The sequence below is a fragment of the Buttiauxella sp. A111 genome (genome assembly GCF_014189855.1).
Classification (GTDB): Bacteria; Pseudomonadota; Gammaproteobacteria; order Enterobacterales; family Enterobacteriaceae; genus Buttiauxella; species Buttiauxella selenatireducens.
On sequence record NZ_BJFN01000007.1, the window covers coordinates 1 to 57,671 of the forward strand.

The following is a 57,671-nucleotide window of genomic DNA, read 5'->3' on the forward strand; positions in this document are numbered from 1 at the left end:
GCGCAGATGGTGAAGTTACCGATAAGAAGAGAAAGAGCCTTCCCGAGGGTGGTGAAGGAAAGGCCACATAAATATGGTAAAGCCAGGAACAAAAATGCCAGTCAGTTGCTTAACTGACTGGCATTACCCAAATTTGGGGCGTTTTTTTACATCTGCGGTTCTGTTGGCGGCGTAACTTCAGGTGCCTGGGCGTTACGATTTTCCAGCTCGGTTAAACGCTGTTCCAGTAAAGCCAGTTTTTCACGGGTGCGTAACAGCACTTGAGTCTGCACATCAAACTCTTCACGGCTAACCAAATCCAGACGGGTTAACTGAGCCTGTAAAACCTGACGTACTTTTTTCTCGACATCATCCCCGAACTCACGAATCCCTTTCGGCATTGACTCGTGGACCTGGCGAGCAATCTGTTCAATTTTTTTCGGGTCAATCATAGTGGCTTCCATAATCTTACGGGATTGTCTTACGCGATTAACACTAATTGTAATGCCTGTGAGACTCCTTAGAAACCCGAAATGTTATTAGGTTTGGCGTTGCCAGAGAAAATCATCGGCGTTATAGTAAGTCTGCTTATTCTCAGGGCGGGGTGTAACTCCCCACCGGCGGTAAATCAGCGAACGCTGAAAGCCCGCGAGCGCTCCAGAGTAATCTGGAGGTCAGCAGATCCGGTGTAATTCCGGAGCCGACGGTTATAGTCCGGATGGGAGAGAGTAACGACTAAGCACAAGCTTTAATAAGCTTGCTCACGTTATTTTTTTAGCTCCTAAGACTGCCCTGATTCTGGTAACCATAATTTTAATGAGGTTTTTTTACCATGAATCAGACGCTCCTTTCTGCATTTGGCACCCCTACACAGCGCGTGGAACATGCTCTTGAAGCACTGCGTGAAGGCCGCGGGGTAATGGTTCTTGACGATGAAGATCGCGAGAACGAAGGTGACATGATTTTCCCTGCGGAAACCATGACCGTTGAGCAAATGGCTCTGACCATTCGCCACGGTAGCGGGATTGTTTGCCTGTGCCTGACTGAAGAACGCCGTAAACAACTTGATTTGCCAATGATGGTTGAGAACAACACCAGTGCTTATGGCACCGGGTTTACTGTCACTATCGAAGCCGCGAGTGGTGTTACCACTGGCGTTTCTGCCGCAGACCGTATTACCACGGTGCGTGCCGCGATTGCTGATGGCGCAAAACCAAGTGACCTGAACCGCCCGGGCCACGTATTCCCGTTGCGCGCTCAACCGGGTGGCGTGCTTACCCGTGGTGGCCACACCGAAGCAACTATCGATTTGGTATCACTTGCGGGCTTCAAACCTGCGGGTGTTTTGTGTGAATTGACCAATGATGATGGCACCATGGCGCGCGCGCCGGAGTGCATCACTTTTGCTCGCGAACACAACATGGCTATAGTGACAATTGAAGATCTGGTGGAATATCGCCAGACTCACGAACGCAAAGCCAGCTAAGACTCGTTTTTAATGTTTCCATGCCGCTTGAACTCGAAATAATTCGAGTTGCAGGTAGGCGGCAAAAGAATGAATCCCCAGGAGCTTACTCAAGTAAGTGACTGGGGTGAATGAATGCAGCCAACACCCCTGCAACTTGAAGTATGATGAGTTATTATCCAATTCCGTTTGTTTGTAGCAACGTCAGACTAAACCCCATCACAGCCATACCGCAAAGCACGCCATAGCTCGGGTTATTGTGAGGATCAATCTCTTTGGCGAGCGGCATCAGTTCATCGACAGATAGCGCCACCATAATCCCCGCGACAGCAGCCATAATCGCCGCCATGACGACCGGCGAAACCATTGAGCCGAGAATCAGCCAGGCTAACACACCACCGAGAATTTCTGCGAGCCCCGAAATCCCTGCCCAGAAAATCGCTTTGCGTTTCGAACCCGTTGCGGCATACACCGGGCCTGCAACCGCTAATCCTTCCGGAATGTTGTGCAGTGCTACGGCGAGGGCAATACCCATCCCTAATTCCAGATTACTGCTGGCAGTTACAAAGGTTGCGACCCCTTCCGGGAAGTTATGCAAACTAATACCGAGAGTCAGCAGTAACGCGGTGCGCCGTAAATTCCGAGGCTGCGGTTTGCTGTCCATCAAATCTTGCGGATGTGCATGGGGCAGGGCGCGATCAAGAGCGAAATAGCCCAACAAGCCCAACATGAACATTCCGTAACCTAATACTGGCGACATCCCTTCGGTATGAAGTGCTGCGGGTAGCATCTCCATTAACGAGATAAGCAGCATAATTCCTGCTGCAAAACCGAGAGAAAATGCCAGTACACGGTTCGATGGTTTCTGGCCGATAACGCCAAGAAAAGCACCAATAAAAGTGGCTCCCCCTGCTAACAGGGTCAGAATCAAGGGTACTGACATTCATTGCTCCTTTTGATAATGATTCTCATTTATATTAATGGGCGACGTGATAAAAATCGAGAGCCAGATGGGAAGCTTTACACATCGCTTACATTCAAATTTCCTGAAGATCTTCATCATGCTTATCTGAGTTCTTCATGCTGCAAAAGCGCGTAATGTGGTGTGCATAAACTGAATATCCCGCTAAAGGACACCACCATGACAACTCAACGAATGCCTGCGCTGTTCCTCGGACACGGTAGCCCAATGAACGTGCTGGAAGATAATCACTATACCCAAGCCTGGCGTCATTTGGGAGAGACCTTACCGCGACCAAAAGCCATTGTGGTGGTATCTGCGCACTGGTTCACCAAAGGCACGGGTGTTACGGCGATGGAAACACCAAAAACGATTCATGACTTTGGTGGTTTCCCACAGGCGCTTTACGATACTCATTACCCGGCACCGGGTTCACCTGAACTGGCTCAGCAATTGGTGGATCTGCTGGCACCTGTTCCGGTGATGCAAGATAAAGAAGCCTGGGGATTTGACCATGGCTCCTGGGGCGTATTGATCAAGATGTACCCGAATGCTGATATCCCAATGGTACAGCTCAGTATCGACAGCACCAAACCGGCAGCCTGGCACTTTGAAATGGGACGTAAGCTTGCTGCATTGCGCGATCAGGGCATCATGCTGATTGCCAGCGGTAATGTGGTCCATAACCTGCGTACCGCCCGCTGGCACGGTGAAAACACGCCATATCCATGGGCTGAGTCGTTTAACCAATATGTTAAAGACAACCTCACATGGCTTGGGCCGGTTGCAGATCACCCGCTGGTAAACTATTTACAACACGAAGGTGGTTCGTTATCTAACCCAACACCGGATCACTATCTACCGTTGCTGTATGTTCTGGGGGTGTGGGATGGCAAAGAGCCGATTACATTACCGGTAGACGGTATAGAAATGGGGTCGTTGAGTATGCTTTCGGTGCAAATCGGCTAATTATTGTTTTCCCCCTCTTCCTGAGGAAGAACCTCGATCAGTTCCCTCTCCCTCAGGGAGAGGGCCAGGGTGAGGGTGGATTCGATATCAATTCGCCCTCATCCCAACCTTCTCCCCCAGGAGAAGGAGAAACGATTATTCTACAAACACATGCGGGTAGAAGCGTGAAAGATCCTGAGTAATTAACTCGCGATCTTCACGAATACCAATGCCTGCGGGTTGATCGTTGATAAGCCAGCTTCCGAGCACCACGTAGCTGTCACCAAATTTTGGCAGCTGATAGAACTGTTGGACGATCATGCCTTCTTCGCCGTAAGGGCCATCGACACGCGCAATTTCCTGGCCATTTTCGATGATCTTCACATTCGCACCTTCACGCGAGAAGATTGGCTTCACTACATACTTATCCATCGGCGGATAGCTATCTTCGGCGAAATAAGCAGGCAGCAAGTTTGGATGATCCGGGAACATTTCCCACAGCATTGGCAGCAACGCTTTGTTAGATATGATACTTTTCCAGGCCGGCTCCAGCCAACGTACGCCAGCATCTTCCAGCTTGGTGGAGAACATCTCACGCAGCATAAATTCCCACGGATACAGTTTGAACAGGTTGCTTATCACCTGATCCTGCAGATCGGTAAACTGGCCTTTCTCGCCCAGACCGATATCTTCCATGTATACGAACTCGCTGGCCACTTCTGCTTCTGCGGCACAATCCTGTAGATACTGAACCGTGCCACGATCTTCTTCCGTGTCCTGACAGCAAGCGAAATGCACCAGGTTGAAGCCGTGTTGCTGCTTCAGCTCGGCAAAACGTTCGATGATCTTCTCTTGAAGGCTGTTGAACTGGTCGCTTTCTGCTGGCAGATTTCCAGACTGGATCTGATCTTCGAGCCAAATCCACTGGAAGAACGCTGCTTCATATAAAGAGGTTGGCGTGTCGGCATTGTTTTCCAGCAACTTTGGTTCGCCAATGCCATCCCATGCAATATCCAGGCGTGAGTAAAGCGACGGCTGCTGGGTACGCCATGATTGACGCACAAATTCCCAGGTGTGTTTAGGAATGCGAAATTTAGCTAACAGCTCATCACTGCTCACCACTTTTTCGACAACCTTCAGGCACATCTGATGCAATTCAGCAGTGACTTCTTCCAGCCGCTCAACCTGCGGAAGCGTTAGCTTGTAATAAGCGTCTTCACACCAGTAAGGTTCGCCATACATGGTGTGAAAATTGAAACCGTATTCTGTGGCTTTCTCGCGCCAATCCGGGCGCTCAGTAATCGCAATTCTTTCCATAATTTATTAGCCACCCATGGAACGAGAAGAACCTGTTGCGCTGTTGCTGCGCTGCATAGTCGATTGTTTAGCTACAGAGTCACCGAAACCGCCGCGTGTCACAGTGCTGGTAGTCGCAGGTTTAGGTGCCATAGCTGTTTTTGGTACGGTTGTCGTACGGCCTGGCGTAGCTGCGCCGTAGCTCTTACCACTGGCATCGGCATATTTACCGTAAGCAGGGCTTGATGGATTCTTTGAGGTAAACAGAGGTTGCTGCGCAAAGCCTGCGCCGCCGCCCATCAGTCGGCCCATCATGTAACCGGCCATCAATGGCATCCAGAAGCTGCCGCTTTGTTGAGGTTGAGCCTGAGCTTGTTCACCTGCCATATTGGCCTGAGCAGGAGCTTGCTGACATTGGCCTTCACCAAATTCAGCAATACATTCTTCACGCGATGCATATTTAGGCGCAGTACGTTCTGCTTCTTTCAGCGCGTTGTTGTAGGAAGTCGTACATTCGGCACTTTTGCCTGGGTTGGCTTGAGAACAGTCATCTGCGTTTTGATACATAGAGACTGTTTCGTCATTTTGTTCGCAACCGGCAAGCATAAACACAGCGGTAACCGCCAATGCAACCGGCGTCAAATGGCGGGCGTTCCAGCTTTTGCGGAACGATGCGTGGTTTATGGTTTTTGTCCGTTTCATTTATCTGTCCTGAGCCCAAAGGAATGAAGCTAATATTGTGCTTAGAATAGGGGATGAATGGTTGAAATTAAAGCGATGACGGGCACCAGGAGGGCGATCTTTACGTTGCCTTACGTTCAATGTCGCAAGTTGTGATGGGGGCGTGTCGTCACGCCCCCAAATAATGTCATCAGTTACCGAACGGGTTAGCTGATTTGCTGCTGGTTGCTGAAGCTGGAGTCGCTTTAGCAGGTGTTGCAGTAGCCGTTGTTGCTTCGGTATCCGCTGAATAACCATCTGCGCGAGCATTCTGGTCTGGCGTTTCTGGAGCGACATTGTCTGCAGTCGTTGATACGGGTTTACCCAGTGTTGCATTCAACGCAACAAGATCCTGTTCGTTAAGCGTACCCAGTGCTGACTTAATATTCAGCTGGTTGATCAGGTAGTTATAACGAGCGCTGGAGAGCTGTTGTTTTGCGTTGTACAGAGTCGTGGTCGCATCCAACACATCAACGATGGTACGAGTACCAACGGAATAGCCCGCTTCCATTGCATCTAAAGAGCTTTGTGCAGACACAACCGCTTGTTTATAGGCGTTGATGGTACTGATGGACGCATTCACGTTGTTAAACGAAGAGCGGACGGTTTGCACTACGCTACGATGCGCGCTTTCAAGCTGCTCACTCGCGCCAACAAAGTTGTATTGCGCTTGTTTCACCTGAGAGTTCACCGAACCACCGGTGTACAACGGCAAGGAGAAGTTCAGGCCGATTTTATTCTGGCCATTATCGTTGTCATCGAACTGAGAGCTGTTGGTTTTAGAACCGCTGTAGGTGGTATTGGAAACACCAGTCGATGCAGTCAAGCCTACAGTTGGCATGTGGCCAGTTTCTGCGAAGCGAATTTGCTCGCGAGCCAGGTCCTGAGACAAGCGTGCTTGCAGCAATGCCAGGTTACGTTTTTCTGCTTCTTTCAGCAGATTATTCACGCCATCAGGCTTGTTGGTTTTGAAGCCGTCAACATTCAGCGATGCCAAAGACGGATAGTAATTGCCCGTCACCTGGCGCAGCGTTTCTACCGCGTTATCCAGATTGTTTCGTGCAGTGACTTCGTTTGCCAATACGTTATCGTATTGCGCACGGGCGTTCTGTACGTCGGTAATCGCTACCAGGCCTACGTTAAAACGCTGAGTGGTTTGATCTAATTGACGATAAATAGCCTGTTTCTGTGCTTCTGTGAAGGACAGTGCATCAATGGCGCTCAGCACATTAAAATAGGCTGTTGCAGTATTCAGAATCAGGGTTTGTTGGTCAGTCTGATAAGTGACATCTTGAATACCTGCTGATTTCTCTTGCAGGGTCAATGCACGCCATTTCGACATATCAAAAATGGTTTGCGTCAATTGCAAAGAGGCACTTGCCGCTCTGGAGTCGATACCATTCGAATCGTTAAAACCATTGGTGTATTCATAATCAGCACCAAGGCCGAGTTGTGGCAGTAACGGGCTGCGTGCTTCGTTAATTTTTTCGAATGCGGCATCACGGTCAGCAGCGGATTTGCGCAAGTCCGGGTTGCTTAAACGTGCCTGCTGATAAACCTGCATCAGGTTTTCTGCCTGGCTCATGGCACTGAAACCCGTTAGGCTCAGACCGATAAGAATTGGGAGCAGTTTCTTCATTTGCATTCCTTGTTGTGAAGCAGAAATAATTTGTTAGCGCTGACAAGAGCCGGAAATGATCGCCGATTTTAGCAGAGTCCGCCAGCAGGGGCGCTTGGCGTAATGTGCCATTGACCCTTAATTTTCATCAATCTATCACATAGGAAATGAAACGGCAGACAAACTGGCTTGAAATTGCCCATTTCATAACCATTAAAATCAGGAAATCATTATGACTAAGCAAAACGATCAACTCGTCACATTAGCCAAAAACGATGTTGAAATTATTGCACGGGAAACACTTTATAGTGGTTTTTTTTCGCTGGATCTTTATCGATTCCGCCATCGCTTGTTTAATGGCGAAATGAGTGGTGAAGTTTGTCGCGAAATTTTAGAACGCGGGCACGCTGCAGTACTGCTACCCTATGACCCTGTGCGAGACGAAGTCGTCTTAATCGAACAGATTCGAATTGCCGCGTATGACACCAGCGACAGCCCGTGGTTGCTCGAACTGGTTGCGGGGATGATTGAAGAGGGTGAGAGTGTCGAGGACGTTGCTCGCCGCGAAGCCGTTGAAGAAGCAGGAGTGACTGTCGGTCGCACTAAACCGGTCATCAACTACCTGGCAAGCCCCGGTGGAACCAGCGAGCGTTTATCTATTCTTGTTGGGGAAGTCGACGCAACAACCGCGAAGGGCATACATGGTCTGGCAGATGAAAACGAAGATATTCGTGTTCATGTCGTGAGCCGGGAACGGGCTTATCAGTTAGTAGAAGAAGGGAAAATCGACAACGCGGCTTCAGTCATCGCACTGCTTTGGCTGCAATTGCATCATGAGAAATTAAGAGAAGAGTGGAACAACTAAACATGAAGCGCTATACACCTGACTTCCCTGAAATGATGCGTCTGTGCGAAACCAATTTCGCACAACTACGACGCCTGCTTCCTCGTAACGACGAAGTGGGCGAAAAAGTCACTTATCAGGTCACTAGCGCTCAATATCGACTCTCTATCCTTGAGTCGACTCGTTACACGACACTTGTACAAATCGAACAAACAGTCCCGGCGATCAGCTACTGGAGCCTACCATCGATGTCGGTCAGGCTTTATCATGACGCGATGGTCGCGGAAGTGTGTTCAAGTCAGCAGATCTTTCGTTTCAAAGCACGATATGATTATCCTAATAAAAAGTTGCATCAACGTGACGAAAAGCATCAAATTAATCAGTTTCTAGCCGATTGGCTGCGATATTGTTTGGCGCATGGAGCGATGGCGGTTCCGGTTTGTTAGTGAGGGTGAAACCTAAGGACACCATTTGGAAAGCCTGTTAAATCTTCCTGTGGCCGGTGGGGGCCAGATCAGGATCTTGCAAATTACAGATACCCACCTGTTCTCTGGAAAGAACGAAACGCTGCTTGGTATCAATACCTGGATGAGCTATCAGGCTGTTATTGCCGCCATCCTCGCCGAGCAGCGTCATTATGACCTTATCGTTGCAACTGGGGATTTAGCCCAGGATCACAGTGCGCAGGCCTACCAGCATTTTGTTGAGGGCATTGCGGAGATTCCTGCGCCCTGCGTTTGGCTGCCAGGCAATCACGATTTCCAACCTGCGATGTTTAGCTCGTTGCTTGAAGCGGGGATCTCCCCGGCAAAACAAGTTTTCCTCGGAGACAATTGGCAAATATTACTGCTCGACAGCCAGGTCTTTGGCGTCCCACATGGTGAACTGAGCGACTATCAGCTCGACTGGCTGGAGCGTAAGCTCGCCGGTGCGCCTGAACGGCATACGCTATTACTGCTGCATCATCACCCTGTACCCGCGGGTTGTAGTTGGCTGGACCAACATAGCCTGCGCAATGCCGCAGAACTGGATGACGTTTTGCAAAAATTCCCGAAAGTGAAAACGCTGGTGTGTGGTCATATTCATCAGGAGTTGGATCTGGACTGGAATGGCAGACGAATGCTGGCAACGCCGTCCACATGTGTGCAATTTAAGCCGCATTGCTCCAACTTCACTCTCGACACCATTGAGCCAGGCTGGCGTTGGCTGGAACTCCATCCCAATGGCGAAGTCACTACTGAGGTTTGCCGCCTGAAAGGTGCGGTGTTCAACCCAGATACCGCTTCAGAAGGGTATTGATGTCAACGCTACTTTACTTACACGGTTTCAATAGTTCGCCGCGTTCCGCTAAGGCCACCAGCTTTCAGGCATGGCTTGCGCAGAATCATCCGCATATCAATATGATTATCCCGGAACTTCCACCGTATCCTGCCGATGCGGCAGAGTTGCTGGAGTCGCTGGTACTCAAGCATGGCGGTGAGCCGTTGGGGATAGTCGGCTCCTCTTTGGGGGGCTATTACGCCACTTGGCTGTCGCAATGTTTTACGCTACCGGCGGTCGTTGTAAACCCAGCGGTACGGCCTTTTGAATTGCTCGTCGATTATCTTGGCAAGAACGAGAACCCCTACACCGGGCAGCAATATGTGCTAGAGTCACGCCATATTTACGATCTTAAAGTCATGCAAGTTGACCCGTTAGAATCGCCAGATCTCATCTGGTTGTTACAACAAACGGGTGACGAAGTGCTTGATTACCGCCAGGCAGTGGCGTACTACACCCCCTGTCGGCAGACGGTAGAGTCCGGTGGCAATCACGCCTTTGTAGGCTTCGAAGATTATTTCACACAGATCGTCGACTTCCTTGGCCTGCATTAAAGGCTTGATGTCGAATTCCTGTTTCGCAATCTGAACGAATAAACCATGACGCAATCCAGTTATAACGCCGATGCCATTGAGGTACTCACCGGGCTTGAGCCTGTTCGCCGCCGCCCCGGGATGTACACAGACACCACCCGTCCAAACCATTTGGGCCAGGAAGTCATTGATAACAGCGTGGATGAGGCGCTGGCAGGCCATGCGAAGCGTGTTGATGTTATTCTTCATGCCGATCAGTCATTAGAAGTCATTGATGACGGGCGCGGCATGCCGGTTGATATCCATCCGGAAGAGGGCGTTCCGGCTGTAGAACTCATTCTTTGTCGTCTGCACGCGGGCGGTAAATTCTCCAACAAAAACTACCAGTTCTCTGGTGGCTTGCACGGCGTGGGTATTTCGGTCGTCAACGCCTTGTCAAAACGTGTTGAAGTGACGGTACGCCGTGATTCGCAGGTTTACAGCATCGCGTTTGAAAACGGCGATAAAGTCCAGGAACTGGCGGTTGTCGGGACCTGCGGCAAACGTAATACCGGCACCAGCGTTCACTTCTGGCCTGACGCTTCGTTCTTCGACAGCCCACGTTTTTCCGTTTCCCGTTTAAGCCATTTACTGAAAGCCAAAGCGGTTTTGTGCCCGGGTGTTGAAATCACTTTTACTGACAAAGTGAACAATACCGAGCAGCGCTGGTGTTATCAGGATGGCCTGAAAGATTATTTGAGCGAAGCGGTAAACGGCCTGCCTACACTGCCGGAATCACCCTTTGTCGGAAACTACGCGGGCGATGTTGAGCAAGTTGACTGGGCGCTGTTATGGCTGCCAGAAGGCGGTGAACTGCTGACAGAAAGCTACGTTAACCTGATCCCAACCATGCAAGGCGGTACCCACGTCAATGGTCTGCGTCAGGGGTTGCTTGATGCAATGCGTGAATTTTGCGAGTACCGCAACATTCTGCCGCGTGGCGTGAAGCTCTCTGCGGAAGATATCTGGGAACGTTGCGCTTACGTGCTGTCGGTGAAAATGCAGGATCCGCAGTTTGCTGGGCAAACGAAAGAACGCCTGTCATCACGCCAGTGCGCAGCCTTTGTTTCCGGTGTGGTGAAAGATGCCTTCAGTTTATGGCTGAACCAGAATATTCAAATTGCGGAACAACTCGCAGAACTGGCTATTTCCAGCGCTCAACGCCGTATGCGCGCGGCCAAAAAAGTGGTGCGTAAAAAGCTGACCAGCGGCCCGGCATTACCCGGAAAACTGGCTGACTGCTCCGCGCAAGATTTGAGTCGTACGGAACTGTTCCTGGTCGAAGGGGATTCCGCAGGCGGTTCTGCTAAACAGGCTCGTGACCGTGAATATCAGGCGATCATGCCACTGAAGGGTAAGATCCTTAATACATGGGAAGTCTCCTCCGATGAAGTGCTCGCTTCGCAAGAAGTGCATGATATCTCGGTGGCGATCGGCATCGATCCTGACAGCGAAGATCTGAGCCAGTTGCGCTACGGCAAGGTCTGTATCCTTGCGGATGCGGACTCCGATGGTCTACACATCGCGACATTGCTTTGTGCGTTGTTCGTACGCCATTTCCGCTCGCTGGTTCGCGGTGGTCACGTTTATGTCGCGATGCCACCGTTGTACCGTATCGATCTTGGCAAAGAAGTCTATTACGCGCTGGACGAAGAAGAGAAAGCGGGTGTGCTTGAGCAACTTAAACGTAAGAAAGGGAAACCGAATGTGCAGCGCTTTAAAGGGCTGGGCGAAATGAACCCGCTGCAATTACGTGAAACCACGCTCGATCCTAACACTCGCCGTCTTGTTCAGCTCACGATCGACGATGAAGATAACGACAAAACCATGGCAATTATGGATATGTTGTTAGCGAAGAAACGTTCTGAAGATCGTCGCAATTGGCTGCAAGATAAAGGCGATATGGCGGATATTGAAGTCTAATTACCGCTTTCGGATAAATGTGATCAACGGCTGAATCGCGTTGATCACATTTTCCCGCTTTGCTAAATCCTCTGTTCCTTCTCGCAATTCCTGACTCCCTTCACATTTTTCCAGTTTGTCACTTGAATGGGCCATACTCCGTCCGTTACTCTTTTTTGGAGTTAAACTTCATTGAGGTTTATAAGGCGGAGCAAAATGTCACTATTAGCCAGGTTAGAACAACGTGTGCGTGATTGTGGGGAATTTACAGGCCCCAGCCACTGTTTCAGCGACGCCATTAAGCGCGGAGAAATCAATGAACACACTAGCCATTGATATCGGCGGCACCAAACTGGCCGCAGCGCTCATCAACGATGAACATAAAATTTTCCAACGTACCGAAATTTCCACACCGGCAAATGCCGCGCCGCAAGCCCTTGAACAAGCGCTAGCCCAGTTGGTTGACGTTTATCAGGGGCAAGCTCAGCGGGTGGCGGTGGCATCCACCGGGATTATCGACAAGGGCATTCTTACCGCGCTTAATCCCGATAACCTGGGCGGACTGAATCATTTTCCCTTGCAGGCGACGGTTGAAAAACTCACGGGGCTGCAGTGTGTAGTTCTGAATGATGCGCAGGCTGCTGCCTGGGCTGAGTATTGCTATCTGTCTGCTCAGTTTAAACATGTCACCTTTATCACGGTTTCCACGGGAGTCGGTGGTGGCGTTGTTGTGAATGGTGAGTTATTAACCGGCCCGTATGCTTTTGCAGGTCATATTGGCCATATTCAGGCCGATCCCAATGGCCCACTGTGCGGTTGCGGGCGCGTCGGTTGTGTCGAGGCGATTGCTTCGGGGCGTGCGATTGCCGCGGCAGCCGGACATGAACTCGAGGGTAAAAACACCCGCGAAATCTTCGCTCAGGCTCAATCAGGGAACGCGCAAGCTCAGCAGTTAATGACGCGTTCAGCACAGGCAATTTGCCAGCTAATCGCCAATATCAAAGCTCTGCTGGATACCGAATGCATCGTGCTTGGCGGCAGTGTTGGCCTGGCTCAGGGTTATCGCCAACAGGTGGAGCAGCAGCTCGCACAATCTCCTGCGGCGTTCCAGGTCCCGATTTATGCCGCGCATTATCAACACGATGCGGGGTTAATGGGCGCGGCACTCTGGTCTGAAAACCACTCAGCCTGAAAATTGATAAACCACGTGAATATAAGGTGACACTATGATTTTAGGACGAATTTCAGAGCTCACGACCCAGACCGGTATCGCCCCTCAACTACTGGCCATCATCAAGCAGGCGCTGTCATTGCATCCAGAAACCTTAAGCCCTGGCCGACATGAGATAGACGGTGACGATATCTTTATGAATGTTATGGCGTTTGATACCGCAGAACCGCAGAGCAAACGTTACGAGCAACATCGCGAATATCTTGACGTTCAAGTGTTACTCAATGGGCAGGAGCGCATCGATTTTGGTCCACTTGGGTCAGCAATTGCACCGGATATTTACCATGAGGATGATGACTATTTGCTGTGTGATGCCGTATCCCCTTGCCAGACACTGCATTTACAACCGGGTATGTTTGCGATCTTTCTTCCTGGGGAGCCACATAAACCAGGTTGCATCAGTGAAACTGCACAGACAATTAGCAAGGCAGTGATAAAAGTACACTATAGTTGTCTTTCAATGAGTTAAATTTTCAAATCAAAGCATTGTTGTATCGAAGTGGATGGAGAACCTGTCTAATAACAGCTGGCCTGAAGTAGGGCGTTTTTTTCTCTTTGACACGTGATGCGGGCAGCCCCCTTTGCCTGCATCACGCTTTTTTTCACGCTACAGACTTGTTACGCTCTCAACCATTCGATATTGCAGGCTTTCGCCACGCTACGCATTCAAAGCAGGAAATTTATGGAGCCTCAAGCCCTTCGCCTTAAACCTGGTAAAATCCTCGATACCCTTGGTGCGATGCAAAATAGCCTGACGCGTGTATCTCAGCGTATCGCACACTATATTTTGACCTCACCACAGCAGGTGACTCAGCTTTCTATCGCCGAATTGTCACGTGAAACGCAGGCAGGCGAAGCGACCGTGATTCGTTTTTGTCGCACGCTGGGCTACAAAGGTTTTCAGGACTTTAAAATGGATTTAGCCATTGAGCTTGCCACTGCGGAGTCCGATAACAACGGCCCGCTGTTAGAAGGGGAGATTAGCGAAGCTGATGATGCGCATACCATCGGGTTGAAGCTGCAAAGCACCATTAATAACGTGCTGTCCGAAACCCTAAATTTGCTGGACATGAGCCAGGTCAGTGAAGTGGTAAAGGCGCTACGAACCAGTAACTCGGTGTATATTTTTGGCGTGGGGTCTTCCGGGATTACTGCCGAAGATATGAAACATAAACTGATGCGTATTGGTATGCGGGTCGATGCTGTCACCAATAATCACTTTATGTATATGCAGGCCACCTTATTAAAATCAGGTGATGTCGCCTTTGCTATCAGCCACACCGGGAATTCCCCTGAAACGGTCCACGCACTAGAGCTTGCCAAACAAGCGGGGGCAACCACCGTGGCACTCACCCATAATTTGGGCTCACCGCTGTGTGAAGTTGCCGACTTTAGTCTGATCAACGGCAACCGTCAGGGCATGCTACAAGGGGATTCGATCGGGACCAAAACCGCGCAGCTATTTGTGCTGGATTTGCTCTACACCTTGCTGGTACAAGCCGCACCAGAACAGGCCCGCGAAAGCAAACTGCGCACTATGGATGCTCTAAATATTGCAAAGTAATGCCGCGTTAGCGGCATTAGACTGAGTGCAAACAACAAATCAGAACTTAATTTTCAAACCGACAATCCCGCCGTAATTGATGCTGTCACCTACAAACGACTTTTCAACGCTCAACGAACCGGCAATCGAAACTGACTTATTGATCTGATGGTCAATGCCCGCATTTAATTGCCCCCATGTTCCAGCGCTGTTGGTGACAAACGGTATGTCGCCTTGCTGAGAAGAAAAGGCTGTTTTGCTGTCTCCTCTGAACTCATGCAAGATCCCCGGGCGTAACCAGGCGGTCGTTCTGGTGCGTTCCTCTTTCACTTTGTTCTCATCATCATGATTCCAGGTCTGATGGATACGCAAACTGAGGCGGCCAGTCAGGGAATCTGCATTGCTGAATTTAACTGTGGATGCCTCGTCATGAGTGTTATCCAGTTTCACCGTTGAGTAGATCAACTGCGCCTGAGGTTCGATAAAGCGCTGAACGTCAGTATCCGGCTGCCACGGATAACCCGCCTCCAGCGAAGCACTTAAACCATAGCCTTTGGTTTTCATTGGGCTGAGATCGGTGGGGCTGGATTCCACATACAACTGGTTGTACTGGGCGACGGCATCAAGATAACTTCCCGCTGGCGTAAAGTGCGTCCAGTAACCACCCAGGCCCCATGATTTCACCGTATTGCGGCCTGCATTTTCACCATCGGTATGGGTGACTTTGCTGTTAATTTTACCGATGTTCCCTAGCACGCCGGCAAAACTAGAGCTCCCGTCATCCTGGCTCTCCCGATACAAATCAATGCCGAGCTGAATGGCATTCAGTGAAAAACGCGATTGTGGCCCATCAAAATCAGATTTCCCGTTTTTAACAATTACCCGACCCCAGCTCATATGCGGCGATTGTGTTGCCGCAGTGATTTTTTCCGGGCTGGCAAATTGTTCCCCGGTACGTTCGTGCAGGCTATCAACCAGCATCCGGCTATACAGTAATGCCAGTTGAGGGATGTCCTGATACAGCGACGTTTCTGCCCGATAATCAGGTACAGCGACAGGCTGTTGAGAAGGTATTGGCGTTGCCGGAGGGGCATTATCACCTTCGTTAACGACGGGAGGCTCATCTACAGGAGGAACGCCCGGCTGTGGCTCTGGTGGCGGAGTGAGTTCTTTATCATCAATTTCCGGCGCAACCACTTTGTGAGAACGCAGATACCAGGCTTCTTCATTGCTGTTATCGAGACTTGATCGGTAAAGTGAATATACATATGGCCCCGCTTTTACCTTGTTGAGCAAATTGAAGGCTTCAGTTTCTGTTGTGGCACCGCTTATCGCATCCACCACTTTAATGCCATTGCCCTGGGTTAGTGCGCCCTGACCATCGGTATTCGTGATTTTCAGGCTGGTGGAACCATCTGCATGCCCACCGTCGATAACGAGTTGGTCGGTTGGGGAATTGTCGGCATGTAAGTGAGTATTTAACGCAATCGTTGCGTTATCGCCGTGGTAATTATTCACTTTAAGCGTTTTGTACTGGTTACTTTCAGGCGCACTGAAATTGATAAGGCTTTGATTATTCGTTAATTGGCTAAGAACAGAATTGCCAGTCAAAAACCACAGACTGGTTTTGCTTAACGAAACTTCAGAGTAGGCATTTGCTTCCGTTAGCGCTGCGCCGGAAACGATGCTCGCCGACACATTTACGCTGGCATTACCTTGTGAAGCTCCGGGGCCATTTTGCACCTGCAACCACTGCTTTTCTCCGCTAACCCGGCTATTTTGCAGTTCAACATCGGCGAAGCCCGTGGTTTCAATACCGTGACCATGCTCGCTTGAAAGAATACTGTTATTTAAATTTGCCTGTCCCGTAAACGCAGCCGTGCCCTGAACGGCCAATGCAGCCGCGTTATCGCCGTGCGTTGAGGCAACCACATTATTGGCTTGAACCTGCCCTCCGTTACTGGCGAGTATGCCGTGAGATTGTGCGCCATCGGTCTTTATCGCCGAGTCTTCGACCATAAGCTCAGCCCCCGCTTCTGCCCAAAGCCCTCGGGAATTATCACCATGAGTCGTGAGCGTGACGCTATCCAGCGCCATCTCAGCCGTTTCGGTTTTATATTTGCGCCCAACGAACGCGCCAGTTGCATTATCTCCAAAGGTCTCGACCGAAACATTTGTAGCGCTCAGGCTGACGCTGCCAGGTTTTGCCGCGCCAATTCCTGCATATAAACCAGTTGAATGATCGCCCAGGGTTTTGACCGACAAATTTTTCAGGATGATATTACCTCCATCATCAGCGGCGGCACCGTAAGCTTGATTTCCTTCTGTCAGCAAAGTGGTTCCTTCCACTTTGAGCAGCGAACCTTCGTTACGTGAAGCCAGCGCATGTGGGAAGGTGAGGTTGCTCTGAACCGGCGATCCATTTCCCGTTGTGGTGACGCTTCCTTCCATCACCGTAACGGTGGCACCCACGTCGGCAACGATGCCCATCGCATTATCATCACCAGAGGTTTTGATATGGCTATTCGTTATCGAAGCCGTTGAATTGGCAGCAGCAATTCCTGTGCTGTAATTTCCGGATGTCGTGATATCCGAGGTGTTGACCAGCAGATGACTTCCGTTGGTTGCGCTGATGCCGAGGCTGGATTTTTGCGTGGTGGTGACATTACTGCCCGTAAGTGATAGTGAAGAGTCTGTCCCCTGAAGCAAGATGCCCGGCCCCCAGGGGCCAACGGCGTTATCGGGAGCCGTGGTCTTGATTTGGCTGGAGAGGATCTTGGCGGTTGCGCCGTTAATAATATTGACCCCAGAGCTGCGTGCTCCACGGGTTTCAATCTCGACGTTGTCCAGTTGAGCGTTAGATCCAGGGCCTTCAACTGACACGCCGTGGCTTTGCATGCCGGATGCGGATATTTTTGAATGGTTAATGGTCAGTGAAGCACCAGCAATCGCCCTGGCCGCCGTTGATAAAGCCTCAGCACTTCCCGCCCCGCTGACACTAAGTCTGCTGTTATCAAAAGAAAGTGAACTGTCAGTTCCTTCTGCTCGGACGGCCCCCTGATAATTTCCCGATACGTTAATCATAAGATGGTTGCCCGTAATGGCGGCACCTGAAAGCGCGTGAAGGGCGGCGGTAGAAGCCGTGCTGGCGGCCCCTCCGGTACTGTCTATTTGGCTGTATTGCAGATCAATCTGTGCGCTATTCTCCGCTCTCGCAGCGCTGGCACTTAACGCAGAAGTGGTCAAATGCAGATTCTTCCCGCGAATAGACGTTGCGTTATCGCTGGCCAGTAACCCGTGACTTAAACTCAATGTTTTTTCATTATCCAGCGGTGAGGTTGATGATAATCCAGCACCTGAGGTGCTGATGGTTGTTCCATCTTGCAGCGATACGCTCGCGCCATTGCGGGCCCAGATCCCGACGGCTCCTTTACCCGACGTCAGAATCGAACCGCCGGAAATTTTGCCGTCAGTTGTTTCGCCATCTAACAACAAGGCATGCCCGTAACCGCCGGTCGTCTCAATGGCTGTCTCTTTTAAAACTATCTTGCCGCCGTTTTCTGCTTTGATTCCGTAAGCTGAAGCGCCAGTGGTGCGAATTGTGGCGTTATCTGAATTAAGGGCGCTGTTCTCTCCGCTAAGATATACACCGTGGCTTCCGCCAGTAGTGGCGCTTCTGGCTCCTACCGTCTCGATTTTTGTATTTTTCGAAAGGTCTATTTTGCCGCCTTGTGTCGCGGAAATACCAACCGCTCCCCAGGAGTTTGTCTGCACGCTGGAATTATCCAGAGAGACCTGGGAATGATCGCCTGATACCGCAATCCCACGGTTATTATTTCCCTTTGCATTGCCGCCTACGGTTAGCGTGGAGTTTTTCAGTGACAGTGATCCACCTGACTCTACGAACATCCCCGTCATATCACTGGCTGTTATAGCAACCCCGGTTCCTGTTTTTGGATCGAGAGCAACCTCCACTTCATCCAACTCAACGCGGCTACTGCCAGAGACGTGTACACCGAACTGGTCTTTAGAGCCTGCGCCGGACACGGCATTATTTTTGATACTGCCCCGGCTCAGGGTAATGGTTCCTCCATCGCCGATTTTTATTCCGGCAGTATTTGCCACACTCATTTTTATCGTTTCGTCAGAGTAAGTACCACGGGTACAAATACCCACGTTTCCTGCGATATTGACGAGTCTTTCTGCATTTGCATCCACGCAGCCAAAACTCAGCACGCCTGCAACTATTCCTGCTGACGTTTTAAGTATTATTTTGTGACGGCTGTGTTGATTATTTTGTGGGAATATCTTAGTAATTTTCATACGAATGCCTCTAAAACGTGAATATGTTTATTCATCGCAGGGGCAGTTAATTCTTCAGGGAAATATAAGATCACTATGTGACGTGGTGTAAATATAATTAGTAACGTTTAACTGCCTTGTGCGTTCAAATATTATACGGGCAATTAATAACCAACCTATTACTCAGGACTAAGTGCGGATTTAGTTTTATTGCAGAGGGGTGTTATTTTTCGAGAATCGTCGCCAGAAATTGCCTAAAACTGGTCTTTTGTTCCATTTCTTTCCGGTAGATCAGATACACACTAAGCTGTTGCAACGGGAACAACGGTGTGAGTTTTCGCAGCCCGAAAGCGTGTTCGTAGCGGTTAAAAGCCTCATGTGAAATGAACCCGACGCTGTCAGTTTCTGACAAAACAGTGAGAAGCATCAGCAATGAATTCGTTTCAAACGCAGGGGGCGTTCTTCTCATTGTCGCCTGTAGGGTCTGCTTTTTCTGGTGGATCATCTCGTCGGCAGTTAAATGGCTGACCATATCAAGACCCTTTAACTGCTCAATACTGACTTCGCTTTGCAGTAGCGGGTTATCTTTGCGACAAACTAGCGTTGGGGTTAATTGATGATGCAAAATACAGCTCAGACTTGCATTGGTGATGGGGGTGGCGGAAAAAACAATATCTGCTTTGCGTAAGTTAAGTAATTCGACCGCATCAGGAATATCCAGATTGGTTTCGATATACTTTATTTTATAATTAATGTTTTCGGATTTTATTTTTAATAATGTGACAGACAAATCATGCACCGCTACTGAAAATGGAGAATATATTACCAGTGTTTCACGATGGCGATTTTTATGACTCGTGTCTATTGAATCACTCATTATTTCTAGCGTTTGCTTTAACTGTAGATAAAGGTCATCAGCAAATACCGTTGGCGAGATCGTATTTCCATGGCGGATAAATAAAGGGTCTTCAAAGTGCAGGCGTAGTTTGCGCAGGGAATGGCTAATGGAAGGTGGGGTAACATCCAGAATCTCAGAGACTTCGGTGATGCTGCGAGTGGAATAGATCAAACAGAAAGTGGTTAGCAAATTAAGATTAAAACTGGAAAGTTTTAGTACTTTATCGGAAACCATATTCGTTTTCATATCCCGCCCCAATAACCACTCAGAGTAAAGAGTAGCTTAGCAGCGTTTCATGACTATGAATTTTATACCCAAAATAATTCGAGTTGATTAAAGGCGGCAAGGGAAAGAGTCCCGATGAGCTTACTTTGGTAAGTGATTTGGGCGATTGAGCGCAGCCAACGCATAAGCAGCTTGAAGTATGACGGGTATATCCGTAAGAAAGGGAGCGGGTGTCAACACCGCTCCCTTTTGTTTTCCAGCAAACCGATTACTTGATTGCGTCTTCCAGAATATGGATATGCACATCCAGCACATCGTCTTTTACGGCAGCGCTGTGATCTTTCATATGCTGGGTTTGAAGGTGAGCTTCGAGATGAGCAGCACTCTCCCATTTTTCCAGCATAAATACGGAAGCGGGTGCTGTCGTCTGAAACGCCACTTGTGCGTTATGGTCGACTAATGGCGCGTAACCGAAGCAGCCTTCTTCCTCCAGCACGGTAGGAATAATTTTTGCGAAGGCATCTAAAACCGCCTGGCGATGATGCGCACCTGGACGGGTACGAATTTCAGCTATCACTGTTAGCATGACTTACTCCTTTCGATAATTACTTAACAGTTAAGCAAAAATCTGACCGAGATGCTCGCGGTATTCTGCGATAAAACGTGGAACGTCAGGCACTTTCATCACATCGTTAGCGATAAAGGTCGGCAGACCTTCCATTCCAAGGAACTGGTTCGCTTTGTGGAATGGCAGATAAACGCCATCAACACCCACGCCATGGAAGAACTGTTCTTTGTCTTCAAAGGCTTGCAGTGGAGCGTTCCAGGTCAGGGAAAGCATATAGGTTTTGCCCTGAATCAAACCGCCGGAGCCATACTTTTTCTCAGCGTCTGAGCGGGTACGGCCATCGCTGGCATACAACGAACCATGACCTTCAGTGAACACATCATCGATGTATTTCTTCATGGTCCATGGTGCACCCATCCACCAGCCTGGCATTTGGTAAATCACGGTATCGGCCCACAGGTATTTTTCGACTTCTTCTTTTACGTCGTACTCACTGTCGGTTCGGGTGACCAGAACATCATGCCCGAGGTCGCGCAAAAAGCTTTCCGCGACGTCGGTCAGGGTGTCATTGAGTTGGCCGTTAGAGTGGGCGAATTTTTTCGCACCATTGATAATCAGGATGTTGCTCATAGTTAACTCTCGAATTATTGCGTCTGGCGCGAAGTTTAATGTGAATACCATCACGATTAAATGCTCCGTTTGGCAAAGACTTTTGCTTTAAACGCAATAATTAGAGGGTGTAATGATGTTTACCAACGAATCCTGACCTGGAAACCGCCCTGGTCGCTGTTCAAAAATAGCGCCTGCATCCCATGCAAAGCGGCAATGCGTCGTACGATGGACAACCCCAATCCACTGCCGGTTTTTTCCTGTCCTGGCGGGCGGAAGAATCGCTCACCCAACGATGTTAAAAACTCCGGGCTGACCCCTGGCCCGTTGTCGGTAATCGTTATTTCGCGGCTTTGCAAAACCACATCCACCACGCTGCCACGCGGACTATAACGCACGGCGTTATCCAGCACATTTCTCACCATTAAACTCAGTAACAGCTGCTGCCCCTGGCGTTTCACGCTCGCGTCCTGGATATCAAGACGGATATCGATACCTTCGCGCACGGCCTGATGCCACACGTCCATCACTGCATTTTGCAGCAATGATTGAAGTTCGACTTCCTGTACATCATCCAGACCTGCTAAAGAATCCAGGCGTGATAAAGTCAGTAACTGATCGACCAGACGCGTGGCACGATCGATACCCGCACTGAGATTATTGAGAGCATGATCGCGTACCGGCTCGTCGTTTTGCGCAAGTTGTGCAACTTCGGCCTGTACTTTTAACGCGGCAAGCGGGCTGCGTAGTTCGTGTGCAGCGTCAGAGGTAAAGCGTCGCTCGCGCTGCATTAATTCCCCGGTGCGAGAAAATAGCTGATTGAGCGCGACGACCAATGGGCGAACTTCCTGCGGCAGCGCTTGTGTTGGCAGTTCGCTGCCGTCGTCAGGTTTGCGGCTGCGTAATTGGTGCGCCAGCTTGTGAAGCGGGGCGAGGGCGCGACTCACCAACCACACCAGAAGTAGCAAAATAAGCGGTAGCGCGATAAGCCATGGCGTGAGCTGCGACAACACAATATCCAGCGCCAGGTCTTCCCGGTACTCCCATTCCTGGCCGACGACGATGCGGTACTTACCATCCGGCGTGGTGACCCACACCATGCGCCACATATCGTCGTCACCCGCAAGTTTACCGTCGGTGAAACCGTCGCGTTGGTAGCGATAAGTGAGGTTGCGGCCATTGTCGCCATCATTGAGTAACAGTCTTCCATCGGCGGTGTAAATGGCGAAAGCCAGCGTATCGTCGTCTTGCTTGCCGCGATGATGGGAAATCATGTTTTTAGTACGCGGAAGTTCCGTTTCCCCCTGCATATTATCCAGCTTTAATGCACTCAGACGCTTGGCAAACAGCACCTGCTGAGTATCAAACAGCTTGTTAAGCGTTTTGCTGGTTTGATGCCAGGCCGCGACGCTTGCGCCAACCCATGCCAACAGCGTCAGCAAAACATATCCGGCAATTAATCTGGCGCGTAAACTTTGAGTCAGTGCTTTTATCATTCTTCGCCCAACGTATAACCAATTCCGTGCACTGTGCGAATAAACCCGCTGCCGAGTTTACGGCGCAAATGGTGGATATGGACTTCCAGCGCATTTCTGGATACGTCGTTATCCCAGTTATAGAGTTTTTCTTCGATAAGCGTGCGCGGTAATACACGCCCGGCGTTACGCATAAATAACTCCAGTAGAGCAAACTCTTTGGGTTTTAAGTGCAACGCTTCACCCTCGCGAGTGACGGTTAATTTAATAGGATCAAGCTCGATACCGGCGTGATGAAGTGTCGATTGAATTTGCCCATGATTACGGCGAATTAAAACCTGAAGCCGGGTGGCAACTTCTATTAACGCAAAGGGTTTACACAAATAATCATCTGCACCGAGTTGCAACCCCTCGACACGTTGTTCCAGCGCGTCACGCGCGGTTAGAATCAACACGGGTTCGGTTTGTCCGTTACGACGCCAGGTTTTTAGAATATCCAGCCCGTCGATTCCAGGCAGGCTTAAATCCAGTACGACGGCGTCATAAGGTGCCAGGCTCAGCGCCGCCTGGCCCTGAAGGCCATCGGTAAACCAGTCGACGATAAATCCCATTTTGGTTAACCCGGCTTTTAATCCGTCACCGATGAGCTTATCGTCTTCAATCAGTAATATGCGCATATCGTTGCCTTTCCATTGACCATTACCGGCAAGTAAATAACGTTTGCAACCGCCTTGTACAGAGGAAAAATGCCGGGGTTGATGCTGAATGGCATTTTTATAAAATATACGTTGTTATGGTGAAAAATTAAGATCGCGTTAAGATCTCTCGCGTTAAATAGCACTCAGAAAACGTTCATTCATATAGGGAAAATTAACAATGAAAAAAATAGCCGCTATTCTGACTATTCTCGCTATTACCGCAGCACCTGCACTGGCTGCCCAACAAGGTGGATTCTCGGATCCTAATGCTCCAGCCGCACAAACCACCCCAACTCAGACTGCTGGTGGTTTTGTTGGACCAAGTGGTAGCAACACAACTACGGCACAAGCGAAATCACTTTCTGACGACACTTGGGTGACCCTGCGCGGTAAGATTGAATCGCGTATCGGCGGAGATCACTACATTTTCCGCGATGCAGCCGGCACGATTAATGTCGATATCGATCATAAACGCTGGAATGGGCAGACCATCACACCGAAAGACACCGTTGAAATTCAAGGTGAAGTCGACAAAGACTGGAACTCCGTTGAAATCGATGTGAAGCAAATTACCATCGTAAAATAACCCCCTCAATGAGCCGCAATTCGCGGCTCATTTCATATCGCCTCACTTCCTAAAGATACTCACTCCTCTGTGACTACGCAGGCCAGATAAGGTACTATCGGCGGCAATTACGCCATTACCCACGACTCAAATTATTTGGGTTTATGGCCACTCGTCAGTTTGAGGATGATTAATGAATGAGTGATTTAACTCATGATGGTGCAGAACGCCTTGCGCTGCACGAATTCACAGAAAATGCGTATCTCAACTACTCCATGTACGTCATTATGGACCGCGCGCTGCCGTTCATTGGTGATGGGTTAAAGCCCGTACAACGTCGTATCGTCTATGCGATGTCAGAGTTGGGATTAAGCGCCAGCGCTAAATTCAAAAAATCAGCCCGTACCGTCGGTGACGTTCTGGGTAAATACCATCCACACGGCGACAGCGCCTGTTATGAAGCGATGGTGCTGATGGCACAGCCGTTCTCTTACCGTTATCCGTTGGTTGACGGGCAGGGGAACTGGGGGGCACCGGATGACCCGAAATCCTTCGCCGCGATGCGTTATACCGAATCGCGACTGTCAAAATACGCAGAAGTCTTGCTGGGTGAGTTAGGGCAGGGGACGGTCGACTACGTGCCGAACTTTGACGGCACTATGCAGGAGCCGAAAATGCTGCCTGCACGCCTGCCGAATATTCTGCTCAATGGCACCACCGGTATCGCGGTCGGGATGGCAACAGACATTCCTCCGCACAACTTGCGCGAAGTGGCGCAAGCGGCAATGACCCTGATTGACCACCCGAAAACCACGCTCGATGAAGTGCTGGATATCGTTCAGGGGCCGGATTACCCAACCGAAGCCGAAATCATCACTCCGCGTGCTGAGATTCGTAAAATCTACCAGAATGGCCGTGGCTCTGTGCGCATGCGCGCAGTATGGAAAAAAGAAGATGGCGATGTGGTGATTACCGCATTGCCTCATCAGGTTTCCGGTGCGCGTGTACTTGAGCAAATCGCCAGCCAAATGCGGGCTAAAAAGCTGCCAATGGTTGAAGATTTGCGCGATGAGTCGAACCACGAAAACCCGACCCGTCTGGTGATTGTTCCACGTTCTAACCGTATCGACGTAGAGCAGGTGATGAACCACCTGTTTGCCACCACCGATCTTGAAAAAAGCTATCGTATTAACCTCAATATGATCGGTCTGGATAACCGTCCATCGGTGAAAAACCTGTTGGAAATCCTGACTGAATGGCTGGTTTATCGCCGTGAAACGGTGCGCCGTCGCCTGAGTTATCGTCTGGAGAAAGTGCTCAAACGCCTGCATATCCTCGAAGGTTTGCTGGTGGCGTTCCTCAATATTGACGAAGTGATTCATATTATTCGTACCGAGGATGAGCCGAAGCCGGTGCTGATGTCGCGCTTCGAGTTAAGCGAAACGCAAGCTGAGTCCATCCTCGAGCTGAAATTACGCCACCTCGCAAAACTCGAAGAGATGAAAATTCGCGGCGAGCAGAGCGAACTGGAAAAAGAGCGTGATCAATTGCAGGGTATTCTGGCGTCCGAACGCAAAATGAATACGTTGCTGAAGAAAGAATTGCAGGCTGATTCAGATGCTTATGGCGACGATCGCCGTTCACCATTGCGTGAGCGTGGTGAAGCGAAAGCCATGAGCGAACATGATATGACCCCGTCTGAACCGGTCACCATTGTGCTCTCTCAAATGGGTTGGGTGCGTAGCGCCAAAGGCCATGATATTGACGCACAAGGGCTTAACTACAAAGCGGGCGATAATTATCTGGGTTCTGCCAAAGGTAAGAGCAACCAGCCAGTGGCGTTTATCGACTCCACCGGGCGCAGTTACGCGCTTGACCCGATTACGTTGCCATCGGCACGTGGGCAGGGCGAACCGCTGACGGGCAAACTTACGCCGCCGCCAGGGGCTGTTGTTGAGCACGTCTTAATGGCACCAGACGACCAAAAACTGCTGATGGCTTCTGATGCAGGCTATGGTTTCGTTTGTACCTTCAATGATTTAGTTGCACGTAACCGTGCGGGTAAAACGCTTATTTCATTGCCGGAAAACGCGAAAGTGATGCCGCCGATGGAAATCTCAAGCGCTGACGATTTGCTGTTGGCCATTACCGCGGCAGGGCGCATGTTGATGTTCTCGGTGGCTGATTTGCCGCAACTTTCCAAAGGGAAAGGGAATAAAATCATCTCGATTCCTTCAGCGGAAGCGGCAAAAGGCGAAGACAAACTGGCGCATTTGTTTGTCTTGCCGCCGCAAAGCACCGTGACTCTGCATGTTGGTAAACGCAAAATTAAACTCCGCCCGGAAGAGTTGCAGAAAATCACCGGTGAGCGTGGCCGTCGCGGTACGCTGATGCGTGGCTTACAACGTATTGATCGCGTTGAAGTGGATTCACCACATCGGGCCAGTGCGGGTGACAGCGAAGAGTAATACTCTTCATACTTGAAGTTGCATCGGTGTTGGCTGTGTTCACGCACCCAAATCGTTTACTTGTGTAAGCGCATTGGGATTTGTTCACTTGCCGCCTTAATGCAACTCCAATTATTTTGGGTATCGATATATATCCGTCATACTTGTCAGCGGTTTTGGTTTTTGAGGTTGTTATGCTATCCATCGTACGTTTTATAATCGTTGTAATTTATTGCCTGTTGGTGTGCATTTTTGGCTGCATTTATTGCTTGTTCAGCCCACGTAACCCACGCCATGTTGCGACGTTTGGTCATCTCTTTGGGCGTCTTGCGCCTGTCTTTGGTTTGAAAGTTGAAACCCGTTTACCGGCGGGCGCCGAAAATCATCCAACGGCGATTTATATCTGTAACCACCAGAATAACTACGACATGGTGACTGCCGCGAATATTGTGCAGCCGCCAACGGTGACCGTCGGGAAAAAAAGCCTGCTGTGGATCCCGTTCTTTGGCCAAATTTATTGGTTAACCGGGAATATGCTTATCGATCGTGATAACCGTTCCAAAGCGCTTAGCACCATTTCCCAGGTTGTGACGCAAATTAAGAAACGTAATGTGTCGGTCTGGATGTTCCCGGAAGGGACTCGTAGCCGTGGCCGTGGCCTGCTGCCATTTAAAACGGGTGCATTCCATGCCGCAATTGCTGCGGGCGTCCCAATTATTCCGGTGTGCGTTTCGAATACCAGTAATAAAATTAAACTCAACCGTTTGAATAACGGTTTAGTCATTGTAGAAATGTTGCCGCCGATTGATATCAGCCATTACGGCAAAGACCAGGTGCGCAAACTTGCCACCGATTGCCGTGAAATTATGATGGCAAAAATCGACGAACTAAATAAAGAAGTCGCGGAGCGCGAAGCCTCCGGTCGAGTTGAAAGCAAGCAAGCGAATTAATCGCTTTTATTTTGGCGGTACGTTTTGTGCAGCCTTATGTTAGTCAGTTTCACATGGAGTTAATATGTCACTCAGTCGGCGTCAGTTTATACAGGCATCCGGAGTCGCACTTTGTGCAGGCTCGGTGCCACTGAGGGCAAATGCCGCAGGAATGCAGCAACCTTTACCCGTTCCTCCGTTACTGGAATCTCGCCGTGGCCAACCTTTGTTCCTGACGTTACAACGGGCGCATTGGTCATTTACTGGCGGCGCTAAGGCACCAGTCTGGGGCTTCAACGGGCGTTATCTTGGGCCGACCATTCGCGTATGGAGCGGCGATGATGTGAAGATGATTTACAGTAATCGTCTGCAAGAAAACATCGCTATGACGATTGCCGGGTTGCAAGTACCAGGCCCGCTCATGGGCGGCGCGGCGCGCATGATGTCTCCTAATGTTGACTGGGCGCCCGTTCTGCCGATACGCCAGCAGGCCGCCACGTTGTGGTATCACGCCAATACACCAAACCGTACCGCGAAACAGGTCTACAACGGCCTGGCGGGTATGTGGCTTATCGAAGATGAAGTCAGTAAATCGTTGCCGATCCCAAACCATTATGGTGTCGATGACTTCCCGGTCATCATTCAGGATAAGCGCCTGGATAACTTCGGTGCGCCAGAATATGAAGAACCGGGTAGCGGTGGCTTTGTCGGTGACACGCTGCTGGTGAATGGTGTGCAGGGGCCGTATGTCGAGGTTTCACGCGGCTGGGTGCGTTTGCGTTTGCTTAACGCCTCTAACTCGCGCCGCTATTTGCTGCAAATGAGCGATGGCCGGGCGATGCATGTGATTTCCAGCGACCAGGGTTTCCTTCCGGCACCTGTTTCTGTGAAGCAATTATCCCTGGCACCAGGTGAGCGTCGCGAGATCCTGGTGGATATGACCGACGGCAAAGAAGTGTCGATAACCTGCGGCGAGGCTGCGGGTATCATGGACAGGATCCGTGGCTTCTTTGAACCTTCGAGCATTCTTGTCTCTACGCTGGTACTCACACTGCGGGCCACCGGGCTGCTGCCTTTGGTGACGGATACCTTGCCAATGCGCTTGCTGCCGGAGGAGATTGTCAACGGCAACCCGTCGCGCAGCCGTGATATCGCACTTGGCGATGACCCCGGTATTAACGGCCAACTCTGGGATATGAAGCGTATTGATATTCAGACTCAGCAAGGCACCTGGGAGCGTTGGACAGTGCGAGCGGATATGCCGCAATCTTTCCATATCGAAGGTGTGAGCTTCCTGATTAAAAACGTTAATGGCGCGGCACCGTTTGGTGAGGACCGTGGCTGGAAAGATACCGTTTGGGTTGATGGGCAAGTCGAGCTACTCGTGTACTTTGGCCAGCCTTCCTGGGAACATTTCCCGTTCCTCTATTCCAGCCAAACGCTGGAAATGGCGGACCGTGGCTCTATTGGGCAACTGCTGGTTCAACCCGCGCCATAAACCACCCTCACCCTAACCCTCTCCCTGAGGGAGAGGGGATCGTCAGGTGTTTCCCCGTATCCCTGAGGGAGAGGGGATTGTCAGGTGTTTCCCCGTATCTCTGAGGGAAAGGGGATCATCTGGTGTTTCCCCCTCTCCCTTTGGGAAAGGGCCGGGGTGAGGGCCTGGGTTTTAACATTGCAATAACACTTCATTTTTGACCCAATACCAGCGTATAATCGCCGGCTTTGGTTATTTTTAAATCATTTTTTATACCCATGTGACTTCGGGAAGCCGCCTGGCTGCATCCTGAAGGGCGATGGGTATATTCATTTTTTCGGAAGCATTATGAGCTCTATTAGCCTGATCCAGCCCGATCGCGAACTCTTTTCGTGGCCACAATACTGGGCAGCCTGTTTTGGCCCGGCACCGTTTTTACCCATGTCACGCAAGGAAATGGACGAATTAGGCTGGGACAGCTGTGACATCATTCTGGTTACGGGAGATGCTTACGTTGACCATCCAAGTTTTGGTATGGCGATTTGTGGCCGTATGCTGGAAGCTCAAGGTTTCCGCGTGGGGATCATCGCCCAGCCAGACTGGAACAGCAAAGAAGACTTCATGCGCCTGGGTAAACCGAACCTGTTCTTCGGTGTGACCGCAGGCAATATGGATTCAATGATCAACCGTTATACCGCTGACCGTAAACTACGTCATGACGATGCCTACACGCCTGATAACGTAGCGGGTAAACGCCCGGATCGTGCCTCGCTTGCCTATACCCAACGTTGTAAAGAAGCCTGGCGTGATGTGCCGGTGATCCTTGGCGGTATTGAAGCGAGCTTGCGTCGTACTGCGCACTACGATTACTGGTCTGATACCGTTCGTCGCTCCATTCTGGTCGATGCTAAAGCTGACATGCTGATTTTCGGCAACGGCGAACGTCCGCTGGTGGAAGTGGCTCATCGCCTGGCGATGGGTGAGAAAATCGACGAAATTTGCGATGTGCGTAACACCGCGATGATGCGTAAAGAAGCGATGCCAGGCTGGTCTGGTGTGGATTCTACGCGTCTGGATATGCCTGGCCGTATCGACCCTATTCCACACCCATACGGTGAAGATTTGCCGTGTGCAGAAACCGGCAAGCCAAGTAAGCCTGTGGATGAAGCGAAAGCCATCGTGGTGAAGCCTGCGCCAATGAAGCCGTGGGAAAAAACCTACGTGTTGCTGCCGTCGTATGAAAAAGTTAAAAACGACAAAGTGCTCTACGCGCACGCATCACGTATTTTGCACCACGAAACCAACCCAGGTTGTGCGCGTGCATTAATGCAAAAACATGGCGATCGTTACATCTGGATCAACCCGCCAGCCATCCCGCTTTCCACCGAAGAGATGGACAGTGTGTTTGCTCTGCCTTACAAGCGTGTTCCGCACCCTGCGTATGGCAAGGCGCGTATTCCTGCTTATGAGATGATCCGTTTCTCGGTGAATATCATGCGCGGCTGCTTCGGTGGTTGCTCGTTCTGTTCTATCACCGAACACGAAGGGCGTATTATTCAGAGTCGTTCAGAAGACTCGATCATCAGCGAAATTGAAGCGATGCGCGACACCGTTCCAGGCTTTACCGGCGTGGTTTCGGATCTGGGTGGCCCAACAGCCAACATGTATATGCTGCGCTGCAAATCGCCACGTGCAGAACAAACTTGTCGCCGTCTGTCTTGTGTTTACCCGGACATTTGCCCGCACATGGATACTAACCATGAGCCGACGATCAACTTGTATCGCCGCGCCCGTGAGATCAAAGGCGTTAAGAAGATCCTCATCGCTTCCGGTGTTCGTTACGACATCGCAGTAGAAGATCCACGTTATATCAAAGAACTGGCGACGCACCACGTGGGTGGTTATCTGAAGATTGCCCCGGAACATACCGAAGAAGGGCCACTTTCTAAGATGATGAAGCCGGGGATGGGCAGCTATCAGCGCTTTAAAGAGCTGTTTGATACCTACTCTAAACAGGCTGGTAAAGAGCAGTATCTGATTCCTTATTTCATCTCCGCACACCCAGGTACGCGTGATGAAGACATGGTGAATTTGGCGCTGTGGCTGAAGAAAAATCGCTTCCGTTTGGATCAGGTGCAGAACTTCTATCCATCACCGCTGGCGAACTCCACCACCATGTATTACACGGGCAAAAACCCACTCGGTAAGATTAGCTATAAGAGTGAAGATGTTGTGGTCCCGAAAGGTGACCGTCAGCGTCGCCTGCACAAAGCGCTGCTGCGTTATCACGATCCGGCTAACTGGCCGATGATTCGTGAAGCGCTGGAAGAGATGGGTAAAAAGCACCTGATCGGCGGTCGTCGTGAATGTCTGGTGCCTTCACCAACGCTTGAAGAGATGCGTGAAGCGCGTCGCTACAATCGTGGGGCTCGTCCTGCTTTGACGAAACACACACCGATTGCACATCAGCGTAAACCAGCTCCTGCGGGCGCGAAAAGCGTGGCAAAACCGGCAGTGGTGGCGAATGCCGCGCAGAAAAAGGCTGGCAAGCCCGCGACAAAAAAACGCCCGGTTTGATCAGTGTTGTAAGGTTGTGATGCCCTCACCCTAACCCTCTCCCACAGGAGAGGGGACGGATCGAACGAGATTTTCTCCTATCCCACTGGAGAGGGGACGGATCGAGCGGGCTTTTCCTCTATCCCACAGGAGATGGGACGGATCGAACGAGATTTTCTCCCTCTCCCTGAGGGAGAGGGTCGGGGTGAGGGCTACTTTAGCCATTACGCACCAAAAACATCCGGGTCTGGTCCCAGACGCTTATTGCTATCCAACTTCGCAATCTCGCTTAACTCGTCTTTATCAAGACGGAAATCAAACACGTTAAAGTTCTCAGCAATGCGCGAAGGCGTCACCGATTTCGGGATAACCACCAGGCCGCTGTCCAGGTGCCAGCGAATCACAATTTGCGCCGGTGTTTTGCCGTATTTATCGGCCAGATCGCGGATGATTTTCTTATCGAACACCCCTTCGCCACCCTGAGCCAACGGGCTCCACGACTCGGTTTGGATCTTGTGTGTGGCATTCCAGGAATGAAGCTGGCGTTGTTGCAGTAACGGATGGAGTTCTATCTGGTTGATAACCGGTGAGACACCCGTTTCATCAATCAAACGCTGAAGATGGTTGAGCTGGAAATTACACACACCGATGCTTTTGACCAGGCCCTGTTTTTGCAGTTCAATGATCCCTTTCCATGCTTCGACATAATGATCTTTGCTCGGCACGGGCCAGTGCATCAGATACAGATCAACATAATCCAGTTGGAGTTTTTCGAGGCTGTCTTCAAGCGCCTGGCGTGGACGTTGCTGATCGTCGTTCCACAGTTTAGTGGTGATAAACAGTTCTTCACGCGGGATGCCCGCGCTTTTTAGCGCACTGCCTACGCCGTCTTCATTCTTATACGCGGCGGCGGTATCAATGGATCGATAGCCAACCTCCAGCGCTTTATCGATTGCAATCTGAACCTGTTCGTTGCTGGCTTGCCAGACACCGAGGCCCAATTGCGGCATCACATTCCCATCCTGGAGCTTGATTACAGTTGGAGTTGTCATGTATTCCTCCTTAATGATTAAACCCGAAAATTTCAAATTGCAGGGGCGTTGGCTTCCCTGCAACTTGAATAATTTAGGGTTTAAGTCTGGACCAAATACTCAAAAACGAGAACCAAATGACTAAATTACTTAACGTGCAGCTTCGTAAATACGACGGCTAACATCCAAAGTAATGTCTTTGTGTTCACCCAATTGCGTCATGCCTTTCTCTTCGAGTTTCACCAGTAATGCCGGGATAGAACTGCCATCCAGACCATAGGCGGAGAGGCGAGTTGGTGCACCCATTTGCTCGAAGAAATTACGGGTTGCTGCGATTGCGGCATCAATACGCTCTTCTTCGCCACCGGTGGTGATATTCCACACGCGTTCTGCATATTGCAGCAGTTTGCCGCGTTTCTCGTTACGCTTTTCATTCAGCAAAGATGGCAGAACTACCGCCAGAGTTTGCGCGTGATCCAGACCGTGCATTGCGGTCAGTTCATGGCCTAACATATGCGTTGCCCAATCTTGCGGTACGCCTGCACCGATCAGGCCGTTTAACGCCATGGTCGCCGCCCACATGACGTTGGCACGCACATCGTAGTTTTCTGGTTCTTTCAACGCTGTTGGGCCGTCTTCAACCAGTGTTAACAGAATGCCTTCGGCAAAACGATCCTGGACTTTGGCGTTCACCGGATAAGTAATGTATTGCTCAACGGTATGTACAAACGCGTCCACAACACCATTTGCGACCTGACGTGGTGGCAGGGTGTAGGTGTAAACCGGATCAAGAACAGCGAAGACCGGTTGCACGTGCTCAGACATAAACGCCTGTTTGTCACCGGTTGCGCGGCGAGAAACAACAGCACCTTTGTTGGATTCAGAACCGGTTGCTGGCAGAGTCAGAACAGAGCCCATTGGGATGGCGCTTTTCACGTCATTACCGTGAGTCAGCAGGATATTCCATGGGTCGAGATCGGCTGGGTAGTTGGCTGCTGCTGCGATGAACTTAGTCCCATCCAGCACTGAGCCACCCCCTACCGCTAACAGGAAAGTCACTTTCTGTTGGCGAACCACTTCGACCGCTTTCATCAGCGTTTCGTAAGTTGGGTTCGGTTCGATACCACCAAACTCCAGAACATCCAGACCTTCGAGCGCAGCATAAACCTGATCCAGCACGCCATTTTTCTTCACGCTACCGCCGCCGTAGGTAATCAGCACGCGAGCATCTGCTGGGATTTGAGCACGCAGTTCGGAAATGGCACCTTTGCCAAACAGGATGCGAGTCGGGGTATGTAGGTTGAAATTGTTCATTACAGGATTCCCGTTTTGTGGGTGATGAATAACATTGCTTATCGAATTTGATGGTAGCCATTGTCGGCCCAGGGTGGCTATCGCTCAATGCTTATTCCTGCCTTTATCTTGCCTATTTCTCCAGAGAGCTGGAGAAATGAAAAGATTCATTGCACACTGACATCGTCAGAAAAGCTATATAGAGTGCGGGAAAATGAAGCGGAAAGCGATTTGTCAGCAGTTAACTAACAAGATTAATTATCTGATACAAAAAGAAAATAGTGGCCTCAGTTCACTGCCTAATGTCAGTTTGCTGTATGGCACCAAACCCTATGCGCGTACGCCAGTGATGTATGAGCCGGGGATCATTATTCTCTTTTCCGGGCATAAAACGGGTTATCTGAACGATCGCGTGTTTCGCTACGATGCCAATGAATACCTGTTGCTGACCGTGCCGCTACCTTTTGAATGTGAAACCTTTGCCACACCTGAAGTGCCGCTGGCTGGACTGCGCATTAATATTGATATTTTGCAGCTTCAGGACTTGCTGATGGATATTGGCGAAGATGATGTATCGCACCCGCAAACCTGCTCAACCGGGATTAACTCCGCCGAGCTATCTGAAGAGATCCTCTGTGCTGCCGAGCGTTTACTGGACGTGCTGGAAAACCCGCTCGACGCGCGTATTTTGGGCAAGCAAATTATCCGCGAGATCCTCTATCACATTCTGATGGGGTCGTGCGGTGCCGCGCTCTTAGCACTGGTCAGCCGGCAGACACACTTCAGCCTGATAAGCCGCGTGCTCAGGCGCATCGAAACACAGTACACAGAAAACCTTTCTGTAGACCAACTTGCTGCGGAAGCGAACATGAGTGTTTCGGCGTTTCACCATAACTTTAAGTCGGTGACCAGCACCTCGCCGCTGCAATATCTCAAGAGCTACCGTTTACACAAAGCGCGCATGCTGATTTTGCACGATGGGATTAAAGCCAGTACTGCGGCGATTCGTGTCGGATATGAAAGTGCGTCGCAGTTTAGCCGCGAGTTTAAGCGTTACTTTGGCGTTACGCCGGGGGAAGATGCCGCGCGGATGCGGGTGTAGGCAGCTTTATTTGTCATTTTTCCCCTGGGCAGTGTCAGAAATGCCTACCCAGGGTTGGTCTTTAAGAGGCGGTCTTTACTTATGCAGGATTTAATCTTTTCTTGATGAGGACAAACAACGTTCCGATTAAGCCTGCCACCAGAAGCACCATCGGCAACACCATCAGACAAGTCATGACCTGATCTTCGTGGCGTTTTACAAACGGGATCATGCTCAAGGCATAGCCCAGACTGGACACGCTACCCACCCATAACAGCCCGCTTAGCCAGTTAAACACCTGGAAGCGACGATTGCTGAGACCTGAAATACCCGCCATGGTTGGCAGCAGAGTGCGAACAAATGCTAAAAAACGCCCAGCCAGCAATGCAAATAACCCGTGTCGGTCAAACATATGCGTCGCACGTTGGTGATATTGCGGCGGCAACTGTTGCAGCCAGCTTTTAACTGTTTTGGTATTACCTAGCCAGCGACCTTGCGCATAACTTAACCAGCAGCCAAGACTTGCCGCTGTCGTGAGAATGAGTAATGTCGGGACAAAATTCATGACCCCTTTTGCCACAAGCGCTCCCGCGAGTAACAAAAGACTGTCGCCCGGCAAAAATGAGGCGGGCAGTAATCCATTTTCGAGAAACAGCGTCGCAAACATGACGCAATAAACCACTCCAACAACATGAGGGTCCGCGAGTGCAGCAAAGTCATGTTGCCAAAGCGCCTGAACGATATGATGTATAACAGCCATGGCAAATCCTGTGGAACCGCTTTATTCGGCGCGTCTAAATCTATAGTAGTTAGATTAGGTACACCTTAATTTCTCGGCGTACCTTTTTTTGAAAGCATAGTGTAACGCTAAATGGCCTGCGACACCTTGATCACAGGCTCAACTAATCATCATGAATTTAGAAAAACTGTCCTTTCAGGTATCCACTTCTGGAAAATTCAGGCAATACGCTGGAAACCTGCATCGAGATCGGCAATCAAATCGTCAACATTCTCCAGGCCGATATGAAGGCGAACTAACGTACCGGAGAAATCAACTCCCCCTGCCGGGCGAATCTCTGCCACTTCTTCCGGCTGGTTGGCGAGGATCAGTGATTCAAACCCTCCCTATGAATAGGCCATACTAAAATAGTTAAAATTGTCCAGGTAGTGCTGATACTGATCATGACTTAAGCGTTTTTTGAGCACGAATGAGAATAAACCGCTGCTGCCTGTAAAGTCTCGTTTCCAGAACTCATGGCCTTTACTGCCGGGCAATGCAGGGTGATTGACGCGTTCAACTTGCGGGTGTTGCGCCAGCCATTCGGCAACTTTCAGACTGCTTTCATGATGTTGGCGCAGACGTACCCCTAAAGTGCGTAAACCTCGGCTGGTCATATAAGCGGTATCCGCATCCAGCATTTGCCCCATCAGATAAGAATTCTCACGTAATTGATCCCAGCAACGGGCATTCGATACCGCCGTCCCGACCATCGCGTCAGAATGGCCAATCAAATACTTGGTGCCTGCCTGAATTGAAATATCAATTCCGAAATCCAGCGCTTTAAACAAAACTCCCGCAGCCCAGGTGTTATCAATCATGATGATGGCTTCTGGAGCAACGCTGCGTACCGCCTGAACAATGGCGGGTACGTCATGTACTTCCATTGTGAGTGAGCCAGGGGATTCCAGAAATACGACTTTAGTATTGGGTTTAACGAGTTCAGCGATGCCCGCGCCAATCATCGGGTCAAACCAGGTGGTGCTGACGCCGAGTTTTGCGAGGATCTTGGTACAGAAATCCTGGCTCGGCTCATAGGCGGTGCCGGTCATCAGCACATTATCGCCCTGTTCTACAAATGCCAGAATCGCATTGGCCACGGCTGCGGCGCCACAAGGATAAAGTGCGCAACCCGCGCCACCTTCCAGTTCGCACATCGCTTCTTGTAACGAGAAATGGGTGAGGGTGCCACGACGGCCATAAAACAGCTCGCCTTTCGCGCGGTTGGCGGTGGCGTGTTTTTTAGCTTCGACAGTTTCAAAAACCAATGATGAAGCGCGTTGAATGACGCTGTTAACAGAACCCTGAGTGAATTTCTTATCGCGCCCGGCATTCACCAGCGCCGTTTCAATGTGTTTTTTAGTCATCTTCACTTTGCCCTATTTACCCATCTGGATGTCCAAAACTAACTTATCATGCTTTTGCTGCGTAAGCGCAAGGAATCCATGGACAATTTCAGGCACTCTTTAAATACTAATGAGAACTACTATCAATTCGATGTCGTTTTGATATTATTGCGCACAGTTTTTGTATTATTTCGTGGTGGAGAGTAAGAGTGACGAATAATTTGATGCAGACAGACCTCTCTGTCTGGGGCATGTATCAGCATGCTGACATCGTGGTAAAAATTGTGATGATCGGCCTGATTCTGGCCTCTGTCGTCACTTGGGCAATCTTCTTTAGCAAAAGTGTTGAGTTGATGTCGCAAAAACGCCGTCTGAAGCGTGAGCAGCAGCAACTGGCTAATGCCCGCTCTCTGGATGAAGCCAGTGATATGGCTGAAGCGTTTGATGCGAAAAGCCTGAGCACGATGCTGATCAATGAAGCGCAGAATGAGCTTGAGCTTTCCACTGGCAGCGAAGATAACGAAGGCATAAAAGAGCGTACCGGTTTCCGCCTTGAGCGTCGCGTTGCGGCGGTGGGTCGACACATGGGACGCGGTAACGGTTTTCTCGCGACCATCGGTGCAATTTCGCCGTTCGTCGGTCTGTTTGGTACAGTCTGGGGCATCATGAACAGCTTTATTGGTATTGCACAATCGCAAACCACTAACCTTGCTGTTGTTGCACCGGGTATTGCAGAAGCATTGTTGGCAACGGCTATCGGCCTGGTTGCAGCCATTCCTGCGGTGGTTATCTACAACGTGTTTGCCCGTGTGATTGGCGGCTATAAAGCTTCTCTGGGTGACGTTGCGGCACAAGTTTTACTGCTGCAAAGCCGTGACCTGGATTTAGAAGCCAGTTCTCACGCTCGCCCGGTACGTACGGCTCAGAAACTGCGTGTAGGTTGATCTCATGGCTTTGCGTCTTAACGAAAATCTCGACGATAACGGTGAAATGCATGAAATCAACGTGACACCGTTTATCGATGTCATGTTGGTACTGCTGATTATCTTTATGGTGGCCGCGCCGCTGGCAACAGTCGATGTGAAGGTTAACCTTCCTGCCTCTTCAAGCCAGCCACAACCGCGTCCTGAAAAGCCGGTCTATCTTTCTGTCAAAGCCGATCGCACCATGTTTATCGGCAACGATGAAGTGACCAAAGAAAGTATGATCAATGCGTTGATGGCGGCGACTGAAGGCAAGAAAGACACGACGATTTTCTTCCGCGCAGACAAATCGGTTGATTACGAAACGATGATGAATGTGATGGATACGCTGCATCAGGCAGGGTATCTGAAGATTGGTCTGGTTGGGCAAGAAGTCACGAAACCTCAGTAACCTCGTCAAATATCACTATTTTTAAGCGGCCTGTTAGTTGTACTAACCAGGCCGCTTTTCATTACAAATTCGGTGTTTTATAGCTGTTTTCCAGCAGGGCACGAGTCCGCGACAGCGTTTGGGCTTCCTCATTTCTCAGTTGCTGATAAACCGCCTCAAGCCGGGCAAGAATCACGTTTTTCATCCGCGGTTGATGAGCCAGAATTTCACTGAGTACAGAGCCGTAAATTTCTTCTTTCATGCGATAAGGAAACATTTGATGGCGGTTGTGCCACTTTTGCTCAACCAGCGCTGAAGTAATGTTAATTTTCCCTTCCGTGAAACGAGCAATATTTTCATTTTTTATGGCCACCAGAGCAGCGATATTATCACGCAATAACGTGTTCTCAGGTGATGCATCATTCGAGGTAGCGGTATCGTGCTGAATGGGGTGCTGTACATCTGACATTGAGCTTACTCGTCGAGGGAATAAAATAGCGGCCAGCTTTTTTCCCGGGTTAACTGATTGACCCAGATTTGCTGTGAATGCTGACTTATCTGCAATTTTTTATCTTCTATTAGCATTTGCAAATCGGCAGGGCTGATTTTTTCTTGTTCTATTAGTTCATTTAATACAGTCACCATTGCTTCAATTTTTACCGCACAAAATAAATGGTCTTTTAAATGGCGATCGTTTTCTTCAAGCAGGGTATTTTTTGCCTGCCCAGCGTAATGATTGGCGCTGAGAATCGTTTTCTCTAGATCTAAAAGATTATCCCGAGGAATTGGATTTAGGGCGCTATCTTCTGCTGATTGAGTAATTTCAACCTGTAGAACAGGGAGGATTACTGGCACCAGGTTGTTGGGCAGCATTAACGATATCCTTTTAAATCAACAGAATGAAGTTCATAGAAACTACGTGTGACGTTGACAATATATTGCCTCAAAATTACTATAAAAAAAACAGGAGCCTCCATGCAAAGCGTCTTTTATTCTATTGTATTAATACTGTTGTTGTTGTGCGGCGTATTAGTGTTAATGCGTGAGAAACCCCGCGCCAGAGTGAATCCAATCCCGCCCGTTTCCCCTAAATTAAATTTCTCTGACAATGACGAACGTGAAGATTACTTTGCGACGCTTATTTCGAAAATTACCCCGGACTATTATTGGCGAGTGAGCCATGAATATGTTGATTTCGCCTATGCCACGATAAAGCAGATGCGAATCGATGAGCTAAGTGCGAATCGTGAACTGTTTAATGCCCAGCGGCGTTGCAGTGACTTAAACTCTGCCATTTATCGTTACTACGATAACCTGCGCAAACGCTGCGCTGAAGGTGAAAAAGTACCCTTTGCTGATATTGAAGTCCTGAATTTACGCCAGTGCTTCGATGAGTTCAGTCATCATGCTTACCCAGAGCTGGTGGCTTTGGTGTGGCCGCATTATCAACGTCCCGAAGTCGATCTGGCCAACGTGTAAGCATTTTCACAAGCAGCTTGAATCTCTATCAAGCTGTTTTTAAGGTTAAAAAGTCAGGGTCTATTATTGGACTGAATGAACATTGGATAATTTTCACTCAGTGGTTATTATTTGCTCACCCAAAAGGAGTTGTTCGTCCCGTTGCCATCAATCAGGCAATGGTTTGTTTGCCCGAATTTGAAAGATATGACTTATGCCTCGCATTAAACATCTCGTAGCTCTGGTCTTTTTTGTTGCACCTTTAATTGTTAGCACCAATTCTTTTGCTTTTAATATGCCAAAGGAGTTTGCATCATTAGGAATAAAATCTATTTCTCACAAAAATAGTTTTTCTGAAAAAGATAATTTTATAAAAATGACAAATGGTAGTGATGCTGAAAATATCCGTTCGGCAATATTGTCACAATATTCAAACTGGAAAGGAACGCGTTATCACCTTGGCGGAACGACGCACAATGGTGTGGATTGTTCAGCGTTGATGCAGAAAATATTCAGTGCTTCATTTGGTCAGTCGCTGCCAAGAACGACCACACAGCAAATTCATAATGGCCAGCAGGTCAGTAAGGAAACGCTCAAGCCTGGTGATTTAGTCTTTTTTAAAACGTCCCCAGGACAGCGTCACGTTGGGGTTTACGTGGGGGATAATAAGTTTATTCACGCGTCGAGCAGTGAAGGTGTGACGATGTCATCGCTTGCAAATCATTATTGGGTTGATCATTACGAAACGGCACGCCGTCTTAAAGTGATGGGGTGATATTGAACGCTAATCTTTTGCCACATCTTCGCCGCTTTTACCTTTTCCCCACGCAATGCGGCGATGGAGCATTTTTTTCACCGCTCGCCCTGTAGTATTTAACCAACCGGTTGGACGTGGGTCGGCGAGCATGCTCAGAGCGCGGGCATAATCCAGTACCAGACCCGGCGTCCAGGCCATTGTTTCGGCACGTTTGCGAAGTTGCAACGCGACCCAAAGCTCCGGTGTCGACATCAGTTTTCCCATCGCGACCCAGAATCCACGTTTATGCCACAGCCTGCCGACCGCACCCTCAAGCGCCGCTTCTAATGCACGCGCCACGCTGCTCGAGCAGTTTCTGTGGGTCAGGTTGTAGGATTCATTCTTCCGATACGTTTCCCAAAAATCTTTAAGCCGTGCTTCGCTGTAATTACGAATGCGGACCTTTCTTGTCGATGGGCACCACTTTGCGGCCTCGGTCGCATAATCCGGTTGGAAAATTCCCGGGACATTGTTTTCTGGCGTAGCCCGTAACAGGCGAGCAAACTCATCGGGGGACTGATCAATGAGTTCAGCAGGATAGAGGCTAATGTAAATGCCCCCTGGGGATTCAAGTGCCGCGTGGCCAGTCGAGATAACGCCATTGCGGTCTACCGCTGCGATATAGCGGTTAATGACGGGACGGGGAAGCGTCTCACCGGGGGCCGAGCCTACGGGAGTCCAGACATGCACAGTCAGCGCTTTTTCGTCGTCGTCCGGCGGACCGTTCCACTCCACAATGTCAGGTGGAAGATGATCGGCTTCTTCCATAAATACAGCGCCTTTGAGGCCCGGGTTTTCTGCGGCATTTTTAACGCGATTGGCGAGAATAAACAGGTTCCAGCCGGCAAATGCTAAACCTAAACCCAGGCAATAAGGAACCGTCCCTTCATAGTATGTAGGCCATGGCTGGAAGAAAAATATCGCCAGTAAAATTTCGACAATACCTCCCCATAAAGCAGGTCGCCATCGGCGATAACGTACGACCACGGCTGAAGCAATTTGCAGAGCGCCATCGAATAAAAACAACAGGCCGAAGATCATCGACAACACGAAGTTACCGTGGTGATGACCCGCCAGAATCAATAGCGCCGCAACGGTAAATGCCGCGCCTTTCACGTAGCGCAACAGGCGTTGCCCACCCATGCCGCTGTGGGCCACCATCAATGTTGCCGCGCCTTCTAAAAGCAACAGACAGGCGAAGGGTTCGAGAGGGAAAAACAGCGAGCTATCTAAAGCATCCAGAATAACGACCACTCCGGCAATGAGTGTAATCCAACCGAAACGGCGCAGCCCGCGCCAGTGGGAACGCAGAAAATCAACGCCAAGCAGGATCATCGTCAGCCGCATCATGGGGGGATTTCCGTTAATCACTCCACCCAATATATAGCCCACCAGGCGCAAGTACGACATGTCCAGAAATGACAGAACTTAGCAGTGGGAACAAGAATTAATGATTCATATTTATTCATTAAATTAGAAAAAATGAATGACAAATTTAGTTACCACGCTCACGATTTTATCTAAAACTGGGTGCTGTAAATGGATATTACTCGCTCCGTTGCTAGTATCGTTTTGCGAGTCTTTCACCCGTAAGAGGATACAATGAAAAATAAAAATGGCCTTATTGTGAGTTGCTTTATGGCAGGGGCGGCTGCGTTGTGGTGTGCACAAGGGATGGCAGCGGAACAAAGCAAGGAGGTAAAAATCATTCGTGATGAATATGGGGTTCCCCATATTTATGCCAACGACACCCGAAACCTGTTTTATGGCTATGGCTACGTCGTGGCACAGGACAGGCTTTTTCAAATGGAAATGGCACGCCGCAGCACGCAGGGAACCGTCGCGGAAGTGCTGGGCAAAAAGTATCTCGAATTTGATAAGGACATCCGACTTAACTACTGGCCTGCCAGTATTCATGCTCAGATTGAAGCGTTACCTGCGGAAGAAAAAGCGATTCTTCAGGGCTATGCCGATGGCATGAACGCCTGGATCGATAAGATCAATGCCGAGCCTGACAAACTACTGCCAAAAGAGTTTTCTACGCTTGGCTTTAAGCCTCAGCACTGGCAGCCTTTTGATGTGGCGATGATCTTTGTTGGTACGATGGCTAACCGCTTCTCTGACAGCACCAGTGAAATTGATAACCTTGCTCTGTATAACGCGCTCCAAGATAAATATGGTGAAAAGCAGGGGATGGGGGTATTTAACCAAATCAAATGGTTAGTTAACCCGTCAGCGGCAACAACCATCGAACCCGCAGAGCATCGCTATCCGTATAAGCTTACCAATCAGGCCACGCAGCTTGCCTATAATTTACCGCGTTACGACCAAACCCCACCGATGCTTGAAAGGCTGGCGAAGGGCAATGATGGTGCCTTGCTTGCGCTGAGTCGTGAGCAAAATAAGCAGGTTATCGAAGAACAATTTGCCCGAAGTGGCGCGAATGGCCTCGCGGGTTTTCCAACCACCAGTAATATGTGGGTGATTGGCAAAGCAAAAGCTGCGGATGCAAAGTCCATAATGGTTAACGGACCGCAGTTTGGCTGGTACGTACCTGCATACACCTATGGTATCGGTCTGCACGGAGCGGGATATGATGTTGTCGGCAACACCCCATTTGCCTATCCCGGCCTGGTGTTTGGGCATAACGGCACGATCTCCTGGGGGGCAACCGCAGGGTTTGGGGATGATGTGGATATTTTCGCGGAGAAAGTCGATCCCAAGCGGCCTGACTATTACCAGCATCAAGGGCAGTGGGTGAAAATGCTCAGTCGCACCGACACGATCAATGTGAAAGATGGTGCACCGGTTTCTATTACCCTCTACCGGACCGTTCACGGAAACGTAATTCAAAACGATCTGCAAACTTCCACCGCATATGCAAAATCCCGCGCCTGGGAAGGCAAAGAAGTCGCGTCATTACTGGCCTGGACGCATCAGATGCAGGCAAAAACCTGGTCGCAGTGGACTCATCAAGCAGCAAATCAGGCTCTGACCATCAACTGGTATTACGCCGATAAACAGGGAAATATCGGTTATGTACACACTGGTGCGTATCCGCAGCGCAAGCCTGGGCACGATCCTCGTCTGCCGGTTCCAGGAACGGGTGAGTGGGACTGGGATGGCATCTTACCTTTCTCCAGCAATCCACAAATTTACAATCCGAAATCGGGCTACATCGCAAACTGGAACAATGCGCCAGAAGAGGCTTATCCGGCGTCGGATCTTTTTGCTTTTCTGTGGGGGGGTGCAGATCGAGTGGATGAGATCAAAAAGCTTATCGATGAACAGCCGAAACTCACACATGAACAGGCATGGGGCATTATTGCGAAGACCAGCCGCCAGGATCTGAATTTACGTCTGTTCCTGCCGTCCATTAAACAGGCGGTTCAAGGATTGCCGGGCAATGATCCGCGCCGTCAGCTTGCCGACTTGCTTGCAAGCTGGAATGGCAACAATCAAATGAATGCAGATGACAAAACCTGGCAGCATCCGGGCTCTGCGATATTAAACGCCTGGCTGACCAGCATGCTGAAAAAAACGGTTGTCGCAGCCGTTCCTGAGCCGTTTAACAAGTGGTACAGCGCAAGCGGTTATGAAACGACGCAAGATGGCCCGACGGGGTCACTGAATATCAGCGTGGGAGCCAAAATTCTGTATGAGGCATTACAAGGCTCGCGTTCGCCAGTTCCGCAGGCGGTCGATCTCTTTGGCGGAAAATCACCGGATGAAGTTGTCAGAAACGCTCTGGAAGAGTCCTGGCAGCAACTCTCACAACGTTACGGAACCCAACCGGGAAGCTGGAAAACTCCGGCGATGCCGCTGACCTTTAGAGCGAATAACTTCTTTGGTGTCCCTCAGGCAAATGCTGATGAAGCTGTGCACCAGGCGGAGTATCAAAACCGTGGTACCGAAAACGACATGATTGTATTTGGTGCGCAAGGTGAGGAAGTGCAAGCGTGGGATGTTGTTGCGCCAGGGCAAAGTGGGTTCGTCGCCCCTGACGGTACACCTGCGAAGCATTATCGCGATCAGCTTGAGATGTATAAAACGTTTGGTCGTAAACCACTGTGGCTAACTCATGACGAGGTCACTGCGCATAAAGAGTCTGAAGAGGTTATTCAGGTGGCGCAGTAGTTAATGATTGAAACAGTCAAAATGACATTACGTTGTCGTTTTGACTGTTTTTTGTATTGTCATAATGACTTATAAGATTAACTGAATTCTTATAAGTGCTTAAATAATAATATAATAAATAACTGGCATGTATGTTGCTCTATCTTACCCAGACACTTTTTAAATCTGGAGAACACCATGGCACATCGCATCCCGGCAGATTACAAACACACTCGTTCCACACCTTTCTGGAGCAAAGACTCCGTTCCAAAAGCCCTGCTCACTCACCACAACACCAAAAAAGATGTCTATGGGCGCCTGTCAGTAATGCGCGGCGCGGTCAAATATATTGGTTTTAAAAATGAAAATGACACCGTTGCTGAAATCGAAGTGATTATCGAAGAAGGGCGCTTTGGTGTCAGTCCTCCGCAGTACTGGCATCGCATTGAATTGCTGACAGAAGACACTTATTTCAATATCGATTTCTTCGCCGCACCGGATGCAGAACTTGAAGGGAAGGGGTTTGGGCAGGTTGTGAATACGGGGAAGAGTTAATATTTTCAACGCCAGAAAGCAAAAAACCAGCCCTAAGGCTGGTTTTTCTAAATTAGTGGCGCCCGGACTCGGACAAAAACGTCGGGAACGTTTTTGAACAGCGCTTGCGCTGGCCCGTCAGGGTGAGTCGCAGGGAAGCGACGAGTAATCGAACCAAGGACACGGGGATTTTAAAAACCCTTGTCAGATCGCACTTTGAAGTCTTGGCCGAAACTCATGTCGGCCAACAGTATTGCCTCGGAATTGAGAAAGTAGTTCTCAATATAGTGCCTGGGATTATCGTGGATATGAGTCCATTGTTATTCTGTAGTAAGTTTAATCTGACCACTGAAGATATATTCACCGATAACGGCAATCGCCCCAACCAATGGGGCATTAGCACCAAAGCTGGAATGGACAATTGACACTTGTCTGTTTTCATTAAAACCGGGTGCATTATTGATATTAGCCATCAGTGTCTCTTCGATAAAACATCCAGGCACACTTTTCTCATAGCCGATAATAATAAAGTCACTGTCAATCAATGACAGGGCATTGGTCAGGGACCATGTCAGAAAACGACAAAACTCATCAAGAACTTGAACTGCAAGGGGATCCTGTTCATGGGTAGCATCGATAATATCGGCCAGTGTAGGTGTTTCCAACTGAACAAGTCGTGAGGCAGGATTCAACTCGACCAGAGTCGCGACGCGTTTACGCAAATTATGAATATTGGTGTAATAATCCAGGCAACCGCGATTTCCACAGGAGCAGACTGGTCCCTCGAAATTAATTGAAGTGTGACCAATTTCACCGCTTTGCCCAACATTCCCGGTGTGGATTTTTCCGTTAAGTACCAGACCAGCACCAATACCATTCATCAGATGCACATAAATATAATTAATGCATCCTTTGCCTATTCCGTATAGTTTTTCAGCCAGTGCTGCGGCATTAGCATCATTAATCAGTAAGACCGGAGCTTGCGTTAATTTTGCAATCACTTCTACGGCATTAAAATGATAAACATCACCAAATTCAGGCGGGTGCAACAGAACACCTTTATTTTCATCAAGTGGTCCGATAGAGGATATCCCGGTACCGAATACTGGCCGCGAGGTATGTTGCAATGCCAGGGAGTATTGTTCTGAAATTAATATTTCAAGCGTGTCGTTATTTAATGTTAACGGATATTCAGCAATGCTTTTATAAATGATATTTCCGGTGAGATCACTCACTATTGTAGTTAATACATCCCTGCGAATCAGAACACCTAAAATACATGGTGAATGGGGTGAAATCATTAATAAAACCGGCTTGCGTCCGGTCTGATAATCGTCAGGTAGTTGTTCTGACTCAGAAACCAAATTTTCAGCGATCATATCCTGGATAAGATTTGAAAGAGTCATTTTGGTCAATCCCGTATGACGAGCAAGCTCTGCGCGGGACATCATTTTGTTGGTCGCCAGAAGGCGCAGGACAGACAGACGATTAGCCTCCCTTACATCATTGAGGTTCAATCCTTTTTTTTTATTCATTCACGGCTACCCTTTCTGTTCATCGCAAGAAAATCGTCTTCCATTGGTCACAATACCATAAATTACAATCCTTTTTGGAGCATTTTCCTTTTAGGATTGCAAAGCTGCTTTTGTTTATTTGTAAATAAAACAATTGACTAAAAAAGCAATGATTTCTTTGTAACTGGCTGATTTATATTGTCTTTTTTGGTGTTGATTTTCTGTGAATTTTCAGTTGTGAAGTTTATCACACATTAATAAAAAAACCATTTATAGTTAGTAAATCAAGTTTACCAACTATTTTGTTTACGATATAACTTCTGTGCATTATCCCTGTTTGCTCCCGATTGCGTGGGCTGATGGCCAGTTAACTTTTATTTTCATGAGGTAATATGAACCAGAAACTCATTGGCGTGGATATAGGTGGGACAAAATGTGCAATCTCCCTTGGCGCTATAAATGAAAGTGGCCTGATTCTTGTTGATAAACATATTTTCAACACGGGTGACAGCACTGATGTGGATAAAATAATTAGCGAAATTATTTTATCTATTAGCGAGGTGTTACACCGCAATGAATTAACTGAAAGGCAGATAGGTGCCATTGGTATCAGCTGTGGCGGACCACTGGATGTCAAAGCGGGTCTTATTTTATCTCCGCCAAATTTAATCGGCTGGGATAATGTCGCCATCGTCGATATTTTGCAAAAACGTTTTGATGTACCCGTTAAATTACAGAATGACGCCAATGCCTGCACGCTTGCCGAGTGGCGATTCGGGGCTGCACGTGGATATGAAAATGCAGTGTTTTTAACTTTTGGTACCGGGCTGGGTGCTGGCCTGATCCTCAATGGCAAACTCTATTCTGGCAGCAATGACATGGCAGGTGAAGTGGGTCATATCAGACTGACGGAACAAGGCCCGGTTGGTTACGGAAAAATGGGCTCTTTTGAGGGATATTGCAGCGGTGGTGGCATTGCACAACTTGCGAAGAGCAAAGTGTACGAAAAATTCCAGGTCGGCCAGTCGGTAACGTTTTGTCCCGATGCACGAGCACTTGAACAACTTGATGCGCGTATTGTTGCCAGCGCAGCGCGGGACGGAGATGAGTTGGCTCAGGAGATTTTCCACCTTAGCGGCGAATCATTGGGCAAAGGCCTGGCCATTATCATCGATATTCTCAATCCTCAGGTCATCGTCATTGGGGGGATTTTCGCTCGCTGCCACGACCTGCTTTGGCCGTCCGCCAGTTCAGTGCTGTTCCGTGAGTGCCTTCCTTCCTCACTGGCCGTATGCCGGGTAGTACCAGCAGAGCTTGGGGATAATGTGGGCGATTATGCCGCGCTGGCCGTGGCGCTTAACGACCAGGAGGTATACGCATGAAGACCATGACACTGCGTATTCTGCAACAGACCATGACTGATAATCCGGCGCTTCGGGAATGTGAACCAGCAATTGTCAGCGTCTGGGAAAGCCTGCTGCTCTGTTTTCGCAAGGGAGGGAAATTGCTTCTGTGTGGCAATGGGGGGAGTGCATCCGACTGCGAGCATATCGTCGGCGAGTTGATGAAAGGATTTGTTTTACCGCGGCAACTTCCTGACAGTGTGAAAGCAAGAATCACCGCAGCATGGCCGGAACAGGGAGAGTACCTCAGCAGCCACCTGCAGGGCGCATTACCGGCGATTTCACTGGTCAGCCATACCAGCCTCAGTACCGCATTTATTAATGATGTTGCCGCCGACATGGTTTATGCCCAGCAGGTGTATGGCTATGGCAAACCTGGAGATACATTGCTGGCGCTTAGCACTTCCGGCAATGCCGAAAATGTCATCAATGCTGTGCGCATCGCAAAAATCTGTGGCATGGAAAGCATTGCCATCACCGGTAGTAAGGGAGGAGTACTCGCTCATCTCGCCGATAATGTCATCCGTTTACCCGCGGAAAAAACCTACCGTATCCAGGAAATGACACTGGCGGCCTACCACTGCCTGTGCGCCATGCTGGAGATGGAAATTTTCGCTCCTGACGACGCTGTATCTCTGTAAAAGCCCTGAACGTAACAATAAGAAAAGGAACCTACCATGAAATTACGTAATGCTGCTCTCTCCTGTGTACTGTTATCGCTTATGTCGCAGTCGGCCATGGCCGCTGATGTTGCAGTTATCCTGAAATCTCTTTCCGATCCGTTTTTCCTTTCGATAAAACAAGGGATTGAGGAAGAAGCCCAAAAACGCGGTGTCACCGTTGATTTCTTTGCACCTGCCAGCGATGCAGACCCACAGGGGCAGCAGCGTCTGCTCGAAGATGCAATTAATAAAAACTACAAGGGTATCGCCCTCGCTCCAACGTCACCTGTCAGTCTTGTGCGTGCTATTGCCAAAGCCAACAGCAAAGGTATCTACGTCGTCAATATTGATGAGAAAGTTGATATTCCTCAACTGCGCTCCGTAGGTGGCAGCATTGTGGGCTACACCGGTACTGATAACGTACTGCTGGGGGAAAAAGCGGGGAAATTCATTGTCAAACAGCTTGGCGAGGAAGGCGGTAAGGTAGCCATTATCGAAGGAAAACCAGGCTATTTCGCCAGCGAAACTCGCAAAAGTGGGGTTAGCAAAGGCTTTGAGACGGGTCCGAAAGTGACGATTGTTGCCAGCCAGCCTGGGGACTGGGATCGTGTGAAAGCGATGGACGTTACGGCTAATCTTCTGCAGCGCTACCCGGATGTTCGCGCAATCTATTCCGCTAATGATGTTATGTCGCTGGGCGTTGTTCAGGCGGTAAAAAATGCCGGGAAGCTTGACAAAATCATGGTCGTGGGGACCGATGCCTCGCCTGAAGCGCGTGACTCGATTAAACGCGGTGAACTGACCGCTTCGATTGCCCAGAATCCGCAGGCTATCGGGGCGGCTGGACTGGACATGCTGCTCGATGCCATTGCGACTAAATTGCCAATGGATCCAAAAGCAGAACCTAAGTTCGTGCCGGTTGATACCTATATCGTGACCAAAGACGGCAGGGTTAACGAGTAATACCCATTGCACAGTCCGACGAGGACTGTGCAACTTCCGCTTCGTCCCAGTAAGGCCCACCTTTTCAATGAGGTAGATTATGACCCGACTCGTCGCGGTGAAAGACGTAGTGAAAAAGTTTTCCGGGACTGTCGCGCTAAAAGATGTCACCTTTGACATTCAGGCCGGCGAAGTCCATGTCCTGTTGGGAGAGAACGGCGCAGGAAAGTCGACGCTGATGAAGATTCTGTCAGGTATCTATGCCCCAACATCCGGAGAAATTATACTTGGTGACCAGTCCTGGAAATCATTGACGCCTGTCCAGTCGCGAAAGTTTGGTATAAGACTGATTTATCAGGAATTATCAGTTATTGATCATCTTTCAATTGAAGAAAACCTGTTCGTCGGCAGTATTCCTACCCGAAGAGTCCTGGGGATCTCAGTGGTTGATCGCGCGCTTATGCGTGAAAAGGCCAGTAAAGCGATGTCACGCGTCGGCCTGAACCGCCCGCCACAAACGCTGGTCAGTGCACTTTCTATTTCAGAAAAACAGCAAGTCGAAATCGCCAAAGCCCTGGTGGAAGAACCACGCATTATTATTATGGATGAACCGACCTCATCATTGAATGATGAGGAAGTCGCGCGTTTATTCATCATCATCAACGATCTGCGGCGCTCGGGAATTGGTATCGTATATATTTCCCACAAACTGAAAGAGATCCCAGTTATCGGTGACCGCGTGTCGGTATTAAAAGATGGCTGCTATGTCGGAACCTGGGACGCGAAAACCACGCCGATTGAAACGCTGGTCGCCCGCATGGTGGGTCGCGAATTAAATCACGCGCGACCAGACGGCCAGAATATCGATAAGAACGATAAAGTGTTTGCCGTTGACGCACTCTCGTCAAAAGATGGCATGGTAAATAATGTCTCGTTCGAACTTTATCGGGGAGAGATTCTCGGTTTCGCCGGGTTAATGGGGGCTGGACGCAGCGAATTGATGGAAACCATTTTCGGTGTGCGGCCTAAAAGCCAGGGGAGCCTGACATTAAATAATAAGCGGTTAAATATTAATAATCCAACTGATGCTATTCGTGCTGGTATTGCATTTGTGACAGAAGACCGCCGCCGCACCGGATTTTTCCACAACTTCAGCGTCGCGGAAAATATATCAATTCTGCCTTATATAAAATCATCACGGCATGCATTATCTCTGGAACGACTTGATTATCAGGCTGAAAATAAAATGGGAGAGCAATATAAAACAGCTCTGAACATTCGCTGTACTTCCTCAAAGCAGGCAATTACACAGCTTTCTGGTGGTAATCAACAAAAAGCCATTATTGCTAAATGGCTGGCTGCAAAGAGCGATCTGTTTATTTTCGATGAACCAACACGTGGTATTGATATCGGCGCAAAGGCTGAGATTTACTCCATTTTACGTGATCTTGCCAGCAGTGGTTGTGGGATTATTGTGGTTTCTTCCGAATTACCTGAACTTTTGTCTGTTTGCGATCGAATCGCGGTTTATCGCCATGGAGAGATTGTCACCTGCCTGGATAACCAGGATGCCACTGAAGAAAAAATTATGCATGCCGCCACGGTGTGTTGATCGGAATATTGATGACGGAGTACCCTATGAATAAGACGAGTGCAATTGTATCGGCAGAGAAAAAAACTTCGCGTAATTTCTCAGCACTGTGGCAGGAATATGGCATTGTTGGCGTGTTAATTTGCTTATTCATCATATCAAGTATCCTGTCGCCGGAATATTTTCTGAGCCGTGATAACTTAATTCAGGTTCTGCTACAAAGTTCCGTCATGGTTCTGCTGGCTTGTGGTGTATTTTTCACCATTCTAATCGCAGGCATTGATTTATCCGTTGGTTCTGTTCTGGCCCTGACCGGGATGGTGACTGCACAGATGATGATGGCGGGTTGCCCATTCTGGATAGCCATTATTGTCGGTGGGGTGATGCTCGGTGCGTTGCTGGGGTTAATCAATGGCTTCCTGGTTAATATGACCGGATTGCATCCTTTTATCATTACACTTGGCACTGTCGCGGTTTATCGTGGGCTGACACTGATTATCTCTGATGCCCGTTCAGTATTCGGTTTTGATCCGACGTTTGGCGATACGATTGCCGGAACCTTACTTTCTATTCCTGTGCCGGTAATCATTGCTTTACTGACGGCGGTAATTCTGTGGTTTATTACGCGCCATACCAAGCTTGGTCGTAATATTTACGCTATTGGTGGTAATAGTCAGGCAGCGTGGTTCTCAGGGATTAATATTAAATACCACACACTGGTTGTGTTTATGATTTCCGGAATTTGTGCGGGGATTTCAGGTGTGATTACAGTTGCCCGTACCGCAGCAGCTGAACCTAATGCGGGCGTTGGGTTTGAGACCTTCGCAATCGCTTCGGCCATTATCGGCGGCACCAGCTTCTTTGGTGGACGTGGACGGGTCTTCGGTGTTGTGGTTGGTGGGCTTATTATTGGCGTGATCAGTAATATTCTTAATTTAATGAACGTACAGACCTACTATCAACAGATTGTTATGGGTGCATTGATTATTGTGGCGGTTACGATTGATAAGATGATCAGTAGCCACGAAGGTAAATAAGATAGGTTATGTGCATTCTAAGATGAACTGTTAAAAATTAGGTGATGGCTAATTTTATTGAGGATGTATGATGGCAGGGTAGGTGGCTGAATAATAATGAATATGGTATGCGTGATAACACTATTTTCAGTATGTTCAGACGCTTCCTGCCTGAAGTGAATAATTGTCTGTTATGGTGAAGTCAATATATTTTTATTCCTGTGATGACAGCGATTTGGATTGTACCCCAATAATGGGCGTGGCTTAATTTTTATTGACGCGCGAATAAGGCACTACCCATTCAGTTATTGTCTGTCACTTAAGTAATTATGGCCTGTTAATTCTGGCCTCCGATATCAGCATTAAGATAGAACTGATTTTCTTCTCAACGCCTTACACGTGGAGTTTAAAATGTCCTCTCGTAAAGAGCTTGCCAATGCTATTCGTGCACTCAGCATGGACGCAGTACAAAAAGCCAAATCCGGTCACCCGGGTGCCCCTATGGGTATGGCCGACATTGCCGAAGTCCTGTGGCGCGATTTCCTGAACCATAACCCGCAGAACCCTGCATGGGCTGACCGCGACCGTTTCGTTCTTTCTAACGGCCATGGTTCAATGCTGATTTACAGCCTTTTGCACCTCACAGGTTATGACCTGCCGATTGAAGAACTGAAAAACTTCCGTCAGCTGCATTCCAAAACTCCGGGTCACCCGGAAGTGGGCTACACCGCAGGTGTAGAAACCACCACTGGCCCACTGGGTCAGGGTGTTGCGAACGCAGTCGGTATGGCAATTGCAGAACGCACCATGGCGGCACAGTTCAACCGTCCTGGCCACGATATTGTTGACCACTTCACCTGGGCATTCCTGGGTGATGGCTGCATGATGGAAGGCATTTCCCATGAAGTTTGCTCTCTGGCGGGTACGCTGGGTCTGGGTAAACTGGTTGCTTTCTATGATGACAACGGTATCTCTATCGACGGCCACGTTGAAGGCTGGTTCACAGACGATACGGCTAAACGTTTCGAAGCTTACGGCTGGCATGTCGTACGCGGCGTTGACGGCCACGATGCTGACGCAATCAAACGCGCAGTTGAAGAAGCCAAAGCGGTTACCGACAAACCTTCACTGCTGATGTGCAAAACCATCATCGGTTTCGGTTCTCCAAACAAAGCCGGTACACACGATTCCCACGGCGCACCGCTGGGTGATGCAGAGATTGCTCTGACTCGTGAAGCGCTGGGCTGGAAACACGCGCCATTCGAAATCCCGCAGGACATTTATGCTCAGTGGGATGCGCGTGAAGCAGGCCAGGCTAAAGAAGCGGCATGGAACGAGAAGTTCGCCGCTTACGCAAAAGCCTTCCCACAGGAAGCGGCAGAATTTACCCGTCGTATGAAAGGCGATATGCCTGCTGAGTTCGCTGCGAAAGCCCAAGAGTTCATCAAGAACCTGCAAGCTAACCCGGCAAAAATCGCCAGCCGTAAAGCGTCCCAGAACACCATCGAAGCATTCGGCCATTTGCTGCCAGAATTCCTCGGCGGCTCCGCTGACCTGGCACCTTCTAACCTGACTATCTGGTCTGGTTCTAAAGCCATCAATGAAGACCTGGCCGGTAACTACATCCATTACGGTGTACGTGAATTCGGTATGACGGCGATTGCTAACGGTATCGCGCTGCACGGTGGTTTCCTGCCGTACACCTCTACCTTCCTGATGTTTGTTGAATATGCCCGTAACGCGGTGCGTATGGCAGCATTGATGAAGCAACGCCAGGTGATGGTTTACACCCACGACTCTATTGGTCTGGGCGAAGATGGCCCAACTCACCAGCCTGTAGAGCAGCTTGCTGCCCTGCGCGTTACACCAAACATGAGCACATGGCGCCCATGTGACCAGGTTGAATCTGCGGTTGCGTGGAAATACGCAGTAGAACGTCATGACGGCCCAACCGCTCTGATCTTCTCGCGTCAGAACCTGGCACAGCAGGATCGTACTGAGCAGCAACTGGCGGATATCGCTCGTGGCGCATACATCCTGAAAGATTGTGCAGGTCAGCCAGAGCTTCTCCTGATTGCGACCGGTTCTGAAGTTGAACTGGCTGTTGCCGCGTGGGATCAACTGACTGCGGAAGGCATCAAAGCGCGCGTGGTTTCCATGCCGTCTACTGATGCATTCGACAAGCAGGATGCGGCTTACCGTGAAGCGGTTCTGCCGAAAGCGGTTGCTGCCCGTGTTGCTATCGAAGCCAGCATCGCTGACTACTGGTACAAATACGTTGGCCTGAACGGCGCAGTTGTAGGCATGACCACCTTCGGTGAGTCAGCACCTGCTGAGCAACTGTTCGAAGAGTTTGGTCTGACAACCAACTCCGTTATTGCAGCGTGCAAAAAAGTCATTGGAAACAGGAAGTAAAAATGAATACGTTTCAGAGCCTGAGTCAGTTAACAACGCTTGTTGTGGACAGCGGTGATATTGAATCCATCGTGAAGTATAAGCCGCAGGACGCGACGACGAACCCATCGCTGATCTACAAGGCGGCTACAATGCCAGCCTATGAAAAGTTCATCCACGAAGCCGTGTCTGCTTGCCGCAGCAGGAAAATCCCGACTGATAAAATGCTTAGTGCAGTATGCGACTATGTATCCGTGCTTGTCGGGAAACACATTGCCGAACATGTTCCTGGAGTCGTATCCACCGAGGTCGATGCCCGTCTGTCATATGACAAAGAGGCCTGTATTCTTAAGGCCAGAGAGCTGATTGCGCTGTATGAAGAATATGGCGTAAGTAAGGATAAGGTCTTAATAAAACTGGCCGCCACCTGGGAAGGCATTCAGGCGGCAGAGCAACTGGAGAAAGAGGGCATTCAATGCAATCTGACGCTGTTGTTCTCGTTCGCTCAGGCAAAAGCCTGCGCTGAGGCTAGTGTCACGCTCATTTCTCCATTTGTGGGGCGTATTTCTGACTGGTACAAAGCGAGAAAGCCTGAGGTTTTGGAAAATGAGGATCCCGGCGTAGAGTCTGTCAGAAAAATCTACAGCTACTATAAATCAAATGGTTACAAAACAATCGTGATGGGTGCCAGTTTCAGAAACCCTGAACAGGTAATGGCTCTCGCAGGCTGTGACAAACTGACGGTATCGCCCGTGATATTGCAACAGTTGCAGGAAAGTCACCAATCCGTATGCCGCACATTGCATTTCGAGAGCAGTCTGAAGGCATTGCCTGAGAGGATGTCGGAGAGTGAATTCCGCTGGGAGCACAACCTTGACCCGATGGCAGTAGAAAAACTGGCTGAAGGCATACGCCTGTTTGCTGATGACCAGCAGAAGATGGAGCAAATGATTGCTACGTACTTTTAACTTTGTAGCGTCCTGGAGTAACGTTACTCATTAAAGTTGAGCAGGGCGCCGGAATGGCTGATACCGGTATGGTGCCCGGAGGATAAAGCGTGCTGTCAGAGGGAAATGTCCACATAGGGTGCAAGAGGTAAGGTGGCTTTGTCTGAGGGCCGGAGCGACCAGAAATCTACCTGAACGCCAGAAAGCAAAAAACCAGCCCGTAGGCTGGTTTTTCTAAATAGTGGTGCCCGGACTCGGAATCGAACCAAGGACACGGGGATTTTCAATCCCCTGCTCTACCGACTGAGCTATCCGGGCAACGGGGCGCATTAAACCGTAAAGGCCGTTTGCCGTCAACGGTTTTGTATTAATAAGCCGTGCGTTTGCACGAATAATGTGCTCCAGGTAGCAGCATCGCCTTGAACCGTCATGCAGAAGGTGCCATGATTGCGCGAAATTTCACTCATCCGGAACGGGGCGCTTATTGATGTTTATAGTCAATGTTCACCGACATCTCTCGATGGCGCTCGTTCACCATTCTGCTGTATCCCGAAGACCCTTGCTCACCATGCGGTGAGGGCAACGCACGCTCACTGCAGGACAACAGTAAAATCAGGTGATGCCTGGTTTTACTGATGTCTGGCGGTCGGAGTGGGTATCATCCATCAGACCATCAAGACACATTCACCGGGGAATGCTCCCTTTGCCGTGCCACAAGGCACTCACTCATCCTTGACCTCTGGGATTTGTGCATATGAAATCTTTGAAAATTGCCGCCAGCCACGATGTGGTTGCCACACTAGAAACACATCGTGAAGTGGTTACGCTTGATAGCACTGACTTTACCGATATTGCCGCCGTTGTCCTTTCTGTGGCGGATAGCCGCAGCGGCATTCTGGCGTTACTTAAACGCACGGGCTTTTCGATTCCTGTTTTTTTAGTGACTGATAGCGGGTCAAGTGAGCAAGAAGGTATCACAGGGCTGATAACCGGTAATGCGCAGGATTATCTGGAGCTTGAAACGGCGGCTTCTGGTTATGAAGAGGGTCTGCTGCCACCGTTCTTTGATACGCTGACGAAGTACGTGGCGATGGAAAACAGCACCTTTGCCTGTCCAGGTCACCAGCACGGTGAGTTTTTCAAAAAGCACCCTGCAGGGCGCCAGTTTTATGATTTCTTTGGCGAGAATTTGTTTCGCGCGGATATGTGCAATGCGGACGTTAAACTCGGTGATTTGCTGATTCATGAAGGATCGGCCAAACATGCTCAGAAGTTTGCAGCCAAAGTCTTTAACGCCGATAAAACCTATTTCGTTTTAAATGGTACGTCGGCGGCGAACAAAGTCGTTACCAACGCGCTGCTGACCCGTGGTGACCTGGTGCTTTTCGACCGCAACAATCATAAATCCAACCATCATGGCGCGTTGATTCAGGCTGGTGCGACGCCAGTTTATCTCGAGGCGGCTCGCAATCCGTTTGGTTTTATTGGCGGGATAGATGCGCACTGTTTTAATGAAACGTATTTACGTGAATTGATTGCGGAAGTGGCACCTGAACGTGCGCAGGAAAAGCGTCCTTTCCGCCTTGCAATTATCCAGCTGGGTACTTACGACGGCACGATTTATAACGCACGTCAGGTGGTGGATAACATCGGCCATCTTTGCGATTACATCCTGTTTGATTCCGCATGGGTCGGTTACGAGCAATTTATCCCGATGATGGCAGACTGCTCGCCGCTGCTATTGGATCTCAATGAGAACGATCCGGGTATTTTTGTCACGCAATCGGTGCATAAACAGCAGGCGGGTTTCTCACAGACTTCTCAGATCCACAAAAAAGATAACCACCTGCGTGGTCAGGCGCGTTTTTGCCCGCATAAGCGGCTGAACAATGCGTTTATGCTGCATGCGTCCACCAGCCCGTTTTATCCGCTGTTTGCTGCGCTCGATGTGAACGCGAAAATTCACGAAGGGGAGAGCGGACGCCGTTTGTGGGCCGAATGCGTTGTGCAGGGGATTGAAGCTCGCAAAGCCATCATCAATCGTTGCACGATGATCAAACCGTTTATTCCGCCTCTGGTTGCGGGTAAGCCGTGGCAGGAGCATACAACCGATGTCATCGCGCAGGAACGCCGATTCTTTAGCTTTGAACCGGGCGAAAAATGGCATGGTTTTGAAGGTTATGAACCGGATGAATACTTTGTTGATCCATGCAAACTGCTGCTGACCACCCCGGGCATTGATCCACAAACCGGGCAATACACGAAATT

General features: G+C 49.5%; 49 protein-coding genes, 1 tRNA gene, 1 pseudogene and 1 riboswitch (1 of these 52 running past the window's edge). Of the genes and pseudogenes, 31 read left to right on the forward strand and 20 right to left on the reverse strand.

Annotated features, from left to right (window positions below):
• Nucleotides 1–117 (forward strand): hypothetical protein (locus BSPA111_RS22700; protein ID WP_255459265.1); only part of this gene is annotated, 117 nt, incomplete at its 5' end.
• Nucleotides 118–146: 29 nt separating this feature from the next.
• Here the strand turns inward: BSPA111_RS22700 and ubiK are convergent.
• A complete protein-coding gene (ubiK, locus tag BSPA111_RS18975; protein ID WP_183272705.1) occupies nucleotides 147–431 on the reverse strand; it encodes a ubiquinone biosynthesis accessory factor UbiK in 285 nt (94 codons plus the stop codon).
• A 134-nt stretch (nucleotides 432–565) separates the two neighbouring features.
• Nucleotides 566–713, forward strand: a riboswitch (FMN riboswitch).
• Nucleotides 714–811: 98 nt separating this feature from the next.
• Between ubiK and ribB the strand changes: the two genes are divergently transcribed.
• A complete protein-coding gene (ribB, locus tag BSPA111_RS18980; protein WP_183272706.1) occupies nucleotides 812–1,465 on the forward strand; it encodes a 3,4-dihydroxy-2-butanone-4-phosphate synthase in 654 nt (217 codons plus the stop codon).
• Between the two features lie 154 nt (nucleotides 1,466–1,619).
• Here the strand turns inward: ribB and zupT are convergent, their stop codons facing one another.
• Entirely contained in the window at nucleotides 1,620–2,387 is a 768-nt protein-coding gene (gene zupT / locus BSPA111_RS18985; protein WP_183272707.1) for a zinc transporter ZupT, read from the reverse strand.
• 198 nt (nucleotides 2,388–2,585) lie between these two features.
• On the opposite strand from zupT, the gene ygiD reads away from it, so the two are divergent.
• The gene (gene ygiD / locus BSPA111_RS18990; protein ID WP_183272708.1) at nucleotides 2,586–3,374 is read left to right on the forward strand and encodes a 4,5-DOPA dioxygenase extradiol; all 789 of its coding nucleotides are present in this window, start codon (nucleotides 2,586–2,588) and stop codon (nucleotides 3,372–3,374) included.
• Nucleotides 3,375–3,509: 135 nt separating this feature from the next.
• On the opposite strand, the gene BSPA111_RS18995 is transcribed toward ygiD, so the two are convergent.
• From BSPA111_RS18995 to tolC, 3 genes are all read right to left on the reverse strand, one after another.
• Nucleotides 3,510–4,670, reverse strand: a complete 1,161-nt coding sequence (locus BSPA111_RS18995) for a glutathionylspermidine synthase family protein (protein ID WP_183272709.1) — start codon at nucleotides 4,668–4,670, stop codon at nucleotides 3,510–3,512.
• Between the two features lie 6 nt (nucleotides 4,671–4,676).
• Entirely contained in the window at nucleotides 4,677–5,351 is a 675-nt protein-coding gene (locus BSPA111_RS19000) for a DUF1190 family protein (RefSeq protein ID WP_183272710.1), read from the reverse strand.
• Nucleotides 5,352–5,520: 169 nt separating this feature from the next.
• Nucleotides 5,521–7,008: an outer membrane channel protein TolC gene (gene tolC, locus BSPA111_RS19005; protein WP_183272711.1), complete on the reverse strand. Its 1,488-nt coding sequence runs from the start codon at nucleotides 7,006–7,008 to the stop codon at nucleotides 5,521–5,523.
• Between the two features lie 211 nt (nucleotides 7,009–7,219).
• Here tolC and nudF point away from each other — a divergent pair, with 211 nt between their 5' ends.
• From nudF to BSPA111_RS19045, 8 genes are all read left to right on the forward strand, one after another.
• Nucleotides 7,220–7,852 carry an ADP-ribose diphosphatase gene (gene nudF, locus BSPA111_RS19010; protein ID WP_183272712.1) on the forward strand — a complete coding sequence of 211 codons (633 nt, stop codon included), beginning with the start codon at nucleotides 7,220–7,222 and terminating at the stop codon, nucleotides 7,850–7,852.
• Between the two features lie 2 nt (nucleotides 7,853–7,854).
• Nucleotides 7,855–8,277, forward strand: coding sequence for a DUF1249 family protein (locus tag BSPA111_RS19015; protein WP_183272713.1), 423 nt, complete (start codon nucleotides 7,855–7,857; stop codon nucleotides 8,275–8,277).
• A gap of 25 nt (nucleotides 8,278–8,302) precedes the next feature.
• Nucleotides 8,303–9,130 (forward strand): 3',5'-cyclic-AMP phosphodiesterase, encoded by an 828-nt coding sequence (gene cpdA / locus BSPA111_RS19020; protein ID WP_183272714.1) that lies wholly within the window; start codon nucleotides 8,303–8,305, stop codon nucleotides 9,128–9,130.
• Nucleotides 9,130–9,705: an esterase YqiA gene (gene yqiA, locus BSPA111_RS19025; protein WP_183272715.1), complete on the forward strand. Its 576-nt coding sequence runs from the start codon at nucleotides 9,130–9,132 to the stop codon at nucleotides 9,703–9,705. The genes cpdA and yqiA overlap by 1 nt, the downstream gene beginning before the upstream one ends.
• A gap of 45 nt (nucleotides 9,706–9,750) precedes the next feature.
• A complete protein-coding gene (gene parE, locus BSPA111_RS19030; protein WP_183272716.1) occupies nucleotides 9,751–11,646 on the forward strand; it encodes a DNA topoisomerase IV subunit B in 1,896 nt (631 codons plus the stop codon).
• Between the two features lie 295 nt (nucleotides 11,647–11,941).
• A complete protein-coding gene (locus tag BSPA111_RS19035; RefSeq protein ID WP_183272717.1) occupies nucleotides 11,942–12,817 on the forward strand; it encodes an N-acetylmannosamine kinase in 876 nt (291 codons plus the stop codon).
• A gap of 34 nt (nucleotides 12,818–12,851) precedes the next feature.
• Entirely contained in the window at nucleotides 12,852–13,325 is a 474-nt protein-coding gene (nanQ, locus tag BSPA111_RS19040) for an N-acetylneuraminate anomerase (RefSeq protein ID WP_183272718.1), read from the forward strand.
• Nucleotides 13,326–13,538: 213 nt separating this feature from the next.
• A complete protein-coding gene (locus BSPA111_RS19045; protein WP_183272719.1) occupies nucleotides 13,539–14,420 on the forward strand; it encodes a MurR/RpiR family transcriptional regulator in 882 nt (293 codons plus the stop codon).
• A gap of 39 nt (nucleotides 14,421–14,459) precedes the next feature.
• Here the strand turns inward: BSPA111_RS19045 and BSPA111_RS19050 are convergent, their stop codons facing one another.
• The 6 genes from BSPA111_RS19050 to qseB all read right to left on the reverse strand — a co-directional run bounded on the left by BSPA111_RS19050 (nucleotide 14,460) and on the right by qseB (nucleotide 23,153).
• Nucleotides 14,460–18,722: an autotransporter outer membrane beta-barrel domain-containing protein gene (locus BSPA111_RS19050; RefSeq protein WP_183272720.1), complete on the reverse strand. Its 4,263-nt coding sequence runs from the start codon at nucleotides 18,720–18,722 to the stop codon at nucleotides 14,460–14,462.
• Nucleotides 18,723–18,924: 202 nt separating this feature from the next.
• Entirely contained in the window at nucleotides 18,925–19,845 is a 921-nt protein-coding gene (locus tag BSPA111_RS19055; protein WP_183272721.1) for a LysR family transcriptional regulator, read from the reverse strand.
• Between the two features lie 247 nt (nucleotides 19,846–20,092).
• Nucleotides 20,093–20,410 carry a putative quinol monooxygenase gene (locus tag BSPA111_RS19060; protein ID WP_183272722.1) on the reverse strand — a complete coding sequence of 106 codons (318 nt, stop codon included), beginning with the start codon at nucleotides 20,408–20,410 and terminating at the stop codon, nucleotides 20,093–20,095.
• A gap of 30 nt (nucleotides 20,411–20,440) precedes the next feature.
• Nucleotides 20,441–21,022, reverse strand: a complete 582-nt coding sequence (locus BSPA111_RS19065; RefSeq protein ID WP_064540084.1) for an NAD(P)H-dependent oxidoreductase — start codon at nucleotides 21,020–21,022, stop codon at nucleotides 20,441–20,443.
• 119 nt (nucleotides 21,023–21,141) lie between these two features.
• On the reverse strand, nucleotides 21,142–22,497 hold the full coding sequence (qseC, locus tag BSPA111_RS19070; RefSeq protein WP_183272723.1) for a quorum sensing histidine kinase QseC: 1,356 nt from the start codon (nucleotides 22,495–22,497) through the stop codon (nucleotides 21,142–21,144).
• Nucleotides 22,494–23,153, reverse strand: coding sequence for a quorum sensing response regulator transcription factor QseB (qseB, locus tag BSPA111_RS19075; RefSeq protein ID WP_183272724.1), 660 nt, complete (start codon nucleotides 23,151–23,153; stop codon nucleotides 22,494–22,496). The genes qseC and qseB overlap by 4 nt, the downstream gene beginning before the upstream one ends.
• Before the next feature lie 199 nt (nucleotides 23,154–23,352).
• Here qseB and BSPA111_RS19080 point away from each other — a divergent pair, with 199 nt between their 5' ends.
• The 5 genes from BSPA111_RS19080 to BSPA111_RS19100 all read left to right on the forward strand — a co-directional run bounded on the left by BSPA111_RS19080 (nucleotide 23,353) and on the right by BSPA111_RS19100 (nucleotide 31,169).
• Nucleotides 23,353–23,760: a YgiW/YdeI family stress tolerance OB fold protein gene (locus BSPA111_RS19080; RefSeq protein WP_183272725.1), complete on the forward strand. Its 408-nt coding sequence runs from the start codon at nucleotides 23,353–23,355 to the stop codon at nucleotides 23,758–23,760.
• Between the two features lie 176 nt (nucleotides 23,761–23,936).
• Complete coding sequence (gene parC, locus BSPA111_RS19085) at nucleotides 23,937–26,207, forward strand: DNA topoisomerase IV subunit A (protein WP_183272726.1); 2,271 nt, start codon at nucleotides 23,937–23,939, stop codon at nucleotides 26,205–26,207.
• A 173-nt stretch (nucleotides 26,208–26,380) separates the two neighbouring features.
• Nucleotides 26,381–27,136: a 1-acylglycerol-3-phosphate O-acyltransferase gene (locus tag BSPA111_RS19090; RefSeq protein ID WP_183272727.1), complete on the forward strand. Its 756-nt coding sequence runs from the start codon at nucleotides 26,381–26,383 to the stop codon at nucleotides 27,134–27,136.
• 64 nt (nucleotides 27,137–27,200) lie between these two features.
• The gene (gene ftsP, locus BSPA111_RS19095; protein WP_183272728.1) at nucleotides 27,201–28,613 is read left to right on the forward strand and encodes a cell division protein FtsP; all 1,413 of its coding nucleotides are present in this window, start codon (nucleotides 27,201–27,203) and stop codon (nucleotides 28,611–28,613) included.
• A gap of 327 nt (nucleotides 28,614–28,940) precedes the next feature.
• Nucleotides 28,941–31,169: a YgiQ family radical SAM protein gene (locus BSPA111_RS19100; RefSeq protein ID WP_183272729.1), complete on the forward strand. Its 2,229-nt coding sequence runs from the start codon at nucleotides 28,941–28,943 to the stop codon at nucleotides 31,167–31,169.
• Between the two features lie 203 nt (nucleotides 31,170–31,372).
• Here the strand turns inward: BSPA111_RS19100 and dkgA are convergent, their stop codons facing one another.
• Both dkgA and yqhD read right to left on the reverse strand, forming a co-directional pair.
• Nucleotides 31,373–32,200 carry a 2,5-didehydrogluconate reductase DkgA gene (gene dkgA, locus BSPA111_RS19105; RefSeq protein WP_183272730.1) on the reverse strand — a complete coding sequence of 276 codons (828 nt, stop codon included), beginning with the start codon at nucleotides 32,198–32,200 and terminating at the stop codon, nucleotides 31,373–31,375.
• Between the two features lie 129 nt (nucleotides 32,201–32,329).
• On the reverse strand, nucleotides 32,330–33,493 hold the full coding sequence (yqhD, locus tag BSPA111_RS19110) for an alcohol dehydrogenase (protein WP_183272731.1): 1,164 nt from the start codon (nucleotides 33,491–33,493) through the stop codon (nucleotides 32,330–32,332).
• Between the two features lie 193 nt (nucleotides 33,494–33,686).
• Here yqhD and BSPA111_RS19115 point away from each other — a divergent pair, with 193 nt between their 5' ends.
• The gene (locus BSPA111_RS19115; RefSeq protein WP_183272732.1) at nucleotides 33,687–34,574 is read left to right on the forward strand and encodes an AraC family transcriptional regulator; all 888 of its coding nucleotides are present in this window, start codon (nucleotides 33,687–33,689) and stop codon (nucleotides 34,572–34,574) included.
• A 79-nt stretch (nucleotides 34,575–34,653) separates the two neighbouring features.
• On the opposite strand, the gene BSPA111_RS19120 is transcribed toward BSPA111_RS19115, so the two are convergent.
• Nucleotides 34,654–35,313 carry a DedA family protein gene (locus BSPA111_RS19120; protein ID WP_183272733.1) on the reverse strand — a complete coding sequence of 220 codons (660 nt, stop codon included), beginning with the start codon at nucleotides 35,311–35,313 and terminating at the stop codon, nucleotides 34,654–34,656.
• Nucleotides 35,314–35,510: 197 nt separating this feature from the next.
• Nucleotides 35,511–36,698 (reverse strand): annotated as a pseudogene (metC, locus tag BSPA111_RS19125) (cystathionine beta-lyase).
• 188 nt (nucleotides 36,699–36,886) lie between these two features.
• Here metC and exbB point away from each other — a divergent pair.
• Nucleotides 36,887–37,621: a tol-pal system-associated acyl-CoA thioesterase gene (gene exbB, locus BSPA111_RS19130; protein ID WP_183272734.1), complete on the forward strand. Its 735-nt coding sequence runs from the start codon at nucleotides 36,887–36,889 to the stop codon at nucleotides 37,619–37,621.
• A gap of 4 nt (nucleotides 37,622–37,625) precedes the next feature.
• Nucleotides 37,626–38,051, forward strand: coding sequence for a TonB system transport protein ExbD (exbD, locus tag BSPA111_RS19135; protein ID WP_183272735.1), 426 nt, complete (start codon nucleotides 37,626–37,628; stop codon nucleotides 38,049–38,051).
• 61 nt (nucleotides 38,052–38,112) lie between these two features.
• On the opposite strand, the gene BSPA111_RS19140 is transcribed toward exbD, so the two are convergent.
• Together BSPA111_RS19140 and BSPA111_RS19145 are read right to left on the reverse strand one after the other, a co-directional pair.
• Complete coding sequence (locus BSPA111_RS19140) at nucleotides 38,113–38,499, reverse strand: cytoplasmic protein (protein ID WP_183272736.1); 387 nt, start codon at nucleotides 38,497–38,499, stop codon at nucleotides 38,113–38,115.
• Between the two features lie 5 nt (nucleotides 38,500–38,504).
• Entirely contained in the window at nucleotides 38,505–38,903 is a 399-nt protein-coding gene (locus BSPA111_RS19145) for a hypothetical protein (RefSeq protein ID WP_183272737.1), read from the reverse strand.
• Nucleotides 38,904–39,005: 102 nt separating this feature from the next.
• Here BSPA111_RS19145 and BSPA111_RS19150 point away from each other — a divergent pair, with 102 nt between their 5' ends.
• Entirely contained in the window at nucleotides 39,006–39,509 is a 504-nt protein-coding gene (locus BSPA111_RS19150; protein ID WP_183272738.1) for an ESA_00282 family adhesion-associated protein, read from the forward strand.
• 193 nt (nucleotides 39,510–39,702) lie between these two features.
• Nucleotides 39,703–40,263: an NlpC/P60 family protein gene (locus tag BSPA111_RS19155; protein WP_183272739.1), complete on the forward strand. Its 561-nt coding sequence runs from the start codon at nucleotides 39,703–39,705 to the stop codon at nucleotides 40,261–40,263.
• Nucleotides 40,264–40,272: 9 nt separating this feature from the next.
• On the opposite strand, the gene BSPA111_RS19160 is transcribed toward BSPA111_RS19155, so the two are convergent.
• The gene (locus tag BSPA111_RS19160) at nucleotides 40,273–41,634 is read right to left on the reverse strand and encodes an HdeD family acid-resistance protein (protein ID WP_255459311.1); all 1,362 of its coding nucleotides are present in this window, start codon (nucleotides 41,632–41,634) and stop codon (nucleotides 40,273–40,275) included.
• Nucleotides 41,635–41,886: 252 nt separating this feature from the next.
• Here BSPA111_RS19160 and BSPA111_RS19165 point away from each other — a divergent pair, with 252 nt between their 5' ends.
• Both BSPA111_RS19165 and BSPA111_RS19170 read left to right on the forward strand, forming a co-directional pair.
• Nucleotides 41,887–44,421: a penicillin acylase family protein gene (locus tag BSPA111_RS19165; RefSeq protein ID WP_183272741.1), complete on the forward strand. Its 2,535-nt coding sequence runs from the start codon at nucleotides 41,887–41,889 to the stop codon at nucleotides 44,419–44,421.
• Nucleotides 44,422–44,598: 177 nt separating this feature from the next.
• Nucleotides 44,599–44,955: a DUF1971 domain-containing protein gene (locus BSPA111_RS19170; RefSeq protein WP_183272742.1), complete on the forward strand. Its 357-nt coding sequence runs from the start codon at nucleotides 44,599–44,601 to the stop codon at nucleotides 44,953–44,955.
• A gap of 299 nt (nucleotides 44,956–45,254) precedes the next feature.
• Here BSPA111_RS19170 and BSPA111_RS19175 read toward each other — a convergent pair whose 3' ends face one another.
• On the reverse strand, nucleotides 45,255–46,469 hold the full coding sequence (locus BSPA111_RS19175) for an ROK family transcriptional regulator (RefSeq protein WP_183272743.1): 1,215 nt from the start codon (nucleotides 46,467–46,469) through the stop codon (nucleotides 45,255–45,257).
• A gap of 371 nt (nucleotides 46,470–46,840) precedes the next feature.
• On the opposite strand from BSPA111_RS19175, the gene BSPA111_RS19180 reads away from it, so the two are divergent.
• The 7 genes from BSPA111_RS19180 to tal all read left to right on the forward strand — a co-directional run bounded on the left by BSPA111_RS19180 (nucleotide 46,841) and on the right by tal (nucleotide 55,424).
• Complete coding sequence (locus BSPA111_RS19180) at nucleotides 46,841–47,830, forward strand: ROK family protein (protein WP_183272744.1); 990 nt, start codon at nucleotides 46,841–46,843, stop codon at nucleotides 47,828–47,830.
• Nucleotides 47,827–48,492, forward strand: coding sequence for an SIS domain-containing protein (locus BSPA111_RS19185; RefSeq protein ID WP_221200575.1), 666 nt, complete (start codon nucleotides 47,827–47,829; stop codon nucleotides 48,490–48,492). The genes BSPA111_RS19180 and BSPA111_RS19185 overlap by 4 nt, the downstream gene beginning before the upstream one ends.
• 36 nt (nucleotides 48,493–48,528) lie before the next feature.
• Nucleotides 48,529–49,476 (forward strand): D-allose transporter substrate-binding protein, encoded by a 948-nt coding sequence (gene alsB, locus BSPA111_RS19190; RefSeq protein WP_183272745.1) that lies wholly within the window; start codon nucleotides 48,529–48,531, stop codon nucleotides 49,474–49,476.
• A 79-nt stretch (nucleotides 49,477–49,555) separates the two neighbouring features.
• Nucleotides 49,556–51,067 carry a sugar ABC transporter ATP-binding protein gene (locus BSPA111_RS19195; protein WP_183272746.1) on the forward strand — a complete coding sequence of 504 codons (1,512 nt, stop codon included), beginning with the start codon at nucleotides 49,556–49,558 and terminating at the stop codon, nucleotides 51,065–51,067.
• 26 nt (nucleotides 51,068–51,093) lie between these two features.
• The gene (gene alsC / locus BSPA111_RS19200; protein ID WP_183272747.1) at nucleotides 51,094–52,083 is read left to right on the forward strand and encodes a D-allose ABC transporter permease; all 990 of its coding nucleotides are present in this window, start codon (nucleotides 51,094–51,096) and stop codon (nucleotides 52,081–52,083) included.
• Nucleotides 52,084–52,473: 390 nt separating this feature from the next.
• Nucleotides 52,474–54,477, forward strand: a complete 2,004-nt coding sequence (tkt, locus tag BSPA111_RS19205) for a transketolase (RefSeq protein ID WP_183272748.1) — start codon at nucleotides 52,474–52,476, stop codon at nucleotides 54,475–54,477.
• Between the two features lie 2 nt (nucleotides 54,478–54,479).
• A complete protein-coding gene (gene tal, locus BSPA111_RS19210) occupies nucleotides 54,480–55,424 on the forward strand; it encodes a transaldolase (protein ID WP_183272749.1) in 945 nt (314 codons plus the stop codon).
• Between the two features lie 221 nt (nucleotides 55,425–55,645).
• Here the strand turns inward: tal and BSPA111_RS19215 are convergent.
• Nucleotides 55,646–55,721: transfer RNA gene (locus BSPA111_RS19215), tRNA-Phe, on the reverse strand.
• Nucleotides 55,722–56,157: 436 nt separating this feature from the next.
• On the opposite strand from BSPA111_RS19215, the gene BSPA111_RS19220 reads away from it, so the two are divergent.
• A protein-coding gene (locus BSPA111_RS19220; RefSeq protein WP_183272750.1) for an ornithine decarboxylase crosses the window boundary here: on the forward strand, nucleotides 56,158–57,671 show its 5' portion. 625 nt of this gene lie beyond the right edge of the window; only the first 1,514 of its 2,139 coding nucleotides appear in the window; the start codon lies at nucleotides 56,158–56,160; its stop codon lies beyond the right edge, outside the window.

Bases quoted from the DNA above. Each gene is read 5' to 3' on its own strand.
- ubiK (WP_183272705.1), bottom strand. From the start codon at position 431: ATGATTGACCCGAAAAAAATTGAACAGATTGCTCGCCAGGTCCACGAG.
- ribB (WP_183272706.1), top strand. From the start codon at position 812: ATGAATCAGACGCTCCTTTCTGCATTTGGCACCCCTACACAGCGCGTG.
- zupT (WP_183272707.1), bottom strand. From the start codon at position 2,387: ATGTCAGTACCCTTGATTCTGACCCTGTTAGCAGGGGGAGCCACTTTT.
- ygiD (WP_183272708.1), top strand. From the start codon at position 2,586: ATGACAACTCAACGAATGCCTGCGCTGTTCCTCGGACACGGTAGCCCA.
- BSPA111_RS18995 (WP_183272709.1), bottom strand. From the start codon at position 4,670: ATGGAAAGAATTGCGATTACTGAGCGCCCGGATTGGCGCGAGAAAGCC.
- BSPA111_RS19000 (WP_183272710.1), bottom strand. From the start codon at position 5,351: ATGAAACGGACAAAAACCATAAACCACGCATCGTTCCGCAAAAGCTGG.
- tolC (WP_183272711.1), bottom strand. From the start codon at position 7,008: ATGAAGAAACTGCTCCCAATTCTTATCGGTCTGAGCCTAACGGGTTTC.
- nudF (WP_183272712.1), top strand. From the start codon at position 7,220: ATGACTAAGCAAAACGATCAACTCGTCACATTAGCCAAAAACGATGTT.
- BSPA111_RS19015 (WP_183272713.1), top strand. From the start codon at position 7,855: ATGAAGCGCTATACACCTGACTTCCCTGAAATGATGCGTCTGTGCGAA.
- yqiA (WP_183272715.1), top strand. From the start codon at position 9,130: ATGTCAACGCTACTTTACTTACACGGTTTCAATAGTTCGCCGCGTTCC.
- parE (WP_183272716.1), top strand. From the start codon at position 9,751: ATGACGCAATCCAGTTATAACGCCGATGCCATTGAGGTACTCACCGGG.
- BSPA111_RS19035 (WP_183272717.1), top strand. From the start codon at position 11,942: ATGAACACACTAGCCATTGATATCGGCGGCACCAAACTGGCCGCAGCG.
- nanQ (WP_183272718.1), top strand. From the start codon at position 12,852: ATGATTTTAGGACGAATTTCAGAGCTCACGACCCAGACCGGTATCGCC.
- BSPA111_RS19045 (WP_183272719.1), top strand. From the start codon at position 13,539: ATGGAGCCTCAAGCCCTTCGCCTTAAACCTGGTAAAATCCTCGATACC.
- BSPA111_RS19050 (WP_183272720.1), bottom strand. From the start codon at position 18,722: ATGAAAATTACTAAGATATTCCCACAAAATAATCAACACAGCCGTCAC.
- BSPA111_RS19055 (WP_183272721.1), bottom strand. From the start codon at position 19,845: ATGAAAACGAATATGGTTTCCGATAAAGTACTAAAACTTTCCAGTTTT.
- BSPA111_RS19060 (WP_183272722.1), bottom strand. From the start codon at position 20,410: ATGCTAACAGTGATAGCTGAAATTCGTACCCGTCCAGGTGCGCATCAT.
- BSPA111_RS19065 (WP_064540084.1), bottom strand. From the start codon at position 21,022: ATGAGCAACATCCTGATTATCAATGGTGCGAAAAAATTCGCCCACTCT.
- qseC (WP_183272723.1), bottom strand. From the start codon at position 22,497: ATGATAAAAGCACTGACTCAAAGTTTACGCGCCAGATTAATTGCCGGA.
- qseB (WP_183272724.1), bottom strand. From the start codon at position 23,153: ATGCGCATATTACTGATTGAAGACGATAAGCTCATCGGTGACGGATTA.
- BSPA111_RS19080 (WP_183272725.1), top strand. From the start codon at position 23,353: ATGAAAAAAATAGCCGCTATTCTGACTATTCTCGCTATTACCGCAGCA.
- parC (WP_183272726.1), top strand. From the start codon at position 23,937: ATGAGTGATTTAACTCATGATGGTGCAGAACGCCTTGCGCTGCACGAA.
- BSPA111_RS19090 (WP_183272727.1), top strand. From the start codon at position 26,381: ATGCTATCCATCGTACGTTTTATAATCGTTGTAATTTATTGCCTGTTG.
- ftsP (WP_183272728.1), top strand. From the start codon at position 27,201: ATGTCACTCAGTCGGCGTCAGTTTATACAGGCATCCGGAGTCGCACTT.
- BSPA111_RS19100 (WP_183272729.1), top strand. From the start codon at position 28,941: ATGAGCTCTATTAGCCTGATCCAGCCCGATCGCGAACTCTTTTCGTGG.
- dkgA (WP_183272730.1), bottom strand. From the start codon at position 32,200: ATGACAACTCCAACTGTAATCAAGCTCCAGGATGGGAATGTGATGCCG.
- yqhD (WP_183272731.1), bottom strand. From the start codon at position 33,493: ATGAACAATTTCAACCTACATACCCCGACTCGCATCCTGTTTGGCAAA.
- BSPA111_RS19115 (WP_183272732.1), top strand. From the start codon at position 33,687: ATGAAGCGGAAAGCGATTTGTCAGCAGTTAACTAACAAGATTAATTAT.
- BSPA111_RS19120 (WP_183272733.1), bottom strand. From the start codon at position 35,313: ATGGCTGTTATACATCATATCGTTCAGGCGCTTTGGCAACATGACTTT.
- exbD (WP_183272735.1), top strand. From the start codon at position 37,626: ATGGCTTTGCGTCTTAACGAAAATCTCGACGATAACGGTGAAATGCAT.
- BSPA111_RS19140 (WP_183272736.1), bottom strand. From the start codon at position 38,499: ATGTCAGATGTACAGCACCCCATTCAGCACGATACCGCTACCTCGAAT.
- BSPA111_RS19145 (WP_183272737.1), bottom strand. From the start codon at position 38,903: ATGCTGCCCAACAACCTGGTGCCAGTAATCCTCCCTGTTCTACAGGTT.
- BSPA111_RS19150 (WP_183272738.1), top strand. From the start codon at position 39,006: ATGCAAAGCGTCTTTTATTCTATTGTATTAATACTGTTGTTGTTGTGC.
- BSPA111_RS19155 (WP_183272739.1), top strand. From the start codon at position 39,703: ATGCCTCGCATTAAACATCTCGTAGCTCTGGTCTTTTTTGTTGCACCT.
- BSPA111_RS19160 (WP_255459311.1), bottom strand. From the start codon at position 41,634: ATGATGCGGCTGACGATGATCCTGCTTGGCGTTGATTTTCTGCGTTCC.
- BSPA111_RS19165 (WP_183272741.1), top strand. From the start codon at position 41,887: ATGAAAAATAAAAATGGCCTTATTGTGAGTTGCTTTATGGCAGGGGCG.
- BSPA111_RS19170 (WP_183272742.1), top strand. From the start codon at position 44,599: ATGGCACATCGCATCCCGGCAGATTACAAACACACTCGTTCCACACCT.
- BSPA111_RS19175 (WP_183272743.1), bottom strand. From the start codon at position 46,469: ATGAATAAAAAAAAAGGATTGAACCTCAATGATGTAAGGGAGGCTAAT.
- BSPA111_RS19180 (WP_183272744.1), top strand. From the start codon at position 46,841: ATGAACCAGAAACTCATTGGCGTGGATATAGGTGGGACAAAATGTGCA.
- BSPA111_RS19185 (WP_221200575.1), top strand. From the start codon at position 47,827: ATGAAGACCATGACACTGCGTATTCTGCAACAGACCATGACTGATAAT.
- alsB (WP_183272745.1), top strand. From the start codon at position 48,529: ATGAAATTACGTAATGCTGCTCTCTCCTGTGTACTGTTATCGCTTATG.
- BSPA111_RS19195 (WP_183272746.1), top strand. From the start codon at position 49,556: ATGACCCGACTCGTCGCGGTGAAAGACGTAGTGAAAAAGTTTTCCGGG.
- alsC (WP_183272747.1), top strand. From the start codon at position 51,094: ATGAATAAGACGAGTGCAATTGTATCGGCAGAGAAAAAAACTTCGCGT.
- tkt (WP_183272748.1), top strand. From the start codon at position 52,474: ATGTCCTCTCGTAAAGAGCTTGCCAATGCTATTCGTGCACTCAGCATG.
- tal (WP_183272749.1), top strand. From the start codon at position 54,480: ATGAATACGTTTCAGAGCCTGAGTCAGTTAACAACGCTTGTTGTGGAC.